We start from the raw sequence: 54,023 nt of genomic DNA on the forward strand, positions 1-54,023 counted from the left end.
CAGCGCGGCGCGCACCGCGTGGCGGCCGGCACGCACCTGCTGGTCGGCGCTGTCGCCTTCGCCAGCCTCGGGCAGCGCCAGCGTGAACGCCGCGTCTGCATAGGCGCGGTCCGGTGTGCCGGGCGGGCCGAGGTAGCGCGCGCGCGGCACGCCCCAGCGGCCTTCCTGCGACTCAGCCTGGGCGACCTGGGCCGACAGGATGAGTTGCCAGAAGGCCTCGACATCGCCGGCACCGGGGAACAGGCCGCCCATGCCGGTCACCGCCATCGGCGGGCGGCGGTGGCTTGGCTCAGGCATGCACACCCTCCTCGGCCGGCGCGACCTGGGCCGGCACCGGCGTGGTGTCGCCGTTCAAGGCAAAGGCCAGCGTGGCGCCGGGCGCCAGCAGCACCCAGGGCTCGTCCTTGTCGCCCCGCGCGAGTTCGTCCTGCAGCTGGGCCACGCCTTGCGCGGTGGCGATGCCAGGCAGGCCCAGCCTGGCCATCTGCCGCACCAGCGAAGCCGAGGCCAGCCCGGCCTCGGACCAGACCGACCAGAGCAGCGCCCGCACCGGGTAGCTCGCCTCGGCATTCCAGGCCTCGGCCACGGCGCCCAGCACTTCGTTGGCCGCCACGTAGTCGACCTGGCCCGGCGTGCCGGCATGCACGCTGAGCGAGCTGAACAGGAAGGCAAAGGCCAGCGGCTCGCCCTGCAGCAGTTCGCGCATCAAGGCCACCGATTCGGTCTTGCTGCGCAGCACGCGGCGAAACGAGGCCACCGACTTCCTGGCCAGCAGCGCATCCTCGGTCACGCCCACGCCGTGCACCACGCCGTGGATGGGCCCGCAGGCCTGGCGGATGCGCGCCAGCGCGGCCACCATCTGCTCGCGCTGCGTCGCGTCGGCCGCCTCGTGGTGGCAACGTCCGCCGGCCTGGGCAATGCGCTGGCAGGTACTGAACACCGCGCGCTGCCTGGCCACGCTGCGCAGGCGCTCGCGCAGCCGCTCGGCGGCCGGCCGGCCGCTGCCGTCCGGCGCCGCATGCAGCTCGGCGATCAGCAGCGTGCGCAGCGCCTCCTCGGTGCCGGCTTCGGGGTACGGATAGGCGGCCGGGCAAGCGGTGCGGCCGATGATGGCGATGCGGCACTGGTAGCGCGCCGCCAGCGCCACCGCCACCTCGGCGGTGATGCCGTCCCCACCGCCCAGCAGCAGCAGCGTGGACGACGGCCCGAGGGCCGGCGGCAGGGCCGGCCGCAACTCGCTGGGGCGGGCCTGCAGGCTGTGCTGGAACAGCCGGCCGCCGCGCAGCACCAGGTCCTGTTCGCTGGGGCCGGCACAGAACACGTCCATGGCGCGCGCCAGCAGGCCGGCATCCATCGCGCCGGCCGGCAGGGCCGCGTCTTCCAGCCACAGCGACCGCACCCGCGTCGCCGGCCACTCGCGCGCCAGCGTGCGGGCCACGCCACGCGAAGCCGTCCAGGCCGGGCCGGCATGGGCGCTGCCCAGCACGCCAAACCAGGCCAGCTCGCGCCTGCACAAGGCCTTGGCCAGCACGAAGGCGCCTGTGGCCGCGGCTTCGACGCTGGCCGACCAGTCGCCCTCCGCGCCCTCCGAATGGGACGCCGCCAGCCCGCTGCCCGCCACGAACAGCAGCGCGCTGGCAGCGGCGGGGGCCGGCAGTGCCGCCGTCAAGCGGTCCACTTCCTCCATGCCGATGGGCGGCAGCTCCGGCTCGCTGCTGGGCCGGAAACCGGCGGCCGAGACATGCCAGGCATCGACCGCCACGCCGTGGCCCAGCAGCGTGGCGTGCAGTTGGTCAAACAGCGGGCCGGCGGCACCGGCCAGCAGCACATGCGCCGGCCAGGCCGCGTGGGCCGGCAGCGGCACCGGCAGCGCCACGCGAACGTGGCGGCCCAGCCGCTCCGGCTGGCCCTCGGCGTCTTCCAGCCCCAGCACCCGGCCGCACAGCGCCAGCAGGCCGGCGACCGAGCTGGCATGCACCAGCTCGCGGCCGGCCACCGCCAGCGCCGGGCGACGCTGCACGAGTTCGTCGCACAGCTCGGCGCGGGTGAACACGTCCAGGCCCAGTTCGCGCTCGAAGTCGGCATCGGGTGCGATGGCGTCTGCCGCCAGGCCCTTGGCCACCGCGATGCGGGCGACGATCTCGTCGCGCAGCGCGGCCAGCGGCCCTTGCACCACGGGCGCCACGGCGGGTGCAGCAGGTGCAGCGCGGGCCGTCGCAAGCGCTGCCTTCGGCACCGCCGCGACCACCGGCCTGGGCTCAGGCGGCGGTGGCTCGGCCACCGCCGCCGGCGCATCGCCCAGCGAGGCAATCAGCGCCACGGCGTCCGAGATCCGGCGGCACTGGCGGAAGGCGTCGCGCTGGCTGTCGAGCTGCGGGAATTCATCGACCAGCGCAAACCAGACCTCGGCCATGGTCAGCGAGTCCAGCCCCAGTTCGCCTTCGAAGTCGCTGTCGGCCCGCACCATGGCTTCGGGGAAGCCGGTCAGGTTGGCGATCATCGAACGGAACCAGGGCTCGCTACCGGCCGGGGCCGCGGGCGTCAACGGCCCGGTGACCAGGGGCGCCACAGGGGCCACAGGTGCGTGCGCAAGCGTTGGCGCCAAGACCGGCGCTGGAGATGCGGCCGATGCCGCTGCCGGCAGCGCCGCTTCGGCCGGCCGGCCCAGCACCGCCTGCTGCTGCGTCTGCAGGTAGCTCTCCAACGCCTGCTGGTTGGCCTGCACCAGCGCCGTGAACAACTGCTGGCGCTCGCCGGCCTGGCTGTCTGCGCACAGGTCCACCAACGAGGACTGCTGCTCGAAGAAGCGGGTCATGACCCGGCCGTTGACGTCGAGGAAGTGGTTCAGGGCATTCACGGGCGGAAGCGGCCGGCGGGCCGTGGCAAGAGGTGGGGAAGGCAGCAGGCGCGCGGTGGCCTGCGTTGGCGTGAAGGCTGAAACGTCCAGCGCAAAGTGCTGCAGTGCAGGTCTCAAACCAAGCGAGACCAGGCGTGCCAGCAGTTGCAGCAGGTGCTCGCGCGGGTCGGCCTTGCCGGGGTCGCAGGCCAGCGCCACGTGCGGCCTGTCCTTGAGGATCTGGCCGGCCAGCTCGGTCAGGGTTCGGCCGGGGCCGACTTCCACGAACACCCGTGCGCCCAGGCTGTGCAGGTGCTCGACCGAAGCCTGCCAGCGGACCGGCGCCTCGACCTGGCGGGCCAGCAGATCGCGCACCGATGCGGCCGAGGCCGGGTGCGGCCGGGCGCTGACATTGGCCAGCACCGTGAGGCCGGCCGGCGGCTGCAGCGGCGCGGCGGCCAGCGCCGCCTGCCAGTGCGCGGCGGCACTGGCCATCAGCGGCGAGTGGAAGGCACAGGACGTCTGCAGCCGCGTGCAGCGCAGGCCGCGGGCCCGCGCCAGCGCCTCGACACGTGCCACCGCCGCGAGCTCACCCGAGACCACGCCCTGGCGCGGGCTGTTGCGATTGGCCAGCACAGCGCCCGGGCCGGCCTCGGCCAGCAGCGCCTCGATGCTGGCGGTGTCGGCCAGCAGGGCGAGCATCGCGCCGGCCGCCTCGTCGCCCGCCTCGCCCAGCAGGCGGCCACGCGCCACGCTGAGCTGCAGCAGCGTGGCCGCGTCGAAGGCCCCGGCCAGCGCCAGCGCGGGCAGCTCGCCATAGCTGTGGCCAGCCGCAAAGCGGGGTGCCAGCCCGAGCGCCAGCAGCGTCTGCGCCAGCGCGATCGAGACCAGCCCGATGGCCGGCTGGGCGTGGCGGGTGTCGCGCAGCGCGGCGTCGGCGGCGGCACTGCGCGCGGCGTTGATCAGCCCGCGCCAGCTGCCGTCGGCGTCCAGCGCTGCCACGCGCTCGGCAAAGCCGGGTAAAACCCCGTTCAGCGGCGCCAGCATGCCCAGGGCCTGGCTGCCCTGGCCGGGAAACAGGAAGGCCAGCGCCGGCTCGCCCGGCGGTGAAGGATGAAAGTACAGGCCAAGCCTGGCATCGGCAACGGCCTGCCCAGGCTGCAGCGCCGCGGCGGCGCCCGCCAGCAGGCGGCCCAGCGCTTCGGGGTGCGCATCACGCACCAGCAACACGGCCGCGCAGGCGCCGGTTTCGTCGGCCAGCGAAGCCAGCGGACGGGCGCCGCTGGCGACCTGCGCCAGGCATTGCCGGATCTGCCCGGCGTGTTCGCCCCGGACGCACAGCAGCGCCGGCAGGCGGGACTCGAACCCTCTCATCTACCACTCCCTTTTGATTGAGGGACCTTTGGAAGCGAGACAGCTACTTCGAGGCCTTCCTGGCGCGTACTGCTGTTGACAGAGTTGTCACATGTTCGTCACAAATTTGTCTCACGTCACCCTGATACCTAGGGATGAAATGGGTCAGACCCCTAGAAAAAACGTGAATGTGTCATCTACATGACGCATGCGGGAGTGTGATTTCGCGCCGACAGTGCATACGGGGTCCTGTATGGCACCCGGTTTCGGTCGGCCGGATCGGCCACGAGGCTGGCAATGCCTTCAAGACGACGGCAGCAGGCCCCGCGCCAGCGCGGCCGTGATCTCGGCGGCCGGTGCCGCGCGGCAGGCGCTGCGGTTCTGGCCGGACCACAGCGGCGAGAAGTCACCACGCCCCGCCTTCTCGGCGGCGGCGCGCAGCGGCGCCAGCGCACCCGAGGCCTGCGGGAACGCAGGAGCCAACGGGCTCACCGGCCCGAGCTCGCGCATCAGCCTGTTGACGATGCCGCGCGCCAGGCCGCCGGAGAAGAGGCGCGTGAGCACGGTTGGCGTGTCTGGCTCGACGAGTGCTGCGCGGTGCACCGGGCCGGTGGTGGCTTCGTCGGCGAGCAGGTAGGCGGTGCCGGTTTGCACCGCGGCGGCGCCCAGCGCCAGCGCAGCGCGCACGCTGGCCGCGTCGACGATGCCGCCGGCGGCAATCACCGGCAGCCTCACCGCGGCAACGACCTGCGGCAGCAAGGCCATCGTGCCCAGCTGGTGCGCCGGATCTGTGTCCAGGAAATGGCCACGGTGGCCGCCGGCCTCCAGGCCCTGGGCAATGATGCCGTCCACGCCTTGCGCCGCCAGCCAGCGCGCTTCGCGCACCGTGGTGGCCGAGCTGATCACGCGGCAGCCCAGGCGCTGCACGCGGGCCAGCAGTTCGGGCGATGGCAGGCCGAAATGAAAGCTCACCACCGCCGGCCGGTAGGCTTCCAGCAGTTCGGCCATTGCCGCATTGAAAGGCTCGCGGCTGGCCGCGGCGGCCACGGCGTGCGGGTCCAGCCCGGCCTCGGCGTAGAACGGTGCCAGGGCCTGGCGCCAGCGTGCCAGCGCCACGTCGTCGGGTTGCGGCGGCGTGTGGCAGAAGAAGTTGACGTTGTAGGCATTGCCGGCCACCGCCTGCAGCTTGCCGAGCGCAGCATCCAGGCCGTCCAGGCTCAGCATCGCGGCGGGCAGCGAGCCCAGCGCGCCAGCGGCATGCACCGCCAGCGCCAGTCGCTCGTCCTGCGAACCGGCCATCGGGGCCTGGATGATGGGCAGGCGCGAAGGAAGCCATGCGGCAGGCGAAGAGGACATGGGCGGGATCCTGTGAGGGCGGGTTGCCGATTGTCGACCGGCCTGGGTGACATCACCTACAGTCCGGCCGATGCATGACTTCTCCTCCCTGCAGCTGGACACGCCGCGCCTGCTGCTGCGCCCGCTCCAGTCTACCGATGCGCCTGCGCTGTTCGCACTTTTTTCAGACCCCGAGGTGATGCGCTACTGGAGCAGCGGCCCGTGGACCGAGAGGGCGCAGGCGGACGCGATGATCGCCAGCGACCAGCGCCAGCTCGCTGAGGGCAAGGCGATCCGGCTGGGCCTGATCCGGCGCAGCGACGGGGCCGTGATCGGCACCTGTTCGCTGTTCAACCTGGTACAGGACAGCCGGCGCGCCGAGATTGGCTACGCACTCGCACCGCACGCCTGGCACCAGGGCCATGTGCAAGAGGCGGTTGGTGCGCTGATCGACTGGGCCTTTGGCCCGGCGCTGAACCTGAACCGGCTCGAAGCCGACATCGACCCGCGCAACATCGCCTCCGGCCGCAGCCTGCTGCGACTGGGTTTCCAGTGCGAAGGCCTGCTGCGCGAGCGCTGGTTCGTTGCCAGCGAAGTCTCGGACACGGCCATGTACGGCCTGTTGCAGCGGGAGTGGCCGGCCGCCCGCATGGCCTCGTGATACGGTCACCCCTCTGTTTTCACTCGAACCGACAGGAGACCACCTTGCAGATCAAGTTCAGCAGCGTGCCAGTGGACGACCAGGACAAGGCCCTGGCGTTCTACACCGAGGTGTTGGGTTTCGAGAAGTGCGCCGACATTCCGATGGGCCCGCAATACCGCTGGCTGACCGTGACAGCGCCGGAAGGCATGGCAGGCGTGGAGCTGGTGCTGGAACCCATGGGCTTCCCGCCGGCCAAGGTCTACCAGCAAGCGCTGTTCGACGCCGGCGTTCCGGCCACCGCCTTCATCACCAGCGATGTGCATGCCGAGAAGGCCAGGCTGGCCGCCAAGGGCGTGCGCTTCCGCGGCGAGCCGGTCAACATGGGGCCCATCATCGCGGTGATGTTCGAGGACAGCTGCGGCAACCTGATCCACCTGGTGCAGCCGCTGGTGGCACCGCCAGCGCCCTGACGCATGGCATCGCCGGCCACCGAGTTCGTCCAGGTCAATGGCGGGCGGCTGGCCTGCAGCGTGCGAGGGACCGGTCCGGTCGTGCTGTATGCGCATGGCCTGTTCTGCAGCCGCGCGGTGGACCGGCAACGCGGGCTGGTCGATTTTTCGCCGGTGGCCGAGGCCGGCTGCCGGCTGGTGGCGTATGACGCGCGGGGCCACGGCGAGTCCGGCTGCGGCCGGCACAGCGGGGCCTTCGGCTGGCCCGCCCTGGCCGACGACCTGCTGGCCCTGGCCGATCATTTTTCGCCCGGCGAACCGGTCTCGGCCATCGGCCTGTCCATGGGCACCGGCACCGCGCTGCATGCCGCGCTGAAGCGGCCCGAACGCTTTCGCAAGCTGGTGCTGACCGCGCCGCCCACCGCGTGGGACACCCGCGCCGCGCAGGTCCAGGTCTACCGGAAGCTGGCGGCCGTGGCCGCCAGCGGCAAGGTGGCGCTGCTGGAGAAAGCGTTGGCCATGGCCCCCGTGCCGCCCATCTTCGCCAACATCCCGCGCCCTTCCCCGCTGGCCGCAGTCGCGCTGCAAACACTGCCGCTGGTGCTGGCCGGCGCCGCCGCCTCGGACCTGCCGGCGCCGGCCGCGCTTCGCGGCATCCGCCAACCCACGCTGGTCCTCGGCTGGGACACCGATCCAGCGCACCCGGTCTCGACCTCAGCCACCCTCGCCGGGCTGCTGCCAGGCGCCGAACTGCGCGTGGCCCGGGACATCGCGGAGATCGCCACCTGGGGCGAACAGGCCGCGGCCTACCTGGGAGGCGGCTGACGTATTCGCCGGCGTGAAGGGCATCCAGCGCGTGGCCACCGTGGGCCGCGCGGCAGCTGCCGCGCGGCCTGTCAGTGCACCCCGGCTGCGATCTTGAAGGTGCTGACGACCTGCACCAGTTGCTGCGCCTGCTGGCTGAGGCTTTCGGCGGCGGCAGCGCTCTGCTCGACCAAGGCCGCGTTCTGCTGCGTGGTGCGGTCGATCTGGGCCATGGCGCTGCCAACCTGGGTCATCCCGGCCTTCTGCTCGCCGCTGGACGAAGTGATCTCGCCAATGATGTCGCTGACGCGGCGGATGGACGTGACCACGTCGTTCATCGTGCTGCCGGCGCGGTCGACCAGCGCGCTGCCTTGTTCGACCCGCTCGACGCTGGCACTGATCAATTGGCGGATCTCCTTCGCCGCCGCCGCCGAGCGGCCGGCGAGGCCACGGACTTCTGAGGCGACGACCGCGAAGCCGCGCCCTTGTTCGCCGGCGCGGGCCGCTTCGACGGCGGCGTTCAACGCCAGGATGTTGGTCTGGAACGCAATGCCATCGATCACGCTGATGATGTCGGCAATGCGCTTGGAGCTGGTCTGGATCTCGCCCATGGTGGCGACCACCTGGCCAACCACTTCGCCGCCCTGGCCTGCGACTTCGCTTGCGCTGCGCGCCAACTGGTTGGCCAGCTGCGCGTTGTGGGAATTCTGCGTGACGGTGGCGCCCAGTTGTTCCATCGACGCTGCCGTTTCCTGCAGCGCGCTGGCCTGTTGCTCGGTGCGGGAGGACAGGTCGTTGTTGCCCTGCGAAATTTCACCCGACGCGGTCGCCACGCTCTCGGCGTTCTGGCGCACCCGGCCCACCACTTGAGACAGGCTTTGCTGCATGGCTTTGAGCTGGGCCAGCAGGCTGTCGCTGTCGCCCGGGCGCAGCACGATGCGCGCGCTCAGGTCGCCCGCGGCCACGCCGCGGGCCACTTCCACGGCCTGACCCGGCTCGCCGCCGATCTGGCGCAGGATCGAGCGCGTGACGAGCACTGCTGCACCGGCAGCCACCAGCAGGCCGGCCGCCACCAGCGCCAGCACCTGCCAGGCGGCGGCGTTGACGATGGCCGTGCCGTGCAGCGCACGTTCCTGTGCCGACTTCAGCCGCATGTCGCCCAGCTGGATGAACAGCTTGCGCAGCTTGACGTGCAGCCCGTCGGTGGTGGCGTTCAGTTCGGCAAACGCGGCCTCGGTGTCGTCGGCCTTGACGGCAGCCTGGATCTTCCGGGTCGAGGCCAGGTAAGCCGGCCAGTGGGTGTCGAAGTCCGCCACCAGCTGGCGCTGCTCGGCGCTGGTCGGGTGGCTGCGTTCGAAGTCGATTGCCTTGGTGATCTCGCCAGCGCTTTTCTCGTTCAGCTCGAGCGACTCGGCCCTGGCCTTCTCGTCGTGCTTCAGGATGTACGGGTATTGCCGCCGAAAGTGCGTAGCGGCCTGCCATGCAGCGGTGCCGGCCAGGTGGGACGGCACCACCTCGGAGTCGACCATCTCCTGCTGCATGCTGCCCAGATGGCGAAGCCAGATCACGCCAAGCGCACCGGTGGCGGTGATCAGCAGGATGCAGACCCCAAAAGCGGCCAGCAGGCGATGGGCAACCTTCAGGTTGGACAAGACATTCATGGGCGATCCGAAAAAAGTAGGGGCGTCACCCCGGGATGTCGGCATGCGCGGCTGGATCTGGAATAAAAAAAGCGGCCCGAAGGCCGCCTGCAAGGGATTGGCCACCGCGAAGGTGGCCTGACCCGGGTCAACAGACAGGAAGCTGCATCACTTCAGCAGCAGGTTGGGCAGCCACATCGAGAACCCCGGCACGTAGGTGACCAGGCCCAGCGCGACGATCAGGCCGCCGTAGAACGGCCAGATGGTCTTCATCACCGCGCCGACCGAGATCTCGCCGATGGTGCAGCCGACGAACTGCGTGGTGCCGACCGGCGGGGTGTTCAGGCCCAGCGCGCAGTTGATCAGCATCACGATGCCGAACTGCTCGGTGCTCATGCCGAACTGCTGGCAGATGGGCAGGAAGATCGGCGTGCAGATCAGGATGGTCGCGGCCATGTCCAGGAAAGTCCCGAGCACGAACAGGATCACGTTGACCCACAGGAAGATCACCCAGGGCGAGCTGCTCATCGAGCCCAGCATCTGCCCGGTCAGCTCAGCCACGCCGTACAGCCCGATCAGGTAGCCGAACATCGACGAGATGCCGATCAGCAACAGCACGGTGCCGGTGGTCTTCACCGCCTTGGCCGCAGCCTTGAAGAACTGCTCGCGCGTCAGCCGCCGGTAGACGATGGCCGACAGGAACAGCGCCCACAGCACCGCCACCGAGGCCGACTCCGTCGCCGTGAACGCCCCCGAGAGGATGCCGGTGATGATGATCAGCACGACGGCCAGGCCAGGCACCGCAGAGCGGAACGAAGACCAGACGATGGCCCAACCCGGGAAGGTGCCGGCCGGGTAGCCGCGCTTGACGGCCACGCCGTAGGCGGCAGCCAGGTTGCACAGCGTGAGCAGGATGGCCGGCACGATGCCGGCGAGGATCAGCGCCGCAATGCTGACCTTGCCGCTGGCGGCCAGCGTGAAGATGATCAGGTTGTGCGAGGTCGGCATCAGCGCGCCGACCAGCGAGGCATGCGTCGTGACGTTGACCGCGTAGTCGGCGTCGTAGCCTTCCTTCTTCATCTGCGGGATCAGCACCGCGCCCATGGCCGACACGTCGGCCACCGGCGAGCCCGAGACGCCGCCGAACAGCGTGCAGGCCAGCACGTTGCTCATGCCCAGGCCGCCGCGCACATGGCCGGCCAGGCTCTTGGCCAGGCCCACGATGCGGTCGGCAATGCCGCCGTACATCATGATCTCGCCAGCGAAGATGAAAAACGGAATCGCCAGGAACGAGAACGGGTTCATGCCCGAGATCATTTGCTGGAAGCCGACTGCCAGCGGCAGGCCTTCGTACAGCAGCGTGGCCAGCGAGGACAGGCCGATGGAAAACGCGACCGGCACGCCCAGCAGCAGGAGCAGCGTGAAGCTCACGCACAGAATCGTCAGTGCCATGCTGGCTCCACCTCGGTACCGCGCAGCAGCGCAAAAATGTGTTCCAGCGAGAACATGGTCACCAGCACGCCAGCCAGTGCCGGCGGGGCGTACTTGAAGGCCTCGGACAGGCCCAGCGTGGGGATCTTGTAGCCCATGACGGACTCGGCCAGCAGCGCGCACTGCCAGGACATGATGATGCCGAAGACCAGGACCAGGCCGTGGATCAGCAGCTCCATCTTCAGGCGCAGCCAGTCCGGTGCCAGCACCAGGAAGGACTCCAGCCCGATGTGGCCGGCGTCCCGCACGCCCACCGCCATGCCCAGCATGGTCACGTACAGCACCAGCAGCACCGCGCCGCTCTCGGCCCAGGTGGGCGTGTCATTGAAGATGTAGCGGCCGACGACCTGGTACAGCACCGCGACGATGAGCAGCACCAGGCCGCTCACGCCAATGACCAGGCAGGCCCGGGCAATGCTGGTGCACAGCCGGGTGTACAGCGTGAAGAAGCCGCCGGTGGGCGGCACGGCGGCAGGAGCGCCGGATGGAGGGGGCATGGGACGGGCCTGGCTCATGGTGAGGACAACCTGGACTGCATTGGGGCGTGGAGGGCGCGGGGCTTACTGCGTGGCCTGCACGCGGGCGACCAGGTCCTTCAGGTGCGCGTCGGTGATGAACTTGTCGTACACCGGCTTCATCGCGCCCTGGAAGCTGGCCTTGTCGACCTCGATGACCTGCGCGCCGCCAGCCTTCACGGTGGCCAGCGACTTCTCTTCACGCTCGTCCCAGATCTTGCGCATGAAGCCGACCGACTCCTTGGCGGCCGCGCGGATCAGCTTCTGGTCGTCCGGCGTCAGCGTGTCCCAGATGCGCTTGGAGAACAGCAGGATCTCCGGCGCCATCGAGTGCTCGGTCTTGTTGAAGTACTTGGCGACTTCGAAGTGGCGCGAGCTTTCGTAGGACGGGTAGTTGTTCTCGGCACCGTCCACCAGGCCGGTCTTCAGCGCGGTGTAGACCTCGCCGAAAGGCATCGGCGTGGCGTTGGCCCCCATGGCTTCCAGCAGCGAGACCCACAGGTCGCTCTGCTGCACGCGCACCTTCAGGCCCTTGGCGTCGGCCAGGGTCTTGATCGGCTTCTTGACGGTGTAGATCGAGCGTGCGCCGGAGTCGTAGAAGGCCAAGCCGACAAAGCCTTGCGCTTCGCAGTCCTTCAGGATCTCGTCGCCAATCGCGCCGTCCAGCACCTTGCGCATGTGTTCCTTGCTGCGGAACAGGAAGGGCATGGTGGGCACCATGGTGGCCGGGCAGATGTTGTTCATCGGCGCGACGTTGACGCGGGTCATCGCGATGGCGCCCAGCTTGGTCTGCTCGATGGCGTCCTTCTCGATGCCCAGCGCGCCCTTGGCGAAGACCTTGATGCTGAGCCTGCCGTTGGTCGACTTGCTCAGGGTCTCGCTCATGTGGCGCACGGCCAGCACGGTCGGGTAGTCCTCGGGATGGATGTCGGCCGAACGGAATTCGACGGCCTGGGCGCCGGTGGCGGCCAGCAGCAGGCTGGCAGCGGCCAGCAGGGTGCGATGGAAGAAGGTCATGCGCTTGTCTCGGTGTTGGTTTGTGGGGGCGGGAAAAAGAGGAACAGGAATCAAACGGAATGGCGGATTTCAGGCAAACGGCGCCGAACACGGCCGCTCGGCCAGGCCTTGCGTGCCGGGCGACAGCACCAGCACCGCGCCGTCCAGCGAAGCGTCGAAGCCGGGCGCGGGCTTGGCCGGCGTGATGGAGGCGACAAACAGCTGGTCCAGCTGCGGGCCGCCGAAGCTGCACATCGAAGGCTTGCTGATGGGCAGCGCAATGCTGCGGTCCAGCTTGCCGTCCGGCCGGAAGCGGTGGACCTGGCCTGCGTCGTTGCCACAGATCCAGTAGCAGCCGTCGACGTCGATGGCCGCGCCGTCGGGCCGGCCGGGATGCTGCGTCATGTCGACAAACAGTTCGCGGCCGCCGCGCGGCAGGCCCTCGGCGTCCAGCTTGTAGCGCCAGATGGCTTGCACGCTGGGGTGGCTGTCGGAGAGGTACATCGTGCGGCCGTCGGCGCTGAAGGCCAGGCCGTTGGGGGTGATGAAACCGTCCATCAGCGGCTCGCTCAGGCCGTGGCCGTCCCAGCGGTAGAGCTGACCGGCGGGGCTGGCCAGCGCCATGTTGCGCACCATGGTGCCGGCCCAGAAACGGCCGTCACGGTCGGCCCGGCCGTCGTTGAAGCGCATGCCGGGTTCGGGGTGGCTGACGCTGGCCAGCGGCAGCACCTGCAGCTCACCGCCAGGCCGCGGCAGCAAGGCCGCAAGCTGGGTTTCCAGCCCGCCGATCAACCCGCCTTCGGTGCGCAGCGCGATGCAGGCCAGCCGCTCCGGCGTGGACCAGTGCTCGATGCGGCCGTCGGCCGCGTCCCAGCGCCAGAGCCGGCAGGCGTCGATGTCGACCCAGTACAGCGCCTGCTCGGCAGCACTCCACAGCGGGCTCTCGCCCACCTGGTGGCGCTGCGGGCCCAGCACCTCGATGTTGAGCGCCATGCCGCTCAGCCCTCGAACGGGCCGGTGCGCACGAAAGCGCCGCCCTGGTAAAGCGCGGCGGGATCGCTCAGGTCGATGGTGGGCTGGCGCGCCTCGATGGCGGCGCGGTAGGGCTCGGAGCTGTCCTGTGGGCGGAAGCCGATGTGCGAGGCCAGGCGGTTGTCCCACCAGACGCGCGGGTTGTCGGACATGCCGTAGACGATGCTGTGGCCCAGTACCGGCGTGGACAGGCAGGCCATCACCAGCCGCTCCAGGTCGTCGTAGCTGAGGAAGGTGCTGAGCATGCGGCGGTCCCGCGGCTCGGGGAAGGACGAGCCGATGCGCACGCAGGCAGTCTCGATGCCGTAGCGGTCGAAATAGAAGCGCGACAGGTCTTCGCCAAAGGCCTTGGACAGGCCGTACAAGCCATCCGGCCGCGGCGGGCTGTTGGCGTCCAGCACCTGGTCCTGCCGGTGGAAGCCGACCACGTGGTTGGAGCTGGCAAACACGATGCGCTTCACGCCCTGCTTGCGCGCCGCTTCATAGAGGTTGTAGGCACCGACGATGTTGGCCTGCAGGATGGGGTCAAACGGCCCTTCGACCGACACACCGCCCAGGTGCACCACGGCACTGACGCCGTCGAGCAGCTGCAGCACGGCGTCCCTGTCCTCCAGCCGCACCGGCACCAGCTCCTCGCCCTCGCCCGCCTCGCCCAGGTCGGAAATGTCAGACAACCTCAGCTGGTCGCAATAGACCTTCAGGCGCGGGCGCAGCACCTTGCCCAGGCCGCCGGCGGCGCCGGTCAGCAGCAAACGAGGAAAGCGAAGCGAGGTGGCGGGCGTGGCAAGCATGGGGGGAAACAATCTCGGAAAACTTGGCGCTTCGGATGTGTTGTCTGATGTCATCCGTTGTCGTACAACATGGTCGGAAATGCGTGAGCACTTGTCAACGACACAAGGCGAGGGTTTCCCCTCGATTCGCTGGTTTACCCCGAGACAAAACCACCCGCCAATCGGGCCGCCGTTCACAGGTAAAACCCCCGCCAGCACGCTGAAACTGACATGACGCTGAACTGGCACCTTGGCGAGCTTGCAGCTTTCACGCGACAGCCTGCGGGAATGTCTCTAGACGGCGCATCTTGTTGCAGATGGCATGCACTTGTACGATGACTTACAACAACTACCCACTGGACGGAGACTCCCACATGCACAAGATTTCCCTGATGACTTTCGCTGCGGTCGCGGCACTGGCAGCCGGCGCGGCACGTGCCGATTCCACCGTCACGCTGTACGGCCTGATCGACGTGAACGTGACCCGCTACATGGCCGGCAGCAAATCCGGCGCGGAAGACAACTGGGCCGTCAACGACGGCGTGGTCAATGGCCTGAACGGCTCGCGCTGGGGCATCAAGACGGTTGAGGACCTGGGCGGCGGGCTGAAGGCCAACGTCGTCGCCGAAGCCGGCCTGAATGCCGACACCGGCACGCTGGGCCAGGGCGGCCTGGCCTTCGGGCGCCAGGTCTACGTGGGCCTGAGCGATGCAAAGCTGGGCGAGATCCGCGTCGGCCGCCAGTACATCCTGGAAGACAGCGTGATGTGGCAGTCCGACCCATTCGGCAACGCACTCTCGCTGAACCCCGGCACGGCCGTGACCAACAAGGGCAAGTCCCTGCCCTTCTGGCTCAACGCACCGCGCGCCAACAACATCGTCCAGTACCGCACGCCGGACTTCTCCGGCTTCAGCATGCAGTTCCAGATCGCCCCGGGCGAAGGCACTGCCGACCGCTTCCATGGCATTGGCGGCATCTACCAGGCCGGCGCGGTCTATGTCGGCGCTTCCTACGAATGGAACAAGCCGCGCAACGGCGGCGACGACAAGAGCAACGAGTCGCTGACGATTGCCGCGAACTACAACTTCGGCCCGGTCAAGCTGCTGGGCGGTGTGCAGCGCAACCGCAACCTGACGACCACCAGCGGCAACGGCGCCTTCACCGGCACCAACCTGACCGTGGCCACCGACACCAGCTTCGTCGCGCACGACACCGACAACTACACCGTAGGCTTCGAAGCACCGGTGGGCAACTGGACCTTTGGCGGCAACTACTCCAACGTCAAGTACAAGAACGACGGCGGCAGCGCTTCGGCCACGCTGGGCAAGGCCGGCCTGGGCGTGCGCTACGGCTTCTCGAAGATGACCTTCCTGTACGCGTCGGCTTCGATGTCCACCGGCGACCTGAAGGACTACATCGCCCAGGAACGCACGGTGCAGCTGGGCCTGCGCAAGGCGTTCTGATCGTCAGCTGAAGGCGGCTGGCGGCGGCTTCGGCCGCCGTTGCCGCCACGCGGCCTGCGTCAGCCGGTAAAGGCAATGCGGCCGCAGCCTGTCGCCTTCCGGCACCGCCGGATGCTCGAAGTCTTCGTCCACGCAGTGGCGCATGCCCAGGCGCTGCATCACGGCGCGCGAACGCTGGTTGGCCAGCGTGGTGAACGAGACGATCTCGGCCAGCTTCAGCGTCTCGAAGCCCACCGCGAGCGCGGCCTCTGCCGCCTCGCTGGCAAAACCCTGGCCCCAGTGCGCACGGGCCAGGCGCCAGCCAATCTCCACGCAGGGCGAAAACGGCAGCGCCCGCCGCGGCACGCTCAGCCCCACGCAGCCGACGAAGCCGCCGCCATCGCGCCGCGCCAGCGCCCAATTGCTCCAGCCTTGCGCAGCAAACTGCCCGAGCCAGGCATCCACGCTTGCATCGCTGGCCTCGCGCGACAGCACGCTGGGGAAAAACGCCATCACCTCCGGGTCCGCATTCATCGCGGCAAACGGCGCACGGTGCTCGTCGCGCCAGCAGCGCATGTGCAGCCGCGGCGTGTCCAGCTCGATGGCGGGGAGTCCACCGGCAACGGTGGCAGGCGAAGCTGCTATGGTCATCGCCGCGTTATACCGCGGCCTTCGCCGGCCGTGCCCAGCCCACACGCCTGCCCATGGACGAACTGAGAGCCCTGTCGACCTTCGTGCGCGCCGCCGAACTCGGCAGCTTCAACCAGGCCGCGCTGGCACAAGGCAGCTCGCCGCAGGCCGTCAGCAAGACCGTTCGCCAGCTGGAGCAGCACCTGGGCGTGCGGCTGTTCCACCGGACGACCCGCAAGAGCGCGCTGACCGAAGAAGGCCAGCGGCTGTTTGACGCGGTGCGAGGCAACCTGGACGGGCTGGCCGCCGCGCTGGCGCAAGCGCGCAACGCGGTGCGCGACGACGAGGGCCTGATCCGCGTCAGCGCTGGCGGCGCGGTCGGGCGCAAGGTGCTGGTGCCGCTGCTGGCGGCGTTCTGCGAGTTGCATCCAGCCATCGAGTTCGACCTGCTGCTGGAAGACGGTTTGACGGACTCGGTCAGCGAACGCATTGACGTGGGCTTTCGCGCTGGCAGCGAACCGAGCGCGCAAGTCATCGCGCGCCGGCTGTTCACGATCCAGCAAATCGTTTGCGCATCGCCAGCGTACCTGGCGCAGCACGGCGCACCGAAAAAGCCGACGGATCTGCTGCAGCACCGCTGCACCGGCTATCGCCAGCCCGGCACCGGGCGGCCGTTCCTGTGGGAGTTCAGCGTCAAGGGCGAGACCGTCTTCGAGACCGTGCCTGCCATGCTCTGCAGCAACGACCCGGAGGCGGAAATGCGGGCCGTGGTGGCCGGGCTGGGCATTGGCCAGATCGACAGCATCAACGCCGCCGCGCCCATCCGCGCCGGCCAGCTGGTGCCGCTGCTGACCGGCCAGCTCAGCGAGCGCATGGGGCTGTACCTCTACTACGCCCAGCGCACCCAGATGCCGGGCCGTGTGCGCCGCTTCATCGACTTCGCGGTCGACCGCCTGAAGGACAGCACGGACTTCAACCTGCCGCTGGCCGAGCTGAAGTCCCGCTCGAAGCGTGGCACCCAGTAGCCGCGCCATTCACAACCATGGGTTGCGGGTGTTGTGGCCCGCCACTCACTACCGGTAGCGAGTGCCGAATCCTAGAGTTCACCCCGTCGACCTTCCGACGCTCAACGAACTCAAGGACACACTCATGACTTCCACTCTTCAAGACCTCGCCGGCCGCGTCGCTGTTGTCACCGGCGCTTCCAGCGGCATTGGCCGCGCTTCAGCCACCCTGCTCGCCGCCCGCGGGGCCAAGGTCGCGCTGCTGGCCCGCCGCCAATCCGCGCTCGACGAACTCGCCGCCGAGATCCGTGCGGCCGGCGGCCAGGCGCTGGCCCTCGCGGTCGACGTGACCGACCAGGCCGCGCTGGACCGCGCCGCTGCCACCGTCCGCGAAACCTGGGGCTGCACCGACCTGGTCTTCAACAATGCCGGCGTGATGCTGCCTGGCGCCATCGGCCAGCAGGACACCGCCGAATGGCAGCAGCAGATCGACCTGAACATCAGCGGCGCGATGCGCGTGATCCAGGCCTTCATGCCGCAGCTCGAAGAAGCCGCTGCCAAGGGCGCCACGGTGGACCTGATCAACACCTCGTCCATCGCCGGCCAGTACCTGTTCCCGTACTTCGCCGTGTACTCGGCCACCAAGGCCTATGTCAGCCACCTGACCCGTCACCTGCGCATCGAGCTCGGCCCGAAGAACATCCGCGTCTCGATGATCGAACCCGGCATCGTCGCCACCGAACTGCAGGACCACGTCACCTTCCAGGGCGCCAAGGACTGGCTGGCCAACGCCGCCAAGACCATCGACTTCCTGCAACCCGCAGACGTGGCCCAGGTCGTCGGCTTCATCGTCTCGCAGCCCAAGCATGTGAACCTGCAGCAGGTGGTCATCATGCCGACGAAGGAAGGCGTGTGAGTCACTGGGCCCTGGGGCGCCGCGCGCCGGCCTGAACGCGGGCCCAACAGCCTCTGTCGACACCGGCTGGCTGCGCTCGCGCAGTCTTCACGCGGCCGCCACCCGGATGCCCATTCAGCCGCGCTTCATGCTGTATGTCGACAGGTCTTTTCCATACCAACGCTGAAGGCCGCGGAATTGCATGCCCAGGCGCTTCATGACGTTCGCCGAAGCCGTGTTGGCAGGCTCGCAAACGGCATAGAGCTCGCTGGCGTGCAGGTCGTCGAATGCAAAGCAGGCGATGGCCTGCGCGGCCTCGGTGGCCAAGCCCCGGCCCCAGTGATCGCGCCGAAGCCGCCAGCCAAGCTCCAGCGGGCATGCCGGGTCCGGGTGCAGGCTCTCTTCCCGGCGCAGGTTCTGCAAGCAACCCGCGCCAACGACTTCACCGCTGGCCGGATCGATGAAGCTCCACCACGAGTACCCGATCTCGACCCAGCGCTGCTTGACCCGTTGCACCACGGCCACGGTTTCTTCCATCGTCTCGGGCCGGCCGGAGATGTAGCGCATGACTTCCGGGTCGGCGTTCAAGGCGTTCAGCCCCGCCACGTGGCTGTCCGTGAAAGGTTCCAGGCGCAAGCGGGCGGTGGTAAGCGTGGTCATCGTGCGAGGCGATTGGGTTGGCTGCGAGCTTCCAGCGCGGTTCGGCAGTTGCCCAGACAAAGAGGAGTCCGCTGGGGAATGCGGCGAAGTGCCGCGACACCGATCATCGGTGCCGTGCAGATGGCGGTCAATCATGAGCAGCAGTGCTGCCCGGGTCGCTGGTCGGCCATGACCAGCCGGTCGCGGAGGGCCGCTTTCAGGTAGGCATCGAATCCAGGAAGACGTAGAGCGCGGCAATCTTCCCATCGCGAACGATGACGACATCCAGGCCCGTGTAAGCCGGCTCCTCACCCTTCGCGCCGGAACGCCAAGCAATGCGGCCGGCGTTGTGGAGAGCCTGAGGTTCACCGTCCGGCGTATAGGCAAAGTGCGGGTGCGTCGCACGAAGGTCCCCGGCGAACTTGTCGAGAGCGTCGTGCCCAATGAATACTCCCGGGGGAACGTAGAGCGCGCAGTCTTCGGTATAGAGGTCCTTGATGGCTGCGCGACGGCGCATCGCATCGCCCTCGCCGAAGACCTCCTGAAGGTTGCGGTGCAGGAGTTCGTGGATACGATCTGACATGGCATTCTTCCTTGGTGATTGACTACCGATCGATCTCCGCCGCGGTCCGATTCGGGGCTGGCACAAATCTCGCCCCTTGCCAACGGGCAAGCGACGTTCGCGTCGACGTCGCCTGCTCCAATGACCTCGCTGGTCCTTCCTCGATCGCTCGACCGTTCAGGCGGGCCGTGTCAGGCGCTGTGTGATCTCGGCGACGTGCCGACCCTGGAATTGCGCCAACTCCAACTCGTTCGCGCTGGGTTGTCTCGAGCCGTCACCGCCCGCGATGGTCGACGCGCCGTACGGGCTGCCACCGGTGATCTCGTCCAGGCGCATCTGGCCTTTGGCGGTATATGGAAGGCCGACGATGATCATGCCGTGATGCAGCATGACGGTGTGTGTTGACAAGATCGTGGACTCTTGGCCGCCATGTTGAGTCGCCGTGGATGCAAAGACCGAACCGACCTTGCCGATCAGCTTGCCGGCGAACCAAAGTCCGCCGGTCTGATCGAGGAAGTTCTTCATCTGGGCCGCCATGTTGCCGAATCGGGTGGGCGTGCCCACGATGATCGCGTCATAGTCCGCGAGCTCGTTCGGACTTGCAATCGGAGCCGCTTGGTTCAGCTTGAAGTGGCTGGCCGTCGCGACTTCGTCCGGAACAAGTTCGGGAACGCGCTTGACAGTTGCGGTCGCGCCTGCGCTGCGGGCGCCTTCCGCAATTGAGTTTGCAAGAGCTTCGACGTGGCCGTAGCTCGAGTAGTAGAGAACCAGTACCTTTGTCATTTTTGTCCTCGTGATAAATGGTGAGTCGGTTGTGGTGAAACTTTCACCCTTGAACCGTCCGCTTGACTGCGACGTCGGCAGCGATCAGGGGCCGTGCGCCAACGGGTTTGGCGCGGTGCGCTCCGCGTATTCGCTCTGGGAAGCTCGGGCTCGTCTTCAGGTGAGTGGTCGTCGGCGCATCGCGCACTCGGGACGGCCCGCTCACGCGCGAACCGTCCGGAACGCCTTGCGAAGCTCTTCGGTGAAGATCGTCGGCTGCTCGAAGGCTGCAAAGTGACCGCCGCGGTCCACCTTGTTCCAGTAGATGAGGTGGGGCCAGTGCGCCTCCGCCCACGATTTCGGCGTCGTGAAGATCTCCTTGGGAAACATGGTGGCCGCCATCGGCAGGTCGATCACTCCGGCGTTGAAATTGGCGGAGCCCTTGCGCGTGTTTTCCCAGTAAAAGCGTGCGGACGAGGCCGCCGTGTCGGTGAACCAGTAGACGGAGATGTCATCGAGCATCTCGTCCATCGTGAGCACCTTGTCGACGCTGCCGGGGTTGTCCGTCCACGCCTGAAACTTCTCGTAAATCCAGAGGGCCAGGCCGCCCGGCGAGTCCGCCAGCGGATAGCCGATGGTCTGCGGGCGGGTCGCCTGCTCCCTGAAGTAGCCGGCCCAGTCGCCCGTGAACTGCGCGGCACGATCCATGGCGTATCGCTCTTCCGCTGTCGGGTCCACCGGCAGCTTGTCCGGGAAGACGAAGGCCCAGTTCACATGCGCGGCCACCAAGCCCTCGGGCTTGATGTGGCCGAGCGCGTGGGTCACACCGGATCCCCAGTCGCCGCCTTGGGCAACCCAGCGGGCATGGCCCAGGCGCTTCATCAGGACACCCCAGGCCTTGGCCGTGCGGACGACGTCCCAGCCCGCATCGGTGGGCTTGCCCGACCATCCGAACCCCGGCAAGGAGGGAATGACGACGTCGAACGCCTCTTCAGCGCGGCCGCCGTACGCAGTCGGGTCCGTCAGCGGGCCAATCACCTTGAGGAATTCGACCACCGAGCCAGGCCAGCCATGGCTCATGAGGACGGGCAGCGCGCCCGGATGCTTCGACTTCACATGGATGAAGTGAATGTCGAGGCCGTCAATGCGCGTCCTGAACTGCGGGTAGCCGTTGATCTGGCGCTCGAACCTTCGCCAGTCGTACTTGTCGTGCCAGTACTTGATCACCTGCTTCGCGGTGTCCAGGGGCACGCCTTGCGACCAATCGGAAACCGTTTCACGCTCGGGCCAACGCATCATCGCCAGGCGGCGCTTCAGGTCGTCAATCTCGGCTTGTGGCACGGCGACCCGAAAGGGCACGATCGCTTCTGGCGCACCGGCACCCTCGCCGGCGAACGCGGTCGCCTGGGTCAGCAGGCTGGTCGTGAACGCAGCAGCCGAGGCACCGCGCGCGATGCCGAGAACCGCATCGCGGCGTGAAATTCTTTCGGCGGACAGCGGTTTCAAGAGGTCGGACATGATGGGTCCTCAATCCTTCTTGAATGCGGCGGCAGCCGCTGCGGTGTCGAGTGCTTCGCGCAGCAGCTTGATCTTGCCGTTCTCTGCGATCAACACGCCGGCATAGGTCTGGCGGTACACCTTGCCGGTGTCGGGCACCAACGCTTCGACCGAATACTCGGCGAATGCCTTGTCGGGTGTGTCGATGAACGCCCTGAATTCCTTGAACCTGAAATCGGGCACACGCTTCAGCAGGCCGGTCAGGAGTCCTTCGACTCCCGCAGGTCCGGTGACATGCACCTTGATCGTCGGAAGTTCCAGCACGCCATCGTCTGCGAAGAGCGCGCCGGCGGCAGCGGGGTTCCGTGCGTTGTCGGTATAGGCTTTGAGGAGGTCGAGTGCAGTTTTCATGGTGAGGTCGGGTTCGGGTGAGTCGAAGGTCGTGGACGGAGTCCGGTGGTTGGGTTTGCAGAGCACGGAGGCTCAGGGCGCTGGGCTGCTGGCCACGAGTCCCCTGGACAGCAGGCTTTGCGCTGCAGAGGCCACGGCGTCTTCACTGCTGCGTGGCGCCCAGTCCAGCAGTTGGCGGGCCTTCCGGTTCGAGATGTGCTTGTCCTTGCCCAGCTCGGGCAGCACCTGCCTGAGCTCCGGCTTGAAGAGCGCGGCCACACGCACCAACCAGTCGGGAAGCTCCCGGGTGGGCGCCTTGGCAGCGACTTCGCCGAAGCGCTCGCGGAGCATGGCGGCGACCTGGCGCATCGACACGCAGTCGCCGGCCGAAGCGAGAAAGCGCTCGCCGGACGCCTTCGGGTGAGTCATGGCCCGGATGTGGAGGTCTGCGACGTCGCGCACGTCCACCACGCCGAAATACACCTTGGGACAAGCGCTGACCCGGCCCTCGAGCATGTGCTTGATCAAGGCGATCGACGACGAGTAGTCGGCGCCGAGAACGGGGCCGAAGATCCCCACTGGATTGATCACCGTCAACTCCATGCCTTGCCCTTCGGTGGCGACAAAGTTCCAGGCTGCCTTTTCGGCCAAGGTCTTGGACTTGACGTAGGCGCTGGAGCGTGCATCGAGATGAGTCCAGGACGTCTCGTCGAGGACCCGGTCGGGACGCCCGTGGCCGTAGCCAATCGCGGCGAAGGAAGACGTGAGGACGACGCGCTTCACCCCGGCGTTTCGTGCGGCGGTCAGCACGCGCAGGGTGCCCTCGCGGGCGGGGACGATGAGCTCGTCTTCATGCTTCGGCGCGGCGGGCGGGAAGGGGGACGCGACGTGGAGGACGATCTCGCAGTCCTTGACCGCATCGGCCCAGCCTTCGTCGCGTTGCAGGTCGGCCATCGCGAAGCCCAGTCGGTCATCGGCATGGGGCCGGCCTTGACCCACCATGGCGCGAACGTGTGCCCGCCGGCTTTCCGAGCGCACGGTCGTGCGCACTTCGTGCCCGCTCTGGAGGAGTTGCTCTATGCAGTGGCCACCGAGGAAGCCGGAGCCGCCAGTGACGAGAATCTTGCCCATGCTCATCGGATCCCTCATTCTTTTTTCAGGTGACAGCAGACGCAAACACAGAGCCGAAGGCGCTCCGAGAATTCGCGCGGCGACGGCGAACCCTCCTTCCAGGTGAGGCCGCAGAGGAACAGCACCTGCGCCACCTCCTTTGCTGAGCGGTTCGCACCGGACGCCGTGAATTCAGGCGACGCGGCCAGCGCCCCGGCGATGCGCTTCATGAACTCGCGCTTGAACTCCTCGATGGCCGCAGGAAACAGCTGATCGCCCGTCACGATGACGTCGAACGATGCGGGACTGAACGTGGCCAGGTGCCTCCCGAACCAGGCATTCAGCGCCGCCGTCAGGCGGTCGACCAGAGGCAGGTCGGTCCGGCCGAGCGCCTTGTCCACCAGGGCCATGCAGTCGACGAGGTACTTCTGCATCGAGGCCTGGAAGACCTCGTTTTTCCCCGCGAAATGCAGGTAGAGACCCTGCTTGGAGATGCCGGCGGCAGCGGCCAGATCCTCGATCGAGGTCTTCCGGTATCCATGCCGTCCGAACTCCTTGACGGCGGCGTCGAGGATCGAGTTCCTCCGGGCTTCCGCCGCCGACTGAGGTGCTTCGCTTGATTTACCTGTCATTCACCAAGTGTACTAAAACGATCAATCTGGTCAACCATCCGGTTGGCATCTTCGGGTCGGCACTCGGTCCCGATGTCTCGTGTTCCATCGCCAAGCGCATGCTGGAGGGAACCATGAGGGCTTGTCGATCGGCGGTTCAGACCTGCGCCATGCCACCATCGGCGAACAGTTCGATGCCGGTGATGAAAGACGAATCGTCGGAAGCGAGGAACAGCGCCGCCCTGGCGATGTCGTCGGGCTGTCCGATGCGGCCGATCGGCACCTGTGCGGTCAGGTAGTCGAGCAGGCCCTGCTGCTGCGCGGCCTCGGGCCCTGCGAGCTCGACCAGGCCGGGCGTGTGGATCGGCCCTGGTGACAGCGTGTTGATGCGGATCGCACGGCCCTTCAAGTCCAGAACCCAGCTGCGGGCGAGGTTGCGCACCGCGGCCTTGGTCGCGCTGTAGATGCTGAAGTTGGCAGTGCCCTTCACGCTGGTCGTCGAGCCCGCCAGGATGACGGAGGCGCCGCGTGTTGCCTTCTCCAGCAAAGGCAACGCCTTCTGCACCGTGAACACGACGCTCTTCACATTGCGTTCGAAGGTCTGGTCGAAATGCGCTTCGGTGATTGCGCCCAGCGGCAGCATCTCGCCCCCGCCTGCGTTCGCGTACAGCACGTCGACCCGGCCATGCTGTGTCCGCACCAAATCGTAGAGCTTGTCCAGTTCGTCCAGCTTCGTCGAGTCGGCTCGCACACCCTGGGCGTTCTGCCCGATGGCGGCGACTGCCGCATCCAGCTCGGCCTGACGCCGTCCCGTGATGTACACGAACGCGCCTTCGGACGCGAAGGTCTTGGCGGCTGCCAGACCGATGCCGGTGGTGCCACCGGTGATGACGGCAACCTTGCCGGTGAGTTTGTTTCCCATGCCGTGCTCCTGTGTTGAGAGGGTGAGCGAAGCTTATGAATGTCATGGACAGGAATAAAGATGCAGATTTGCACTTCTTATTTCATGTGCTTGAATAATGGGGACGAAACAACCCCAGGGCCCACGCCATGGACCAACTGCTGGCGCTGCGCGTCTTCGTGCGGATCGCCGAATCCGGCGCTTTCTCGCGCGCCGCCGACACCATGAACATTCCGCGACCCACGGTGACCAAGCTCGTCCAGGATCTGGAGCGCCACCTGGGAACAAAGCTTCTGCATCGCACCACGCGGCGCGTCAGCGTGACGCCGGAGGGCGCGGCCTACTACGAGCGGGCCGCTCGACTGATTGGCGAACTTGAGGAGATGGACGAAGGCGCTTCGCGCACGCGCGCCCAGCCGCGTGGGCGCATCCGGGTTGACGTCGGCTCGGTCGTTGCCAACATGATCCTCATCCCCGCGCTGCCAGGTTTCCGCGCGCGCTACCCGGATCTGCATGTCGATCTCGGCGTCAGCGATCGTCCGATCGACCTCGTTGGCGAAGGCGTGGACTGCGCGATCCGGGGCGGGCCGTTGCCGGACACGTCGCTCGTGGCACGACGCATCGCCGACATGGATTGGGTGACCTGTGCAAGCCCGGTCTACCTGAAGGCGCGCGGCGTTCCGAAGCACCCGTCCGAACTGATGCCCCGGCCGGCGCAGGACGCCGGCAAGCGTCGCGTTCCCGGCCACGCCGTCGCCGGCTATTTCTCGTCGCTCACCGGGCGGGCGTTCCCGCTCGAATTCCACAGCGCAGGCGAGCAGATGTTGGTGCACGGCCAAGTAGAGGTCGCCGTCAACGAGAGCACCGCGCATTTGAGCGCTCTGCTGGCCGGCGTGGGAATCGGACAGGCATTCAAATTCATGGCCGCGCCGCACCTCGAGAACGGCCGTTTGACCCGCCTGCTCGACGACTGGACGCGCCCGCGCCAGCCCTTCCACGTGCTGTACGCGAGCAACCGGCACCTGAGCGCCAAGATCCGGCTTTTCGTGGACTGGGTGGCCGAAGTGTTCGCGCCGTTCGACGATCGGTAGCCCCCGAGGGACAGGACTCGAGGAAGCAGCGGCCTGTTCGACCACACATGCGGCCTGGCTTGCCCGCGGCTGTTCGCAGACCCGTGCCCGCTTTTCGGCGGCTTGTTCGAATCCGCGGCCGGCTGCTATGAGTCGAGACCTGCCATCCGCCGCTCGGCAACGCGAACGACAAGTCTCGGGCGCCCCATCAAGCGGGACGGAAGGCAGGTCTGGGTCGCAAGCTGCAGCTCAACTGTCCACCCAAGGTGCTCCGCGAACGGCCAGCCGCCTGCGCGCTCAACCCAGGCGCAAGAACAGCGCCGAGGTCCACACCCTTGACTGGTCGCGCTGGCGCGCGGTGATGAACAGCGGATGTTCGCGGTCGGCGTCCAATGCCAGCGTGCCAAGGTCGATCTCGCCTTGCAGGTCGCGGGGCAGTGGCTGTTCGGTGATGCGCTCGATGCTGACGCGCAGTTCGGCGCCGGGCAGTTCGCGAACCAGGGCGTGCTGCGCCAGCAGCTCGCGGCCGCTGATCTTCAGCTCCACGTCTGGCGCGTAGGGGTGGGCTGGCGGGTCCAGCGGGTCGCCGACCTTCACGTAGCCGTGGATCTGGGCGCGCACGGTGATCTCGGCGTTCACCAGCGCGCCGAGCGTGAGTTCGATGCTGTCGGTGTCGCCGTGCGTGGCGGTGCGGAAGGCCAGCGTGGTGGTGTTCTCGCGCCAGCAGGTCTGCTCGGGGTTGTCGAAGCCGAAGGATTCGAAGGCGCTGATTGAGGTACCTTTGACTTCGACCGTGCCGGTCCAGCAGGCGGCGCGGTAGCGGTCCTTGATGCGGGCGCCGCCCAGGCGGATGCGGATGCGCTGCTGCGAGAAGCCCAGTTCCTGGTGCAGGTTGCGCTCCCACACCGCTTTCTCGCCGCGGAACAGCTGCACCGATTCCCAGCCTGCGTCGCCCAGCAGGTGGTAGCGCAGCGGCTGCCCGCCTGCGCTGCGGCAGACCTCGCCCATCCAGTGCGAACCGAGCTGCAGCGCGGCGTAGCTGCGCTCGCCGGTGGTGGCGAAGGTGCGGCGTGCACGCAGGGCCTGGCCCACGCCGTCGCGGTCGAAGCGCTCGGCCAGCACGCCGGTCATGCCACCGCGTGAGCCGAACACCGCTGTGGCTGGCACGCCGCCGCCGCAGCGGCCCTGGTGCTCGTCGCTGTTGGCCGCGGCGCCCACGCGGTAGCCGCGCTCCAGCGCCTCGGCATAGACCCAGTGGAACTGACCCCACGCCGAGCCCACTTCGACCAGCCGCTCCAGTTGCGGGTGGTGCCAGTCCAGGTTGCAGCGCCGGCCGCCCACGTGCGGGATCATCAGGTGGCCGTCCGGGTCGTCGGCATAGGCGGCATACAGCTCGTCCACCGGCCAGGCGCCGGGCTTCAGCGTGCCGGCGGTGTGTTCGTTCCACTCGAAGCTGCGCACCAGCCGGCCTTGCGCGTCGAACGGGAAGCGCGGCTTGCCGTGGCCGAGGAAGACGACGTTGCGGTCGCCGCCGGCGGCAGAGTTCCCGCACCACTCGGTGCCGGGGTAGCAGACGAAGCGGCCCGACTCGTTCAGCGAGTGGATCAGCTCGACCGCGGCATCCCAGCGCTTCTCGGTGATGTTGAAGTCATTGGCGGTGTAGCCCAGCACGTCCAGCCCAGCCACGTCGCGGCCGTAGCTCAGGTTGTACAGCGTGTCGTTGGTGCCGATGGTGTCGTCCGAGTGCACGTGCAAGTCGGCATACAGCGGGCGCAGGCCATCGCGCTGCGCGATGTTCACGAAGGCGCGGGTGCTGAGGCTTGGCATGCCGTCCAGCGCGGCTTCGAGCCGCCATTCGCCGGGCTGTGACAGCGACAGGCCGGCCACGCGCGCGACCGCCCAGCCTTCGTCGGCCAGCGCAAAGCGTTGCTCGTTCTGGCTGCCATCGGGCCCGTGCAGCTTGAGCGTGCCGGCGCGTGGCAGTTCGCGGCAGGTGTTGCCCCAGGCGTCGTCCAGGCGCACGACCGCGTCAAACGATTCTTCGGTACCGATCAGCCGCGGCGCGATCAGGCCCAGGTGCGCAGGCGGGCCGGGCACGATGTCGAACACGCAGTCGCCCGGCACCTCGGCGAATTTCGAGCTGCCCAGCGGGTCGATGAACATGCGGAAGCGAAAACCCGCTTCGACGAAGCTCTGCACGCGCGTGCCCTGCCCGCCGTGCCGCCGGTCGCCCAGGCGGATCACGATGCGGTCGCCGGGGTTCAGGTAGCCGTCCACGATGTCGATCAGCACCGCCTTCTGGAACGGCCGCTCGTGGCCCTTCTGGTCGAAACGCACCTTCAGGTGCTGCACCGTGGCCGGGCTTTGTCCCGGCACCAGCGGGCCGGCCTGGTATTCGGCGGAGACGAAGTCGGCGCCGAGCGGATTGCTGGTCTGGAACAGCGCCCAGTCGGAATAGAACTTGAACGCGAGCTTCAGCCACGCGCCATCGGCCAGGCCGGAGCCGCCCACTTCGTAGACCAGCGTCAGCTCGGTCCATTCGCCGGCCACCAGCTGGTTGCGCTCGCACTGCACGCTGCCGAGGAAAGGCAGTGCCTTGTTGCGCGCGTACAGGCCAACAGGTGCGATGTAGTCGCCGGCATCGGCCGGGTTGAAAGCGAGTGTCATTTGAGGTTCCTCAAGACTGGCCCAGCCAGTGCGTGTAGTGAGCTTCGAGGCGGCGGAAGACCAGCCGCTCGGTGAGCCAGGCGATGAGGCCGATCAGGCAGATGCCCAGCAGCACCTGGCTGCTGTTGCCGATCTGCCCGCCGGTCGAGACCATCCAGCCAATGCCTTGCGACGCGCCAATCATCTCGGCCGCCACCAGCGCCCGCCAGGCCTGGCTGAAGCCGATGCGCAGCGCGGCCGTCACACACGGCAGGCAGGCCGGCAGGTAGACGTGGCGCAGCAGCTGCGCACGGCCGGCGCCCAGCGTGCGCGCGGCCCGCACCAGCCCGCCGTGGATGGACTGCACGCCGTCCTGGATCGTCAGCGCCATCGGAAACATCGCGGCCAGCACGATGACCGCGACGATGGACGCATTGCCCAGGCCGAGGAAGATCATCATCAGCGGCGTCCACGCGATGGGCGGGATGGCCATGAACAGGCTGTTGAGCGGGCTCATGAAGCTGCGCAACCGGGCCGACAGGCCCAGCCCCACGCCCAGCAGCAGCGCCAGCAGCGCGGCCAGGCCGAAGCCCATGAACTCGCGCAGCAGGCTGTGGCCGAGGTTGCTCAGCAGGCTGCCGTCCTTGAGCCAGCGCAGGCCTTCGCCCAGCACTTCCCAGGGCTGCGGCAGCACGTAGCTGGGTACGCGACTGGCGGCAATGGTCCATGCCAGAGCCAGCAGAGGCAACGATGCCCAGGGCAGCGCGCGGGCAAACACGCGAGCCGCAAGACCGGGGCGGGAAACAGGCGCAGCGGCGGCGCGCATGGCGGGGTGGGAGGCGGTGTTCATGTCAGGCCGCCGACTTCTGCCACAGGCCCAGGTCCACCACCTGCTCGACCTTCAGCGGCCGCGCGGTGAAGCCCAGCTCCTGCGAGCGGTCCATCAGCCGCTGGATGAACTGCAGGTCGCGCGCTTCCAGCTTGTCGGCCCAGCCCAGGCGCTTGCGGGCCTCCTGCACGATGGCTTCGGCAGCCACCGTGCGGCCGTCCGCGGCCTGCACCGTCTCCAGCTTGAAGGCCTGCGCGATCAGCTTGTCGGCCTCGGCGGCATTGCCTTGCAGGAAAGCAATGGCTCGGCGATGGGCACGCAGCAGCTTGACCAGATCCGGACCGCGCTCCTTCAGCGCCGGTGCGGACGCGGCGATCACATACCAGGGATAGGACGGCAGCACCGCGTTGACGTCCAGCACCAGCCGGCTGCTGCCGCGCAGCAAGGCCTGGCTGACAAACGGCTCCCAGGTGAACGCTGCGTCGGCCATGTTGCGGTCCAGCGCGGCATTCATGTTGCCGACCGGCATGGACTGGATGCTGAGGTCCTTCTCCGGGTCCAGCCTGGCATGCTCGGGCAGCACGATGCCGCGCAGCAGCACGTCCATGCCGCTGCCCTTGGCAACCGACGCCAGCCGCTTGCCGCGCAGCTCGGCCACGCTGCGGATGCCACTGGCCTGGCTGGCGATCACCGCCGCCTGGCCGTAGTTGACCTTGGCCAGGATGCGTGCATCCAGCCCGCGCGAGAACCACTGGTAGACCGGCGGCGCGCCGACGTAGGCCACGTCCACCTCGCCGGCCGCCATCGCCTGCTCCAGCACCGGCCCGTCGCCAAACTGCTTGACCTCGACCTGCAGGCCTTCTTCGGCGAAAAAGCGCTTCTGGTCGGCGACGACGACCGGCGCGTTGGCCATCGCGTAGACCCAGCCGACGCGCAGCGGCCGCGGTTGTGCAAACACCGGCAAAGACAGCAGGGCCGCAGCCCCAAGAAAGTGGCGGCGGTTGTTCATGCTGCGTTCTCCATGACGTGCGCAATGCGGTCCATCAGCTGCTCGCGGCAGGCGAGGAAACGCGGCAATCGGGGTGTGGTCGCGAAACTGCGCGGCCGGGGCAGGTCGATGTCCAACTGCGTGTCGATGCCATTCGGCGCACGGCCCAGCACGACCACGCGGTCGGCCAGGAACACCGCCTCATCGATGTCGTGCGTGATGAACACCACCGTCTGGCCAAGCTGGCTCCAAAGGCGCAACAGCTCTTCGTTCAGGTGGCGGCGGGTGATCGCGTCCAGCGCGCCGAAGGGCTCGTCGGCCAGCAACAGCCTGGGTTCTGGCGCCAGCGCACGGGCCAGCGCCACGCGCTGGCGCATGCCACCCGAGAGCTGGTGCGGGAACTGGTTCGCAGCTTCCGCGAGGCCCACCAGAGACAGGTAGTCCATGGCGCGTTTTCGCTGCGCATCCGGCGCCAGCTCGCCACGCATGCGCAGGCCGAAGCGCACGTTGTCCAGCACCGTCAGCCACGGAAAGAGGTTGGGCGACTGGAACACGTAGCCCAGCGCGTCCATTTCGGGGCGCACGGCTTCACCGTCGATGCTCACGGTGCCGCGGTCCGGCGGCAGGAAGCCTGACAGCAGGTTCAGCAGCGTGGACTTGCCGCAGCCCGAAGGTCCCAGCAGCACGACGAATTCGCCGGGCGTGACGCTGAGCGACAGCTGCCGGAAGATGCTGCGCCCATCGGCATAGGCGAAGTCCACGGCTTGCAGCGCGAGGCGGCCAGCGGCGCGGTCGGAAGGAGGAGGCGAGGACATTGGTGCGGTCTCAAACAACGGGTCGCAACAGGCGGGGTGTGGCATGCAAGGCACACGGATCAGGCTGCATGGTGCTTAAAATAATACGTTCTAATGCAAGTTGGCCCAAACGCGAATTGCGACTGTGCTTATGACGGAAATTGCAGCCACCTCCACCAGCCCGCAAGTTCGGACCCGCCTGAAACGCGAAAACGCGACCTCGCTTTACGCGCAGATCGCCGCGCGGCTGCAGGAGGAAATCGAGGCCGGGCTGTTCGAGCCCAGCGGCCGCCTGCCCTCCGAGGCGCAGATCGGAGAGCGCTTCCAGGTCAGCCGCGTCACGGTGCGGCTGGCCTTCGACAAGCTGGCCGGCGAAGGCCGCATCGTGCGGCGCCAGGGCAAAGGCAGCTACGTGGCCGGCAAGCAGGTCCGCCACGGGCTGGACACCTTGCGCAGCTTCCATGAATCGCTGCGATTGCAGGGGCTGGACGCGCAGATGCGGCTGCTGGAGAAGCGCCGCGTGAAGGTACCGGACGAACTGGCCGCGCGCTTCGCTCCGGCGCGCCAGCTCACGCTGCTCAGGCGCCTGCACAGCGTGGACGGCACGCCTGTCGCCCTCGGCCTCAGTCACCTGCCCAGTGCGCTGTCACAGCTCAGCTGGCAAGCCCTGGAAGTGCAGCCGGCTTACGCGCTGATCGCGCAGTTGATGGGCGAGCGCCCGGCCCGCGCCGACATCGCCATCACCGCCTGCAGCGCCGACGCCACGCTGGCCGAAGCCCTGGCCGTGCCACCCGGCACTGCGCTGCTGGTGATGGAGCGCAGCTCCTTCCTGTCGGACGGCCGCTGCTGCGACCACTCCAGCTTCTACATCCGGCCGGAGCGCTATGCGTTCACGATGAGCAGCGCATTCAGGGTCGAGCAGTCCTGAGCCCATCACCCACAAGGGCTAAGTAGAGGCCACATGGCGGCTTTCCTGGCCCGGATCAAGAATCCGGGCCTTGCTCCTGACCGCGCCTCTTGCCGGGCGCCGCCGCCATGTCCACTGCCGCCGCAGCTGCGCCCCGTGCGCCCTGGTACCGATCGCTGTACGTCCAGGTCCTGATCGCCATCGGCATCGGCGTGCTGCTGGGCCACTTCCAGCCGCAATGGGGCGAGCAGATGAAGCCGCTGGGCGACGGTTTCATCAAGCTGATCAAGATGATCATCGCGCCCATCATCTTCTGCACCGTCGTGCTGGGCATTGCCGGCATGGACAACATGAAGAAGGTCGGCAAGACCGGCGGCTTGGCACTGCTGTATTTCGAGGTGATGTCCAGCGTGGCGCTGGTCATCGGGCTGGTACTCGTCAACCTGGTGCAGCCCGGCGCCGGCATGCACGTGGACCCGAACGCCCTCGACACCAAGGGCCTGGCCAACTACGTGGGCCCCGGCAAGATGACCGGCACGGTGGACTTCCTGTTGGCCATCATCCCCAACAGCGTGGTGGACGCCTTCGCGAAAGGCGAGATCCTGCAGGTGCTGCTGTTCTCGGTGCTGTTCGGCTTTGCGCTGCAGCGCTTTGGCGGCAAGGGCAACCTGGTCTTCCAGTTCATCGACAAACTCTCGCATGTGCTGTTTGCCATCGTCGGCGCCATCATGAAGCTGGCGCCCATCGGCGCGTTTGGTGCGATGGCCTTCACCATCGGCAAGTACGGCCTGGGCTCGCTGCTGCAGCTGGCGCAGCTGATGGGCACGTTCTACGCGACCTGCCTGATCTTTGTGCTGGTGGTGCTGGGCGCCGTGGCCCGGCTGCACGGCTTCTCGATCCTGAAGTTCGTGCGCTTCATCCGTGAGGAGCTGCTGATCGTGCTGGGCACTTCGTCCAGCGAATCGGTTCTGCCGCGCATGATGCGCAAGCTCGAACACGCCGGTGCCGAGAAGTCGGTCGTCGGCCTGGTGATCCCGACCGGCTATTCGTTCAACCTGGACGGCACCTCCATCTACCTGACCATGGCCGCGGTCTTCATCGCGCAGGCCACCGACACCCCGATGACGCTGCTTCAGCAGCTCACGCTGCTGGCGGTGCTGCTGCTGACCAGCAAGGGCGCGGCCGGTGTCACCGGCTCGGGTTTCATCGTGCTGGCGGCCACGCTGAGCGCTGTGGGCCACGTGCCGGTCGCCGGGCTGGCGCTGATCCTGGGCATTGACCGTTTCATGAGCGAAGCGCGTGCGCTGACCAACCTGGTGGGCAATGGCGTGGCCACGCTGGTGGTGGCCAAGTGGTGCGGCCAGCTGGACGCACAGCAGCTGGACGCCGCGCTGGTGCAGCAGGTGCCGATGCCCGAAGAAGCGCAACTGGTGCAGGCAGAGACGGCGGCGCAGCCCTGAAGGTCCGCGAGGTGTGCGTTCAGGGCTGCGCCTGCGCCTTGATGCCGCCGAGGATCAGGTCGATGCCGGCCAGGAAGTCGCTCCGGTCGTCGTGCTGGCGCAGCTGCTGCGCCAGCGAGCGCGTGAACGGGTAGCTGGCCTCGTCGAGTGCAGCCCAGGCTGCGGACGCTTCGCCCAGAAAGTCCTCCCGGCCGATCTCGCGCGCCTGGGCCGAGCGCCGGTTCGCGGCGTTCTGCCCGCCCACGCCGAGGATGTAATGCCACAGCGCCGAGACCGCCGCCCACTGCCCGCCCGCCGGGACACCCAGCGCCTGCAACTGCTGCCCGATGCTTTCGAACAGGCGCACCGTCGGCAGCTGGCCGGCGGCATGGATCAGCGCCGAGCAGATCCACGGGTGCGCGTCCATCGCGTCGAACATGCCGACCGCCAACGCGCGGACCGTGGCCTCGGGCGTCTCACCGCCCGCACAAGCCGCCAGCGTGGCGGCGACCACCGCATCACAGGCGGCGACGAGCAGGTCGCCCTTGCTGGCAATGTGCCAGTAGATCGCACCAGGCCCCGTCGCCAGCTGTTCTGACAGCGCGCGGAAGGTCAGCCCGGCTTCGCCGGTGTTGTCCAGCAGGCCGATGGCGGCTTCGATGATGCGGTCCCGCGAGAGGGCGTCCTCACGCCGTTGAGGTGAACGTGTCTTGCTGACCATGCGGCATGTTGACACAACTGGAACGGCGCTCCATCATGATGGAATGGCGTTCCACACATCACTTTCCGCCGATGCCACGCCATCTCCATTGAAGGATTCGAGATGACACGCATGATCGCGATCATTGGCGCCGGCCTTGGCGGGCTGATGCTGGCCCGGGTGCTGCATGTGCACGGCATCGCCTGCACCGTCTACGAGGCCGAGGCCTCGCCCGCCGCACGCACACAAGGCGGCATGCTGGACATTCACGCGGACAGCGGCCAGCTCGCATTGAAGGCTGCGAAGCTGCATGAAGCGTTTGTGCAGCTCATCCATCCCGGTGGCCAGGCCTCGCGCGTGCTGGACAAAACCGGCGCCGTGCTGCTGGACCAAGCCGACGACGGCAACGGCGGTCGGCCCGAAGTTCGCCGAGGCGAGCTGCGCCGCTTGCTGCTGGATTCGCTGCCCGTCGGCACGGTGCGCTGGGACCACAAGCTCACATCGGTCGAAGCACTGGGTGACGGTCGCCACACCCTGACCTTCGCCCACGGCACTAATGTCACAACAGACCTGCTCGTCGGCGCAGACGGCGCCTGGTCGAAGGTCCGGCCATTGGTGTCAATGGCGGCGCCGGCGTACACCGGCACCACTTTCGTCGAGACCCATCTTGCCGATGCCGACACTCGCCATCCCGCGAGCGCCGCAGCGGTAGGCGGCGGCGCGCTGTTCGCGATGGCGCCAGGCAAGGGCATCTTCGCGCATCGCGAGCCAGACGGCGTGCTGCACACCTATGCGGCGCTGCAAAAGCCGATGGCCTGGGTTGCGGAGGTCGAGGCCGCCGATGCTTTCGTCGCGCTGGCTCGCGTGGCGCTGGAATTTGAGGGTTGGGACCGGGCGCTCACCGCGCTCATCACCGATGGCGAGACGCCGCCAGTGCTGCGGCCGATCCACGCGCTGCCCGCGGACCACCGCTGGGATCGCACACCCGGCGTGACGCTGCTGGGCGACGCGGCGCACCTGATGGCGCCTGCGGGCGATGGCGCGAATCTCGCGATGGTCGATGGCGCCGAGCTGGGTGAAGCCATTGCCGCGCGCCCCGGTGACCTGGGAGCCGCGCTGCTGGCCTACGAGGCGAAGCTTTTCCCCCGCAGCGCCGAGGCAGCCGCAGGTTCGGTCGAGGTGCTGGACGTGTGCCTGGGCGACAGCGCACCCCACGGCCTGGTGCGGTTCCTGGACCAGGCCCAGGGTGCGGCGTAGCGCTCATCCAGTGCGGACAAGCTTGCCTCCACAATCGGCCAGCCTCGCGCTGAACCCACACACCGGCCACCCTGCCAGCCACCACCGCATGCCAACGCCCGACACCCCCGCTTCCCAGTCCACCGCACCGCCGCTGTTCACCCGCTACCAGCGCTTTGTCGCCGGGCTGCTGGCCTGCCTGCAGTTTGCGGTGATCCTGGACTTCATGATCATGTCGCCGCTGGGCGCGGTGATCATGCCGGACCTGAAGATCACGACCGAGCAGTTCGGCCTGGTCGTCTCGGCCTATGCCTTCAGCGCTGGCGTGGTCGGCATCCTGACCGCAGGGTTCGCGGACCGCTTCGACCGCAAGAAGCTGCTGCTGTTCTTCTACGCCGGCTTTGTCGCGAGCACGCTGTGGTGCGGCCTGGCGCAGACCTTCCACACATTGCTGATGGCGCGCATCGTCACCGGCGTGTTCGCCGGCGTGATCGGCTCTGTGGTGATGGCGATTGCGACCGACCTGTTCGAGCTGCGCCTGCGCGGCCGGGTGATGGGCGTGATCCAGACCGCGTTTGCGGCCAGCCAGGTGCTGGGCCTGCCGGTGGGGCTGTACCTGTCCAACCGCTGGGATTGGCATGCGCCCTTCATTGCGATGGCCGCGTTTGGCGCCGCCGGCGGGCTGGTGATCGCCTGGCGCATGCGGCCGGTGGCGGACCACCTGACCGCAGGCGCCAAGCACGATGCGCTGAAGCACCTGCTGCAGACCGTCGTCGAGCCGCGCCATGTGACCGCCTTCGCGACCACCGCACTGCTGACCACCGGCGGCTTCATGCTGATGCCCTTCAGCAGCGCGTTTGTGGTGCACACGCTGGGCATTCCGCTGGAGAGCCTGCCGACGATCTACCTGGTCACCGGCCTGTGCACCATCTTCATCGGCCCGCTGGTGGGCAGGCTGGCTGACAAGCTGGGCAAGCTGCCGGTGTTCATGGCCGGCACTGCCGTGACCATCGTCATGGTGCTGGTCTACACCCACCTGCAGGCGGTGTCGCTGCCGTGGGTGATCGTGGTCAACGTGCTGATGTTCGTCGGCATCTTCTCGCGCATGATCCCGTTTCAGGCACTGGTGAGCGCGGTGCCATCGGCCACGCAGCGCGGCTCGTTCAATGCGGTGAATGCCGCAGTCCAGCAGCTGGCCGGCGGCCTGGCTTCGCTGCTGGCCGGCCACATCGTGGCCTTTGGGGCAGACGGCAAGCTGCTGCACTTCCCGGTCGTCGGCTACGTCGTCGCCGCGACCTCGCTGGTCACGGCGACGCTGGTGTGGCGGGTGCAGCGCGACCTGCAACGGGCAGCGCCTGTGGCCGCCAGTGCCGCCGGCTGAAACCCGCAGCAGCGCCTACTGCGGCGCTGCCGGCGTGCCGGTGGCGCTGCGCTCCGTCAGCGCCAGTGCGGCCAGCAGCACGATGGGCAGCAGCAGCGCGGCAAAGCCCAGCGCCAGGTAGCCAAAACCGCCGCCCACTGCGCCCACGGTGAAGGCCAGGATGGGGCCGATGAAGCGGCGCATGCGCTCACGCAGCACGGCGTCGCCGGCGCCACGCAGCAGGTCCACCGTGTCGATCACCAGCTGGGTCACGTTGCCCGTCATCACCGTGGTGGGCACCAGTTGGCCCAATGCCAGTTTGGCCGCGGCGTTTTGCACGCCCATGGCGGCAGCGCCCAGGACCCCGGCCCACATGCCCAGCGCGCCGGGCGGCTGCTGCACTGGCGATGCAGCCCAGCCCAGCCCCATGAAACCCGCCAGCAGCAGCAATTGCAGGCTCAGCAAGGGCCGCAGCAGTGGCATGCCCCGGCGGGCGAGCGCCAAGCTCAGCAGCCGCGTGGCGGCCACGGCCAGCACAAACGCGGGAAACACCAGCAGCTTGAGCGTCACGCTGCCGCCGGCATGCGCCAGCGCACTGCCGATCAGCACGAAGTTGCCGGTGACGTGCGCGGTGAACAGGCCGAACAGCGCGACAAAACCGACCGTGTCCACATAGCCGGCCACAAAGCCCAGGCCGACGCCCAGCGTGGTGGCCCGGGCTGAACTCATGGGGCTGGGTGCCAAGGCGCTCATGGGCATGTCCTTCGAGAAAAAGTGAGAGGAAGACGGCGCGCACAACACGCATGCAAACCATTCTGTCCCGCTCACCTTCCGGTGCATCGCCCGTGCGGCTGCATGCCCCTCGTCCAGATGGGAGGGGCATGCTGCAAACACCTCAGCCCGCAGCGCGCCCCTGCGCCACCAGCGCAAAGAGGCGGGCGCAGCGCATCCAGGCCAGCGCCAGCACGGCAACCTGGCCGGCCAGCAGCGCGACCAGCGTGCCCAGCCAGCCGGGCAGGTGCCAGGCCGGCACCAGCAGGCCAGGGGCCTGCAGGCGCAGCCAGCTGAAGGCGGCCAGCAGCAGCAGGCCGGCCAGCGTGATCAGCAGGTAGCTCAGCACCGAGCGCCAGTGGCGCGGTGCCAGCACCCGCAGGCCGCGCCAGCCGGCCTTGAGGGCCGAACGCTTTCGCATCTGCAGCACAAACTGGGCGCGGCCCGCATCCACGGTGGCACTGGCCAGCAGCACCAGCAGCACGGCGATGAGCATGGCGGCGGTCTCCCAATGGCCGGCAGAGCTTGCCAGCACCGCATGCTCGGCATGGTGACCGGCAGCCTTGTTCAAGCCCCCCCCGATGGCGAGGGCCAGGCCCAGCGGCAGCAAGCTCCACAGCATGATGCGAAACAGCCGGCCATAGTCGGCCAGGCCGCCGCGCAGCAGCGCGCCAAAGCCCTGCGGGGCCGGTTGGCGCGCCGCTGTCACGGCCAGCCCGGTCAGCCACGGCGAGAGCAGCAGCGTGAGGCCCAGGCCGACCAGGCCCACGGCGGGCAGCACGGTGCCGGCCTGCTGGAACAGGGTGCTCAGCATCTCAGCAATCAGCGGCAGCGAAAAGCCGCTGGCCAGTTGCGGTGCGCGCGATGAATGGTCCACAAAAGAGGCCAGCGCCCGCCACAGCGGCACGAACAGCAGCAGTGCCGGCAGGCTCAGGCCCGCCCACCACAGCAGCAGCAAGCGCCATTGCAGGGCCTGCCGGGCCGCCTGGCCCAGCGTGGCCCGGACAGAGGAAGAAGAAACTGCCGCGTCACTCATAGCGTGCTCACCAGGGCGTAAAAGGTTTGGACCAGGGCCGCGATTTCATAAGCCCAGCGACGGGCCGCAGCGGGCTGGGCCTTGAGCACCTGGCTGTTGTCCAGCCGGTGGGTGTCCAGCGCGTGCTCGTCCTGCGGGTCGAGCTCGGCCGACAAAGCCCTGGCCGGCTTGACCCAGCTGTAGCGGGCCCAGCGGCGCTGGTCGTCCCAGCGCACGGTCTCGCTGCTGCCATCGGCAAAGCGCACCACCAGGGTCTGGGGCGCCGAGGCACCGTAGCGGCGCAGCGTCACCGTGGTGCGGAAAGGCAAGGGGCCGGCGGCATCGGGCTTGGCATCGGGATGGGCCTTCTCCCAAGCCTTGCGGTCCTGCGCCAGCTGTTCGTCGATCTGATCGGCCGTGCGCTCCACCCAGCGGCCGTCCTTCTGCACCGTGCCGGGTTGCGGGCGCTCTTCTTCGCTGACCAGCTTGCTCACGCGATCGTCCACCTTCTGCGCCGCGTAGACCTGCTGCTCGAAGATGCGGTTGACGACTTCGGGCTTGCCCGAGCCTTCGACCAGCGCGGCCTGCAGGTCGCCAATGGCCGGGTGGCGGAATTTCCAGCGGTCGTAGTAGATCTTGAAGGAGCGCGCCAGGGCCTCGCTGCCGATGAGCGTTTCCAGCTCATGGAAGGCCGTGGCGCTGCGCCCGTAGACGCTGCCGTAGCTGCTGCTGGAGAGGCGGTCCCAGCTGTTCTCGCCGGTGCCGTCCGCCGGCTCACCGAGCACCGAGAACAGGCGCTCGACTTCGAACGTCGGCGCTTCCAGATGCACGCCAAGACGCTGCATGCCGCGGCTGCTGAGCGAGTTCGGCTGGCCGCGTCCCTGGATCATGCGCAGGTCCCAGAACTCGTTCATGCCTTCGTCCAGCATCGGCTCCTCGAACTCGTTCGAGGCCAGGATGCCGTAGAAGTAGCCGTGGCCGAACTCGTGGATGGTCACGAAGTCCAGGCCGTAGGCACTCTCAGTGCCCGGGCTGACGTCTTTGTAGCCCTCGGCGGTGAAGAAGGTCGGGTACTCCATGCCACCGGCTTCTTCAGCGTTGTACGGCGGCACCACCGCGGTCACGGTCTTGTACGGGTAGGCGCCCAGCGTCTGGGAGAAGTAGGTCAGCGAATCCAGCGTGGCTTTGAGCACCGGCTGCGCGTTGTGCGCGTATTCGGGCGGGAACAGCACCCGCACCTTGACCGGCGGGCTGCCCGGGCCGGACCAATCCGCCTCCAGCGGCGTGTCGAAACGCTTGTCGGCGGTGAAGGCGAAGTCATGCACATCGCCCTGCACATAGCGGTGGGTGACCCAGCCGTCCTTTTCCACCGGCGCGCCCTGCAGTTCGCCCACGGCGCCCACCGTCACGCCCTTGGGCACGGTGATGGCCACGTCGTACTGGCCGAAGTCGGCGTAGAACTCGCTGTGCAGGTGGAACTCGTGGGCGTTCCAGCGCGGTGCGGTGGCACCACGTTCGCCCGGCAGTTCCAGCACCGCCATCTTGGGGAACCACTGGCCCACCAGGTGGAAGCTGCCGAAGTAGCCTGTGCGCGCGATGACGCGCGGCAACTGGTCGAAGAAGTCGATGTCCAGCCGGGTGCTGGCACCGGGCGCCACCGGCTGCGGCAGGTCCAGCCGCACGACGGTGTGGTCGGTCTCGGGGCCGTTGTCCGGGTGCACGAAGTACCAGGGCACGGCCACGCCCGCCTGCTGCACCTTCTTCAGCTCGATGTGGCCCCACTCGCCTTCGCTCGCATCGACCTGGCTGCGAAAGCCGAAGCCGAGGTTGCGCTGCTCGCTGAGGAAGGTGCTGCCCTCGCCTTCGAAGCCGTTCATGTAGAGGTGCAGGTAGACGGCGCGCACCTCGCGGTCGCTGCGGTTGCGCCAGGTCATTTGCTGCTGGCCGTCCACGGTGTGCTTCTCCGGGTCCAGCCTGGCCTGGATGCGGTAGTCGACGACCCGGTCGGACAAGGTGGCCGCACCCGGCTGGCGCGGGCCGCCCCAGGCGCCGGGCGCGCTGGGCTCGCGCACCATGGCCGCATGCGGCGAGGCCAGCGCAATGCCGTCGGGCGACGGCGGCACGGGGGCCGCGCTGGCAGCCGCGGGCGCCGCAGCCGCTGAGGCACTGGTGGCGCCCGGCGGTGCGGAGGGGTGGCAGCCGGTCAGGGCCAGGCCACCCAGGACCAGCGCCGATGAGGCGGCCAGTCCGATCAGGAGTCTCGACATGCGCATGTGCTCAGTCTTCGAGTTGGGTTGGGGTTGAGTCAGGGAACAGGAAAGTGGCCGGATGTTAGGCGCCTGCGCTTGCGACGCGCAGCGGAGCCGGCGCGGCGGACTGTAGGAAGTCCGTCACCGAATGAGGCTCGGTTGCGACCGGACGCGGCCGGCGCAGACCAGTTGCAGGCGCACGCGACGAACGGGGGCGGCGAACAGCGGCAAGGTCAAGGCTCAGCCGAGCAGCCAGCGCGCCAGGGAAATCCATTGCCACAGGGCGAACCCACCCAGCAACAGCGCCGAGGCCTGGTTCACGCGGCGCCGCCAGCGTGCGTCGAAACGCTGGCGCAGCCGGCCCACGCCAGCAGTGAGCAGCCACCACCACAGCGCCGAGCCGCAGCCCACGCCGAGGATCATCCAGCCCGGCGACGCCGGTTTCGCTGAGCCGCCAGCCAGTGCGCCGAAGATGGCCAGGAAGGACAGGATGGTGGCGGGGTTGGAGAGTGTCAGCACGAAGGTGCCGGCGAAAGCGCCCAGCAGGCTGCCGGCGCCCGGCACTGAAGCGGCACGCTCGGCCACCGGCGCCTGCCAGGTCCGCCACGCCAGCCAAGCCAGCACCGCACCACCGACGAGGGCCAGCGGCACGCGCGCGCCAACCAGCCAGTCGATCACCAGCGTGACGCCAAACGCGCCCAGCGCGCCGTAGCAGGCGTCCGCCGCGGCGGCGCCCAGCCCGGTGGCCAGGCCGGCCGCCTGGCCCTGGTCCAGCGTGCGCTGGATGGTCAAGAGACCGATGGGCCCGACCGGCGCCGCAATTGACAGGCCGACCAGCATGGCCTGACCGAAGAGTGAGATGTCCATCGGCCGATGTTAGAGGCCGATGGACAACAGGCCCCACTCAGGCTGGTTGCAGCGACAGCCCCTGCTTGGCCGGCAGCGGGCCGCAGAACGCGAAGTCGACCTCGGGCCGGCGGCCGTCGATCAGCTGCGCCAGTGCATGGCCGGAGCCTGCCCCGTGGGTCCAGCCCAGCGTGCCATGGCCGGTGTTGAGGAACAGCTTGCGCACGCGGCTTTCGCCGATGTAGGGCACGTTGCCGGGTGTCGCCGGACGCAGCCCCGTCCAGTAGCTGGCCAACTCGGGGCGACTCACGCCGGGGAACAGTTGCAGCGTGCGACGCACGATGGCCTCGCAGCGCACCGGGTTGAGCGCCAGGTCGTAGCCGTTCAGCTCGGCCGTGCCGGCAATGCGCAGCCGGTCGCCCTCCGGCGAGGTGAAGCGCGAGAAGACCAGCTTGTACTCGTCGTCGGTCAGGCTGACCTGCGGTGCCTTGGCGGCGTCCAGCACCGGCAGCGTGGCCGAGTAGCCCTTGGCCGGGTAGATGTCCAGCGTCAGGCCGGCCGCCTTGGCCAGCTGCGGGCTGAAGCTGCCGGCGGCCAGCACGTAAGCGTCTGCACTCAGCACCTCGTACATGCCGGTTTCGTTGGCGAACTCCACGCCGCTCATCTCGCCGCCTTCGCTGCGCAGCTTCTGCACACGCACGCCGTAGCGGAACTTCACGCCGCGCTCGGCCGCCAGCGCGGCCAGGCCGGTGGTGAACTTGTGCACGTCACCGGATTCGTCGGCGTTGGTGTAGGTGGCGCCGGCCAGCTGCGGGGCGATGTGGGCCATCGCCGGCTCCAGCTTGACGACCTCGTCGCGGCCGATCACGTCGCGCTCGCAGCCGAGTTCGCGCATGACGCGCGCCGGCTCCACCGCCAGGTCGAACTCCTGCTGGCTGGTGTAGAAGTGCAAGATGCCTTTGGTCAGGTGGTCGTACTGCAGACCGGTCTCGGCCCGCAGCGCCTGCAGGCAATTGCGGCTGTAGGTGCCCAGGTTCAGCAGCTGGATCATGTTGCGCTTCGAACGCGCGGCCGGGCATTCCAGCAGGAACTTCAGGCCCCAGCGCCATTGCGCCGGGTCGGCCCGCAGGCGGAACAGCAACGGCGCGTCTTCCTTACCCAGCCACTTCAGCAGCTTCAGTGGCGCACTGGGGTTGGCCCAGGGCTCGGCGTGGCTGACGGAGATCTGCCCGCCATTGCCGAAACTGGTCTCGCGGGCCGCGCCGGCATTGCGCTCCAGCACGGTGACCTCGTGGCCGGCTTGCGCCAGGTACCAGGCCGTGGACACGCCGATCACGCCGGCGCCGAGGACGATGACTTTCATGGGGAAAGCTTTCTTTCAGGCAAAAAGAAAGGGGCAGTGGCCGGAGCCTGCGATGTACTCGCAAGATTCCGGCCACTGCCCCCACTGTCCTTTTGCCTGAGAGATTCACGCCGCGGTTCCCTGCGGCGCTTGCCCCTTCGGCGGCTGCCATCGGCGAAGCCTTTTTGGCCTGCCGTGCAACGCTCTCCAGTTTGTCGAGATGGTTCCAGTCTTTGGGCCTGAGCGTTCTGAGGGGTACGCCTTCGGCAGCTGCAGCAGCGTGTGCTGCAGCTTCTCCTGGAAGAAGATCAGTTTACAGCGGGCGACGCGGCACAGAGGCCGCGGGGCGCACCGGCGCGGCAAATGCCGCACGGAAGGCGCCGAGGATCGCCAGGATCAGGTCGGAACGCACTCAGTGGCTCCAGCTCATCATGCTGAGCTGCGTGTGCGCGCTTTCGACGGTGCCGCGCTCGAGCTGGCGGATGCGGCGCTCAAGGTCGCCCATGTCGACGGCTTGCGACAGGTAGCGCTCGTCGTCTTCACGGCTGACGTCCTGGCCGCGTTGCGAAGAAGTGGTCAGTTGGGCGATGAAACGCCGAACGGTTGCGTAGGTGGTTTGCACGGAGGTCATGGTCTGTTTCCCTTTTGGGGAGATGGAGGGCCATCTCTCGGAGCGGGTGGCTCCGGACAGCCCGGTTGGTTTTTGTATGCAATGCAGTCTAAGGGTTTTCACTGAACCGTGCTGGCGCGGGGTCGCCAGATGAGCACCTGGAAACGGGCGCATTTCACAGTGCAAGGCCTTGTTTTCATTGGCAAAACCGCCTTCTCCCAAGGCCGGGCCCAAAGTGCCTTCGCATCGAGTTATGCACAAACAGCATGACTTTGGAATGCCGCCCGGATCGCACGCCACGGGCCCGGTCGCAGACCACGAGGCCGGATTCCGCCGCCAGACCGCCGACGTTTCATCGGCCAATCGAACCTTCTGCGCGGCCAAACCGGCAACTCGTCGCAACCTGGTCGCACCGCAGTCCGCGGCTTCCTAAAGTCCACTCATCGACACCCCGAACCGCACCAGGAGCCCACCATGACCATCGCCACCACCCGTTTCGCCGCCGCCGCTTCCAGCACCGTTCGCGCCGGTTTCGCCGGGCTGGCCGCCGTCGTCACGCTGACGGTGCTGGCGGGCGTGGGCCACATCGCCGGCCAGCAAGTCCAGGACGTGCAACTGGCCCAGGCCCGCAGCAACGCCGCGACGCTGCTCGCCAGCGCCGTGCCGGCCAACGAAATGCCGCTGCAGATTGTCGTTGTGACCGGCAAGCGGGTCTGACACCCAGTCGCGTCGATCTCCAGCCGAAGGCCCCGCGATGCGGGGCCTTTTTCGTTGTGGCGCCGAACGCCGGCGGGTCGCTGCAGCAGCCGGTCGACGCACCGGCGAGTGGACGTCCCGGTAGACCTTCTCCACACCGTTCAGCCGCCGCCGTTCATCCCTGCGGGCAGCAGTTTGGCCAGGTGCGGCGGCAACTCGTCGCATCCCGGTCGCAAGCGCAAGCGGCGCTGCCTAAAGTCCATCCATCGAAACACGATTTGCAGCCCAGCAGGAGCCTCAAATGACCACCGCCACCAACGTCAACACCCGCGAATTCCAAGCCAGCTCGAAGGCCGCCCGCAGCGGCTTCCTCAGCCTGGCCGCGGGGGTGACTTTCAGCCTGCTGGCCGGCCTGTCGCAGATCGCCAATGCGCAGGCGGACGACGCGCTGATGGCGCAAGCCTCGCAAGGCAATGCAGTCCAGGTCGTCGTGATCTGCGGCAAGCGCAGCGCGGTCTGAGCAAGCTGCTCAGCGCAGTTCCTTCAGCAACTGCTTCAGGCGCTTGCGCCCTTCCGCATTCGTGCCGCGCCAGACTTCCTGTGCCAACGCCAGGAACTGTTGCTCGGAAACGCTGGGAGACTGCGGCGCATGCTCTCCGTCCAACCAGCCCAGCGGCTGCTCGCACGCCACCTCGATCTGATGCGCCAGCTTGTCGCCAATCGGCCGGCTGCTCTTGAGCTGGCTCCACATGCTGGGGCTGATCTGCAGCTGTTGCGCAAAGGCCTGCTCCATGCCCTTGGGCGGCACGCCAGCTCGCATCTGCGATTCGGCATAACGTTGAAACAAGGCCAGCACGTTCTGGCGGCGATTCACGGTGAGGTTGTCTGACACGAAAGCGGTTGTGGCGGCGAAGACACGATCTGGAAGCAAAAGATTGTCGCACCGGCTTGACGCAGAAGTGAAGACTCTTTACAGTTCACCCATTCGCTGCTGAGTGGCTTCCACTGCTTGCAGCGCCGGAACCTTCGGGTTCCACCGATCACCAGGTTTTTCGTTCCAACCCAACTGAAATCTCATCGTGAACTCCGCCGCCTTCATCGCCAATCGTTCGCTGCCCCTTTCGGGCCAGTGCACCGGCATGAGTGCAGGGTTTGCAGGGCTGTTTGCAAGCGTTTGCGGTTCGAGCAGCCATGCCGGTGATCACGGCAACAACACGCCCCCGGGCGAGGCCAGCGCTTAGCGCGCTGCCTCCTACTCGATTCCATCGAGGCCCGGCATCCGAAAGGATCCGGGCCTCGTTGCTTTTGACCTTCTGTCTTTCTTTCCCATCACGGGTGTGTTTCGGCAAAACGGCCGAGCAATGCGCTTTCTCTGTGTGAGAGCGGCCAGGATGTGCGCCACGGGGACGCCCGTGTCGTGCAGCGAGAACACGGCGCAAGCCTTCAGGCCTTGCGTTCGCGCTGGAGCACAACCGTGATGGGAAACCTATGACTTCACGAAGCCTTCGTCGAGCTCACGCTTCGAAGGCGGAAATCGGCCGCAACGATTGGGCGGCACCGGAACCCGTCACCGGAACCTTTCACCACGTGCGCTCAGGTGTGGCCGTAGCTCAATGGCAGAGCTGCGGGTTGTGATCCCGCAGATGTCGGTTCGATCCCGGCCGGTCACCCCTGAGCGCATCGCCATTCAAGAACAACCCCCAGGAGGACATCATGAAAAACGATACCCGGTTCGCCGCCTGGATGGCCAGCCGCAGCGCCCTGATGCTGACGACGGCCGTGATGGCCATCAGCCTGCTTGCCAGCCTGGTGCAGATTGCCGAGATGCAGCGCAGCGGCTCGCTGCTGGCCCGTGCCCAGTTGCCGCAGGCCGCTGCCGCCGTGCCCGCCCTGTGGCCGCTGGACGTGCAAGACGCGCCAGCCTCGGCTGTGACGGCGCCCGGCGGACGTTTCGCCACCTGAAGAACCGTTGCCGGCCGCCACCGTTCATCGGCCGCAAAGGCAACTCAATCACTTGCCGGCCCCGCTTGTCGCAAGACAGTCGCGGCCGGGATGGCGGCTGCCTAAAGTACATCCATCGACACCCACCGCACACCGCAAGGAGCCCCAAATGACCCACTTCATGAACACCAACAGCCTTCGAAGCCGCGCCCCCTTCCTGGCGCTGGCCGCCACCGTCACGCTGACCGTGCTGGCCAGCCTGGGCCACTACGCCGACGGGCAGGTCCAGGCCGAGCAGTTCGCCCAGGCCACGCTGAGCGCCCCGACCCAGGTGGTCGTGGTCACCGGCAAGCGCAGCATCAACGGCTGAGCGCCCCGGCCGTGTGCCGGTGTGAGGCGGCTGTCTGAATGTCAAGTTGATCGACTGGTCCCACTGACCACTCATTCGCCCCGCTACCGCGGGGCTTTTTTTTGCCTGCGCGCTACAGCGCCGCGAGCACCCGCTCGGCAATCGCCAGCGAGGCCGTCAACCCCGGAGACTCGATGCCGAACAGGTTGACCAGCCCGCGCACGCCATGCGCGGCCTCGCCCTGGATCAGAAAGTCGGCCGTGGCCTCGCCCGGCCGGCTGATCTTCGGGCGGATGCCGGCGTAGCCCGGCAGCAACGTGCCGTCCTGCAAGCCGGGCCAGTAGCGCCGGATGGCCGCATAGAACCCATCGGCGCGCGCCGGATCGACCCGGTAGTCCAACGCATCGACCCATTCGACGTCGGGGCCGAAGCGGGCCTGGCCGCCGAGGTCGATGGTCAGGTGCACGCCCAACCCGCCCGGCTCGGGCACCGGGTAGATCAGCCGCGAAAACGGCGAGCGACCAGCCAGGCTGTAGTAGTTGCCCTTGGCCAGGTACAGCGGCGGCACCTGTTCCGCAGGGAAGCCGGCCAGGCCGCTGGCCAACGCCTGTGCGTGCAGGCCAGCACTGTTGACGACCAGGTCCGCGTGGATCGCCATCGGCTGCTCGCCGCCCACCTGCAGCGTGATGCCATCGGCCCCGCATTCGCCGCCCAGCACCGGCGCGTCATAGGCGAGCATGCCGCCGGCCCCCTCGAAGTCGCCCTGCAGCGCCAGCATCAAGCCGTGGCTGTCGACGATGCCGGTGCTGCTGCTCTCCAGCGCGGCCACGCATTGCAGCTGCGGCTCGGCCGCCAGGGCCTGCGCGGCGCTGACCATTGCCAGCTCGCTCACGCCATTGGCATGGCCGGTGGCCTGCAGTCGCTCCAAGATGTCGCGCTGCTCGGCCGATGTCGCGACGATCAGCTTGCCGCAGCGCCGGTGCGCCACGCCGTGGCTGGCGCAGTAGTCGTACAGCAACTGCTTGCCTCGCACGCACAGCTCGGCTTTGAGCGAGCCGGTCGGGTAGTAGATGCCCGCGTGGATGACCTCGCTGTTGCGCGAGCTGGTGCCGCTGCCGATGCAGCGCTCGCGCTCCAGCAGCACGGTCTCAAAGCCACGCAGGGCCAGCGCACGGGCCACCGCCAGCCCGACCACGCCGGCACCGACGACGATGCAATCCACTCGTTCCATCACTCACCCGTTCCTGCAGACCGGCGCACAGTCTCGCAGGTTCGGGAGCGAGGTTCAGAACGCGTGGTGCCACGGTGCGCCACCCCCGTCCTGACGGTTGACACGTCCCGTTGATGCACCAATCATGGCCGGCCCTGACCGACCGCTGGCCACTACTCGCTCACACCATGACACTGCCCTTACCTGTCCGCCTGCGGACCGCATCGGCCTTGCTGTTCGGCTGCCTCGCCTTCGTATCCATCCAGGCCTCGGCGGCCACTGCCGCGAAGCCTTCGCCCGTCAAGCCGGCGCAGGCTTGCAGCAGCCTGTTGAAAGCGGACCTGAGTGCGATTGGTGGTGACGGCAGCCGCGTCGTCAGCGCCAAGGAAACCACCAACGGCGACGCGCCCGTCTGCGCGGTGGAAGGCCAGTTGGCGCCCAGCATCGGCTTCGTGATGACGCTGCCGCTGAAGACCTGGACCGGCCGGTTCCTGCAGGTCGGCTGCGACGGGCTGTGTGGCCGCGCGTCGCTGGAGGTGGGCGCCGCCGAGGGCTGCCCGCCACTGCAGGCGGGCGGCTTTGCCATCGCCTTGACCGACATGGGCCACCAGGGCATGAGCGGCGACTTTGGCCGCGACCCGCAGCAGCGCGCCGACTTCGCGCATCGCGCGGTGCACCTCACCGCACTGGCCGCCAAGCAGTTGATCCGCAACTTCTACGGCAAGCCGGCCGCCAAGTCCTATTTCACCGGCTGCTCGGACGGCGGCCGCGAAGCCTTGATCGAGGCCCAGCGCCATCCGGAAGATTTCGACGGCATCATCGCCGGTGCCGGCGCGCTGAACTTCCAGGTGCAGAACAGCATGTACCACGGCTGGCAGGCGCGCAGCAACACCGGCCCGGACAGCAAGGCTGTGCTCGTGGCCACCAAGCTGCCGCTGTTGCACCAGGCCGTGCTCGCGCAATGCGACAAGCTCGACGGCCAGGCTGACGGCCTGATCGCCAACCCGCGCGCCTGCTACGTGGACCTGGCCCCGTTGCGCTGCGAACCCGGCGTGGCCGCCAGCGCGAAATGCCTGAGCGACGCAGAGCTCGACACCGTGCGCCGCCTGTACGACGGCCCGCGCGACCCCGAAACTGGCGAGCGCCTGACCGTGGCAGGCCCCATGCCCGGCTCCGAGCTGGCCTGGGCCGGCGTGTTCGTGCCGGCCAGCGCCAGCCAGCCCGTCTTCAGCGAACACATCGCGCTGGACGCGCTGCGCAACCTGATCTTCGAGACCGACCCGCCGGCCGACTTCCGCCTGGCCGACCTGCCGTTCGACGGCGCCACCTTCGACCGCCTGCGCGCACGGCACCCGCTGTTCGACGCGACCAACCCCGACCTCTCGGCCTTTGCCAAGGCCGGCGGCAAGCTGATCCTGTGGCATGGCTGGTCAGATCCGCACATCTCGCCGCTGAACACGGTCGCCTACCTCAACGCCGTCCAGCGTGTGATGGGCATCGCGCAGGCCGAGGCCTTCACCCGCCTGTACCTGCTGCCCGGCGTGTACCACTGCGGCAATGGCGAAGGCCCCAGCGCGGTGGACTTCCTGACGCCGCTGCTGGACTGGGTCGAACGCGGCGTGGCACCGCAAGCCGTCGTGGCCCGCGCAATGCCAGGCGCCAAGCTGGCTTCCAACACCCGCCTTCGCCCGGCTTTTTCCTACCCCGCCATGGCGGTGTACGACGGCAAAGGTGACCCGAACAGCGCGAGTAGCTACCAAGGCGTGGTGCCCGCCAGCGTACCGGCCTTGCCTGCCTGGCGTGGTGACGATTTCTTCCGGCCCTACGAACCAGCGCCGCGCTGAGTGCCGGACAAGCCCGTAGCTCACTCCGGCTGGATGTGCGCCTCGCGGATCAGCTTGCCGTAGCGCTGCTGCTCGCTGTTCAGCATCTCGGCGAACATCGTGGTGCTGCCCGGCGCCACGTCGCCGCCGGCCGAGGTCAGCCTGTCCCGCACCTCCGGCTGCGCCAGCGCGTGTTGCACCGCCTGGTGCAGCCTGGTGGCAACGGCTGCCGGCAGGCCCGCGGGTGCGACCAGGCCATACCAGACCGAGGCCTCGAAGCCGGGGAAGCCGGACTCGGCAATCGTCGGCACGTCCGGGAAGATGGCCGAGCGTTGCGGGCTGAGCACTGCCAGCACCTTGAGCTTGCCAGCCTTGGCATGCGGCAGTACTTCCAGCGCATTCAGCGCCACGGTCTGGATGTGGCCGCCGATCACGTCGGTGATGGCCTGCGCGCCGCCTTTGTACGGCACATGGCTGAGGCGGATGCCGGCAGCGCGCTCGAAGAGTTCCATCGCCAGGTGCGGCGTCGAGCCGTTGCCGGGAGAGCCGTAGTCGATGGAATCCGGCTTGGCCTTGGACTGGCTGATCAGCGTCTTGATCGAGTCCACGCCGCCTTGCGCATTGGCCGCGATCACCACCGGCACACGGCCGACCAGCGACACCGCCTGCACCTTGTCCAGCGCATAGGGTGCGGGCTGGAACAGCGTGACATTGGCCGCCAGCGCATTCGCCGCCAGCATCAGCACCTGGCCGTCAGGCGGGCTGTCGATCAGCGACTTGATGGCCAGGTTGGTGCCGGCACCGGGCTTGTTCTCGACGATCACCGGCTGGCCCAGCTCACGCTGCAGCTGCGCTGCCAGCGCGCGGGCAATCGTGTCCACCGCGCCGCCGGCGCTGTAGCCGACGATCAGGTGGACGGGCTTGCTCGGCCAGGCGTCTGCGGCGCGGGCCGAAGCGCCCGCGGCCAGCGCCAAGGTGGCCAGCACGGCTTGCCGGCGGTTGAACTTCATCATGATGTCTCCAGGGTTTGTGTCCCGCGCTCGCCGCAAAGCCAGCCCGTTGGCTGCGGCGATTCTGTGGCCCGTTTCGGCGCGGGCAAGCGCAATGTACCGATAGCTGCTATGCCGATCCGGCATGGGCGACGCCGTTCGGCGTGAACTTGCTTGCAGCTCAGTCAACCCGCAGCACCTCAAACTTCTGCCGGATTGGCGCGACCTGTATCGACACCTCATCACCTTCGCATTTGCCCAGCATGGCCCTGCCCAACGGGGATTCGCTGCTGATGACCTGAACGAGTTGAGCGCCGTTGACCAACTTCATGCTGCCCCCATCCGGGCCGAGAAAGAGCTGTTGCTGCTTGTCGTCGGCATCGACGAGGCAGACCAGCGCGCCGAGCTGTATGCCTTTGCTGGCGTCGTAAGGGCGTGCGCGGAATTGGCGCCAGTTGACCATCGCTTGGCGGATGGCTTCGGCGCGACGGGCTTGGCCGGCGGCCAGGTAGGCGGCTTCGAGCCCCAGTGTGTCGTACTTGTTTTCGGCGATGTTTTCTTCGTGGGTCGCCGTTTCATGGGCCGCCCGCGCTGCCTGTTCGGCCTGCAGCAGGTCTTCGGCGAGCCGTTCCAGCACCTGCTGCTGCAGCAAGGATTTATCCATGATGAAAGCTGGGCATTTCGAACAGGCGGGCGTCAGCCCTCGATTGTGAAAGGCGCCACCCGTGTCCGACGCTTTCTGTGGGCTGCAGGTCAGCTTCCGCCATGGCGCATGGCCAAGCACAAGCGCCTGGCGTCTTCAGGCCGGTGCCATGCCCTGCCGCCGCTTGGCTTCGGCGGTCTCGGCGCTGCCCATGAAGCGCAGCGCTTCGCGCGCCGCTGCGGGATCGGCCGCCTTGGCGCCCACGCCGCCGGAGAACACCGTCATGATCTGTACCGGCGCCGGCATCAGCCCGAGGATCTCGATGCCAGGCAGGTGGATCAGTTCGCTGAGCTGCTGGAAGCCCAGCGCCACTTCGCCGCGCGCCACCAGCGATCCCACGGGCACGCCGGCCGGCGCCTGCAGCAGCCGGTCTTGCAACAGCCCGGTGATGCCCCAGCGCTCGAACAACTGCAGCAGCGCGGTGCCGCTGGGCCCGGTCGAATAGCTGATGCCGGGCGCCGCCAGCACGGCGGCCTTCAGCGCAGCTTCGGTGTCGACGGCCGGCTTGCTCGCGCCCGCCGGCACGGCAATCGCCACCTCCGAGCACACCAGGTCCATCCGGCTGCCGGCCAGCAGATGGCCCTCGGCGACCAGCTTGTCGATCACGTCCGAGGCCAGCACGACCAAGTCAAACGCCTCACCGGCGCGCACGCGCTTGGCGGCGTCCACGCCGCCGACGGATTCGACCTGGACGGCCGCGCCGCCCTGCCGGGCAAAGTCGGCCACCAGCTCGGCCAGCAGTTGCCGCGTGGCCATCGAGGAAATGCAGTTCATTCGGGCTCCAGTGCCCCGCTTGCCGGGGCTCGGCGCGCCGTCGGGCTGGTTTCGGTTGCAGCCCGACAGGCTACACCAGCCCGCGCCGCCGACCTTCGGCAAACCGGCACGGAGTCCAGGCAGCGGGCCGTGGCGGCAGAAGATGCCTGGGAGAAGACCGCAGCGGCGGCTACAGCAGCTCGCGAGGCGTGTCGAAGGACTGCACGCCGACGGCCAGCAGAACGCAGCGCAGTTCCGCGGTCTGTTGATCGCGAGCGCCTTCGATCTTCACATCGCTGTGCGCATGCTTGGCATTCCACTCGCCAGCCAGGTGGTAGGCCGTGACTTCCTTGCAAAGCGCGCGGATCTGCCTGTCCTTGCCGGCGGCCCAGGCTTGGCGCTGGCCACGTTCGTCCTCGATGTAGAGGCTGAAGCCTTTTGAGTCGAACTGGTAGCCGACCGGGTACGAGAGGTGAACACCAAGTGCATACTCAAGGGCCAGGCCGGTGAGGTGTCGCGTTTGAACCAAAGCCATCTTGTCCGGGATCTTTCGTTGGAAGGAATCCGACGATTTTCCCAGACCTTGAGAAAGTGCCGCGACAGGCCTGCCAGACCGCCTGAATCGGTGGCCACAAGCAGGCGGCCGGGCCGTTCACGACAGCTCGGCGATCCGGCGCTGCTGGCTGGCCTCGAAATACAGCCGGCTGGCGGCGCTGTCCGGCGAGGACGCGCCAAAGCGCAGGTGCAGCGAGTCGATCTGGTGGTCTGCCAGCGGGTCGTGGGCAATGCCATCGGCCAGCTCGCGCCAGCTCGCCAGGAAGCGCAGCTTCCACATTTCAGAGGGCATGGAGGCTTGCAAAGCAATCATGAGGAACCAGACAGTGAGGGAGATGAAAGGCGCCGAGGAACGCGGCGATGCGGCTTGGGCCAGCATCTGATCTCGGAGATTGCGGCAGCGTCAGTCGATGCGCAGCAACCTTGTAGGTGCGCGCTGATTGCCAGGGCCACAGCTCGAAGCAGACAGCCCGAAGCATGCCTGGGCACAGCCCCATCCGGTCCAATGAAGAACGCCGTGCCTGCCCGACAGATTTCAGGCTGGCACGGCGCTGCGGCCGTCATGAAACGGCCCGTGCGCTGCTTCGGTTCAGCGCAGGTGGTGCACCGGCGCCAGCCCGTGGACCGGCGTGTCCAGCCCCTCGTAGCGGGCCTTCAGCTGCAGCGACAGGAACTGCGAGTAGTGCCGGCTCTGGTGCAGGTTGCCGCCGTGGATCCACAGGTTGGGCTGCTGCGTGGGTTTCCACATGTTGCGCAGCTCGCCTTCCCAGGGGCCGGGGTCCTTGGTCGTGCCGCTGCCCAGGCCCCAGACCTTGCCCACCTTGTTCGCCACCTCGGGCGACACCAGGTCGGCCAGGAACTGGTTCATCGAACCATAGCCGGTGGCGTAGACGATCAGGTCGGCCGGCAGTTCGGTGCCGTCGGTCAACGTGACGCTCTTGGCGTTGATGTGCTCGATGGTCGTGCGGCTCTTCAGCTTCACGCTGCCATTGGCCACCAGCTCGCTGGCGCCCACATCGATGTAGTAGCCCGAGCCGCGGCGCAGGTACTTCATGAACAGGCCCGAGCCGTCGTCGCCAAAGTCCAGCATGAAGCCGGCCTGTTCCAGCCGCCCGTAGAGCTCGGCATTGCGCCGCTTCATCTCCTCGTACACGGGGATGTGGAAGGTGTGCATGATCTGGTAGGGCACGCTGGCAAAGATCAGGTCGCCGGTGTGGTGGTCAATGCCATTCTTCACGGCCTGCTCGCTGTACAGCCCGCCCAGCGCCAGCTCCATCAGCGAGTCCGAAGGCGCGATGTGCGTGCTGCTGCGCTGGACCATGGTCACGTCCACGCCCTGCTCCACCATCGCGGCGCAGATGTCATGCGCGCTGTTGTTGCTGCCCAGCACCACCACCTTCTTGCCCTGGTAGCCCTCGGGGCCGGGGTGCCGGCTGCTGTGGTGCTGCTCGCCCTGGAAGCCATCGGCGCCAGGCAGCTTGGGCACGTTGGCATAACCCGAAACCCCCAGCGCGAAGACGAGCTGCCTGGGCCGCAGCGTCACATCCTGTCCGGCCCGGTTGACCAGCACGGTCCACTCGCCGCTGGCCTCGTCGAAGCTGGCCTTCTTGGCCACGGTGCTGCCCCAGTAGTTCAGCTCCATCACCTTGGCATACATCTCCAGCCAGTCGCCCACCTTGTCCTTGGGCGCGAACACTGGCCAGTCGTCCGGGAAGGGCAGGTAAGGCAGGTGGTCGTACCAGACCGGGTCATGCAGGCACAGGCTCTTGTAGCGCTTGCGCCAGCTGTCGCCCGGCTTCTCGTTTTTCTCGACGACGATGGTCGGCACGCCCAGGCGCCGCAGCCGCGCGGCGAGGATGATGCCGCCCTGCCCGCCGCCGACGATCACCACGTAC

The 54,023-nt window shown here is 67.8% G+C and carries 55 protein-coding genes, 1 tRNA gene and 1 riboswitch (1 of these 57 running past the window's edge); of the genes, 19 read left to right on the forward strand and 37 right to left on the reverse strand.

The annotated features are described in order from the left end of the window. From ACAH41_RS11995 to ACAH41_RS12005, 3 genes are all read right to left on the reverse strand, one after another. Positions 1–297, reverse strand: a 297-nt coding sequence (locus tag ACAH41_RS11995; RefSeq protein ID WP_370538306.1) for a beta-ketoacyl synthase N-terminal-like domain-containing protein, incomplete at its 3' end; no start/stop codon positions are given. After that, entirely contained in the window at positions 290–4,210 is a 3,921-nt protein-coding gene (locus ACAH41_RS12000) for an acyltransferase domain-containing protein (protein WP_325650996.1), read from the reverse strand. The genes ACAH41_RS12000 and ACAH41_RS11995, both read right to left, overlap by 8 nt. 282 nt (positions 4,211–4,492) lie before the next feature. Continuing rightward, positions 4,493–5,545, reverse strand: a complete 1,053-nt coding sequence (locus tag ACAH41_RS12005) for a nitronate monooxygenase (RefSeq protein ID WP_325650998.1) — start codon at positions 5,543–5,545, stop codon at positions 4,493–4,495. A gap of 70 nt (positions 5,546–5,615) precedes the next feature. Between ACAH41_RS12005 and ACAH41_RS12010 the strand changes: the two genes are divergently transcribed. The 3 genes from ACAH41_RS12010 to ACAH41_RS12020 are packed head-to-tail and all read left to right on the forward strand — an operon-like array spanning position 5,616 to position 7,441. Further along, positions 5,616–6,185, forward strand: coding sequence for a GNAT family N-acetyltransferase (locus tag ACAH41_RS12010; RefSeq protein ID WP_325651000.1), 570 nt, complete (start codon positions 5,616–5,618; stop codon positions 6,183–6,185). Positions 6,186–6,229: 44 nt separating this feature from the next. Continuing rightward, on the forward strand, positions 6,230–6,637 hold the full coding sequence (locus ACAH41_RS12015) for a VOC family protein (protein WP_325651001.1): 408 nt from the start codon (positions 6,230–6,232) through the stop codon (positions 6,635–6,637). A 3-nt stretch (positions 6,638–6,640) separates the two neighbouring features. Next, the gene (locus ACAH41_RS12020; protein WP_325651002.1) at positions 6,641–7,441 is read left to right on the forward strand and encodes an alpha/beta fold hydrolase; all 801 of its coding nucleotides are present in this window, start codon (positions 6,641–6,643) and stop codon (positions 7,439–7,441) included. 71 nt (positions 7,442–7,512) lie between these two features. On the opposite strand, the gene ACAH41_RS12025 is transcribed toward ACAH41_RS12020, so the two are convergent. Then, positions 7,513–9,081 carry a methyl-accepting chemotaxis protein gene (locus tag ACAH41_RS12025; RefSeq protein ID WP_325651004.1) on the reverse strand — a complete coding sequence of 523 codons (1,569 nt, stop codon included), beginning with the start codon at positions 9,079–9,081 and terminating at the stop codon, positions 7,513–7,515. Here ACAH41_RS12025 and ACAH41_RS12030 point away from each other — a divergent pair. Further along, positions 9,080–9,202, forward strand: a complete 123-nt coding sequence (locus ACAH41_RS12030) for a hypothetical protein (RefSeq protein WP_325651005.1) — start codon at positions 9,080–9,082, stop codon at positions 9,200–9,202. The two genes, ACAH41_RS12025 and ACAH41_RS12030, sit on opposite strands and share 2 nt — an antisense overlap. Positions 9,203–9,228: 26 nt before the next feature. On the opposite strand, the gene ACAH41_RS12035 is transcribed toward ACAH41_RS12030, so the two are convergent. From ACAH41_RS12035 to ACAH41_RS12055, 5 genes are all read right to left on the reverse strand, one after another. After that, positions 9,229–10,512 carry a TRAP transporter large permease gene (locus tag ACAH41_RS12035; RefSeq protein ID WP_325651007.1) on the reverse strand — a complete coding sequence of 428 codons (1,284 nt, stop codon included), beginning with the start codon at positions 10,510–10,512 and terminating at the stop codon, positions 9,229–9,231. After that, positions 10,503–10,991 carry a TRAP transporter small permease gene (locus tag ACAH41_RS12040; RefSeq protein ID WP_325651394.1) on the reverse strand — a complete coding sequence of 163 codons (489 nt, stop codon included), beginning with the start codon at positions 10,989–10,991 and terminating at the stop codon, positions 10,503–10,505. The genes ACAH41_RS12035 and ACAH41_RS12040 overlap by 10 nt, the downstream gene beginning before the upstream one ends. A 120-nt stretch (positions 10,992–11,111) precedes the next feature. Continuing rightward, positions 11,112–12,083: a TRAP transporter substrate-binding protein gene (locus ACAH41_RS12045; protein ID WP_325651008.1), complete on the reverse strand. Its 972-nt coding sequence runs from the start codon at positions 12,081–12,083 to the stop codon at positions 11,112–11,114. Positions 12,084–12,152: 69 nt separating this feature from the next. Then, the gene (locus tag ACAH41_RS12050) at positions 12,153–13,055 is read right to left on the reverse strand and encodes an SMP-30/gluconolactonase/LRE family protein (protein WP_325651010.1); all 903 of its coding nucleotides are present in this window, start codon (positions 13,053–13,055) and stop codon (positions 12,153–12,155) included. Positions 13,056–13,060: 5 nt separating this feature from the next. Beyond that, the gene (locus tag ACAH41_RS12055) at positions 13,061–13,885 is read right to left on the reverse strand and encodes an NAD(P)-dependent oxidoreductase (protein WP_325651012.1); all 825 of its coding nucleotides are present in this window, start codon (positions 13,883–13,885) and stop codon (positions 13,061–13,063) included. A 353-nt stretch (positions 13,886–14,238) separates the two neighbouring features. Between ACAH41_RS12055 and ACAH41_RS12060 the strand changes: the two genes are divergently transcribed. After that, positions 14,239–15,327 carry a porin gene (locus ACAH41_RS12060; protein ID WP_325651014.1) on the forward strand — a complete coding sequence of 363 codons (1,089 nt, stop codon included), beginning with the start codon at positions 14,239–14,241 and terminating at the stop codon, positions 15,325–15,327. A 3-nt stretch (positions 15,328–15,330) separates the two neighbouring features. Here the strand turns inward: ACAH41_RS12060 and ACAH41_RS12065 are convergent, their stop codons facing one another. Further along, positions 15,331–15,957: a GNAT family N-acetyltransferase gene (locus ACAH41_RS12065; RefSeq protein WP_325651016.1), complete on the reverse strand. Its 627-nt coding sequence runs from the start codon at positions 15,955–15,957 to the stop codon at positions 15,331–15,333. A gap of 53 nt (positions 15,958–16,010) precedes the next feature. On the opposite strand from ACAH41_RS12065, the gene ACAH41_RS12070 reads away from it, so the two are divergent. Both ACAH41_RS12070 and ACAH41_RS12075 read left to right on the forward strand, forming a co-directional pair. After that, on the forward strand, positions 16,011–16,961 hold the full coding sequence (locus ACAH41_RS12070; RefSeq protein ID WP_325651018.1) for a LysR family transcriptional regulator: 951 nt from the start codon (positions 16,011–16,013) through the stop codon (positions 16,959–16,961). Between the two features lie 124 nt (positions 16,962–17,085). Beyond that, positions 17,086–17,856 carry an SDR family oxidoreductase gene (locus tag ACAH41_RS12075; protein ID WP_325651020.1) on the forward strand — a complete coding sequence of 257 codons (771 nt, stop codon included), beginning with the start codon at positions 17,086–17,088 and terminating at the stop codon, positions 17,854–17,856. Positions 17,857–17,970: 114 nt separating this feature from the next. Here ACAH41_RS12075 and ACAH41_RS12080 read toward each other — a convergent pair whose 3' ends face one another. The 8 genes from ACAH41_RS12080 to ACAH41_RS12115 all read right to left on the reverse strand — a co-directional run bounded on the left by ACAH41_RS12080 (position 17,971) and on the right by ACAH41_RS12115 (position 24,328). Beyond that, on the reverse strand, positions 17,971–18,495 hold the full coding sequence (locus tag ACAH41_RS12080) for a GNAT family N-acetyltransferase (protein WP_325651022.1): 525 nt from the start codon (positions 18,493–18,495) through the stop codon (positions 17,971–17,973). Between the two features lie 196 nt (positions 18,496–18,691). Continuing rightward, positions 18,692–19,057 carry a nuclear transport factor 2 family protein gene (locus ACAH41_RS12085; RefSeq protein ID WP_325651024.1) on the reverse strand — a complete coding sequence of 122 codons (366 nt, stop codon included), beginning with the start codon at positions 19,055–19,057 and terminating at the stop codon, positions 18,692–18,694. Between the two features lie 156 nt (positions 19,058–19,213). Beyond that, positions 19,214–19,819 (reverse strand): NAD(P)H:quinone oxidoreductase, encoded by a 606-nt coding sequence (gene wrbA, locus ACAH41_RS12090; RefSeq protein WP_325651026.1) that lies wholly within the window; start codon positions 19,817–19,819, stop codon positions 19,214–19,216. Between the two features lie 201 nt (positions 19,820–20,020). Next, on the reverse strand, positions 20,021–21,316 hold the full coding sequence (locus tag ACAH41_RS12095) for an epoxide hydrolase (protein WP_325651028.1): 1,296 nt from the start codon (positions 21,314–21,316) through the stop codon (positions 20,021–20,023). Positions 21,317–21,325: 9 nt separating this feature from the next. Further along, positions 21,326–21,706, reverse strand: a complete 381-nt coding sequence (locus tag ACAH41_RS12100) for a nuclear transport factor 2 family protein (RefSeq protein ID WP_325651030.1) — start codon at positions 21,704–21,706, stop codon at positions 21,326–21,328. A gap of 72 nt (positions 21,707–21,778) precedes the next feature. Then, on the reverse strand, positions 21,779–22,822 hold the full coding sequence (locus ACAH41_RS12105) for an aldehyde reductase (protein ID WP_325651032.1): 1,044 nt from the start codon (positions 22,820–22,822) through the stop codon (positions 21,779–21,781). Between the two features lie 8 nt (positions 22,823–22,830). Beyond that, positions 22,831–23,427 (reverse strand): TetR/AcrR family transcriptional regulator, encoded by a 597-nt coding sequence (locus ACAH41_RS12110; RefSeq protein ID WP_325651034.1) that lies wholly within the window; start codon positions 23,425–23,427, stop codon positions 22,831–22,833. A 136-nt stretch (positions 23,428–23,563) separates the two neighbouring features. Then, positions 23,564–24,328 carry an SDR family oxidoreductase gene (locus ACAH41_RS12115; RefSeq protein WP_325651035.1) on the reverse strand — a complete coding sequence of 255 codons (765 nt, stop codon included), beginning with the start codon at positions 24,326–24,328 and terminating at the stop codon, positions 23,564–23,566. Between the two features lie 128 nt (positions 24,329–24,456). Between ACAH41_RS12115 and ACAH41_RS12120 the strand changes: the two genes are divergently transcribed. Then, positions 24,457–25,398 carry a LysR family transcriptional regulator gene (locus tag ACAH41_RS12120; RefSeq protein WP_325651036.1) on the forward strand — a complete coding sequence of 314 codons (942 nt, stop codon included), beginning with the start codon at positions 24,457–24,459 and terminating at the stop codon, positions 25,396–25,398. Between the two features lie 276 nt (positions 25,399–25,674). Here ACAH41_RS12120 and ACAH41_RS12125 read toward each other — a convergent pair whose 3' ends face one another. The 4 genes from ACAH41_RS12125 to ACAH41_RS12140 are packed head-to-tail and all read right to left on the reverse strand — an operon-like array spanning position 25,675 to position 30,655. Continuing rightward, positions 25,675–28,044 carry a hypothetical protein gene (locus ACAH41_RS12125; RefSeq protein WP_325651038.1) on the reverse strand — a complete coding sequence of 790 codons (2,370 nt, stop codon included), beginning with the start codon at positions 28,042–28,044 and terminating at the stop codon, positions 25,675–25,677. Between the two features lie 10 nt (positions 28,045–28,054). Next, entirely contained in the window at positions 28,055–28,873 is an 819-nt protein-coding gene (locus ACAH41_RS12130; protein WP_325651040.1) for an ABC transporter permease, read from the reverse strand. A 1-nt stretch (position 28,874) separates the two neighbouring features. Beyond that, on the reverse strand, positions 28,875–29,861 hold the full coding sequence (locus ACAH41_RS12135) for an ABC transporter substrate-binding protein (RefSeq protein ID WP_325651042.1): 987 nt from the start codon (positions 29,859–29,861) through the stop codon (positions 28,875–28,877). Next, a complete protein-coding gene (locus tag ACAH41_RS12140) occupies positions 29,858–30,655 on the reverse strand; it encodes an ABC transporter ATP-binding protein (RefSeq protein WP_325651044.1) in 798 nt (265 codons plus the stop codon). Before ACAH41_RS12140 ends, ACAH41_RS12135 begins: the two co-directional genes overlap by 4 nt. A gap of 130 nt (positions 30,656–30,785) precedes the next feature. Here ACAH41_RS12140 and ACAH41_RS12145 point away from each other — a divergent pair, with 130 nt between their 5' ends. Together ACAH41_RS12145 and ACAH41_RS12150 are read left to right on the forward strand one after the other, a co-directional pair. Beyond that, on the forward strand, positions 30,786–31,562 hold the full coding sequence (locus ACAH41_RS12145; protein ID WP_325651046.1) for a GntR family transcriptional regulator: 777 nt from the start codon (positions 30,786–30,788) through the stop codon (positions 31,560–31,562). A gap of 107 nt (positions 31,563–31,669) precedes the next feature. After that, entirely contained in the window at positions 31,670–33,001 is a 1,332-nt protein-coding gene (locus ACAH41_RS12150) for a dicarboxylate/amino acid:cation symporter (RefSeq protein WP_325651048.1), read from the forward strand. 19 nt (positions 33,002–33,020) lie between these two features. On the opposite strand, the gene ACAH41_RS12155 is transcribed toward ACAH41_RS12150, so the two are convergent. Further along, entirely contained in the window at positions 33,021–33,701 is a 681-nt protein-coding gene (locus tag ACAH41_RS12155) for a TetR/AcrR family transcriptional regulator (RefSeq protein WP_370538307.1), read from the reverse strand. 102 nt (positions 33,702–33,803) lie between these two features. On the opposite strand from ACAH41_RS12155, the gene ACAH41_RS12160 reads away from it, so the two are divergent. Together ACAH41_RS12160 and ACAH41_RS12165 are read left to right on the forward strand one after the other, a co-directional pair. After that, entirely contained in the window at positions 33,804–34,937 is a 1,134-nt protein-coding gene (locus tag ACAH41_RS12160) for an NAD(P)/FAD-dependent oxidoreductase (RefSeq protein WP_325651052.1), read from the forward strand. 88 nt (positions 34,938–35,025) lie between these two features. Continuing rightward, a complete protein-coding gene (locus tag ACAH41_RS12165; RefSeq protein ID WP_325651054.1) occupies positions 35,026–36,297 on the forward strand; it encodes an MFS transporter in 1,272 nt (423 codons plus the stop codon). 15 nt (positions 36,298–36,312) lie between these two features. Here the strand turns inward: ACAH41_RS12165 and ACAH41_RS12170 are convergent, their stop codons facing one another. From ACAH41_RS12170 to ACAH41_RS12195, 6 genes are all read right to left on the reverse strand, one after another. Then, positions 36,313–37,029: a YoaK family protein gene (locus tag ACAH41_RS12170; RefSeq protein ID WP_325651056.1), complete on the reverse strand. Its 717-nt coding sequence runs from the start codon at positions 37,027–37,029 to the stop codon at positions 36,313–36,315. A gap of 142 nt (positions 37,030–37,171) precedes the next feature. After that, positions 37,172–38,083: a hypothetical protein gene (locus ACAH41_RS12175; RefSeq protein ID WP_325651058.1), complete on the reverse strand. Its 912-nt coding sequence runs from the start codon at positions 38,081–38,083 to the stop codon at positions 37,172–37,174. After that, a complete protein-coding gene (locus ACAH41_RS12180; RefSeq protein WP_325651060.1) occupies positions 38,080–40,329 on the reverse strand; it encodes a M1 family metallopeptidase in 2,250 nt (749 codons plus the stop codon). The genes ACAH41_RS12175 and ACAH41_RS12180 overlap by 4 nt, the downstream gene beginning before the upstream one ends. 222 nt (positions 40,330–40,551) lie before the next feature. Further along, entirely contained in the window at positions 40,552–41,178 is a 627-nt protein-coding gene (locus tag ACAH41_RS12185) for a LysE family transporter (protein WP_325651062.1), read from the reverse strand. 37 nt (positions 41,179–41,215) lie between these two features. Further along, positions 41,216–42,520: a D-amino acid dehydrogenase gene (locus tag ACAH41_RS12190; protein WP_325651064.1), complete on the reverse strand. Its 1,305-nt coding sequence runs from the start codon at positions 42,518–42,520 to the stop codon at positions 41,216–41,218. Positions 42,521–42,594: 74 nt separating this feature from the next. Further along, a riboswitch (glycine riboswitch) is annotated at positions 42,595–42,720 on the reverse strand. 191 nt (positions 42,721–42,911) lie between these two features. After that, the gene (locus tag ACAH41_RS12195) at positions 42,912–43,130 is read right to left on the reverse strand and encodes a DUF3563 family protein (RefSeq protein WP_325651066.1); all 219 of its coding nucleotides are present in this window, start codon (positions 43,128–43,130) and stop codon (positions 42,912–42,914) included. A gap of 453 nt (positions 43,131–43,583) precedes the next feature. Between ACAH41_RS12195 and ACAH41_RS12200 the strand changes: the two genes are divergently transcribed. Together ACAH41_RS12200 and ACAH41_RS12205 are read left to right on the forward strand one after the other, a co-directional pair. Then, the gene (locus ACAH41_RS12200; RefSeq protein WP_325651068.1) at positions 43,584–43,826 is read left to right on the forward strand and encodes a hypothetical protein; all 243 of its coding nucleotides are present in this window, start codon (positions 43,584–43,586) and stop codon (positions 43,824–43,826) included. Positions 43,827–44,106: 280 nt separating this feature from the next. After that, positions 44,107–44,325, forward strand: coding sequence for a hypothetical protein (locus tag ACAH41_RS12205; RefSeq protein WP_325651070.1), 219 nt, complete (start codon positions 44,107–44,109; stop codon positions 44,323–44,325). Positions 44,326–44,334: 9 nt separating this feature from the next. On the opposite strand, the gene ACAH41_RS12210 is transcribed toward ACAH41_RS12205, so the two are convergent. Continuing rightward, entirely contained in the window at positions 44,335–44,697 is a 363-nt protein-coding gene (locus ACAH41_RS12210; RefSeq protein ID WP_370538308.1) for a hypothetical protein, read from the reverse strand. 187 nt (positions 44,698–44,884) lie between these two features. Between ACAH41_RS12210 and ACAH41_RS12215 the strand changes: the two genes are divergently transcribed. From ACAH41_RS12215 to ACAH41_RS12230, 4 genes are all read left to right on the forward strand, one after another. Beyond that, complete coding sequence (locus ACAH41_RS12215; RefSeq protein ID WP_370538309.1) at positions 44,885–45,046, forward strand: hypothetical protein; 162 nt, start codon at positions 44,885–44,887, stop codon at positions 45,044–45,046. 358 nt (positions 45,047–45,404) lie between these two features. Next, positions 45,405–45,475, forward strand: a tRNA-His gene (locus ACAH41_RS12220). A 43-nt stretch (positions 45,476–45,518) separates the two neighbouring features. Beyond that, entirely contained in the window at positions 45,519–45,767 is a 249-nt protein-coding gene (locus tag ACAH41_RS12225) for a hypothetical protein (protein ID WP_325651074.1), read from the forward strand. Between the two features lie 148 nt (positions 45,768–45,915). After that, the gene (locus ACAH41_RS12230) at positions 45,916–46,116 is read left to right on the forward strand and encodes a hypothetical protein (RefSeq protein ID WP_325651076.1); all 201 of its coding nucleotides are present in this window, start codon (positions 45,916–45,918) and stop codon (positions 46,114–46,116) included. Between the two features lie 112 nt (positions 46,117–46,228). On the opposite strand, the gene ACAH41_RS12235 is transcribed toward ACAH41_RS12230, so the two are convergent. Continuing rightward, positions 46,229–47,326, reverse strand: coding sequence for an NAD(P)/FAD-dependent oxidoreductase (locus tag ACAH41_RS12235; protein WP_325651078.1), 1,098 nt, complete (start codon positions 47,324–47,326; stop codon positions 46,229–46,231). A 167-nt stretch (positions 47,327–47,493) separates the two neighbouring features. Between ACAH41_RS12235 and ACAH41_RS12240 the strand changes: the two genes are divergently transcribed. Beyond that, positions 47,494–49,149, forward strand: a complete 1,656-nt coding sequence (locus ACAH41_RS12240) for a tannase/feruloyl esterase family alpha/beta hydrolase (RefSeq protein WP_325651080.1) — start codon at positions 47,494–47,496, stop codon at positions 49,147–49,149. Positions 49,150–49,169: 20 nt separating this feature from the next. Here ACAH41_RS12240 and ACAH41_RS12245 read toward each other — a convergent pair whose 3' ends face one another. From ACAH41_RS12245 to ACAH41_RS12270, 6 genes are all read right to left on the reverse strand, one after another. Next, entirely contained in the window at positions 49,170–50,141 is a 972-nt protein-coding gene (locus tag ACAH41_RS12245; RefSeq protein WP_370538310.1) for a tripartite tricarboxylate transporter substrate binding protein, read from the reverse strand. Positions 50,142–50,298: 157 nt separating this feature from the next. Next, a complete protein-coding gene (locus ACAH41_RS12250) occupies positions 50,299–50,781 on the reverse strand; it encodes a GreA/GreB family elongation factor (protein ID WP_325651084.1) in 483 nt (160 codons plus the stop codon). 135 nt (positions 50,782–50,916) lie between these two features. Next, positions 50,917–51,594, reverse strand: coding sequence for a substrate-binding domain-containing protein (locus tag ACAH41_RS12255; protein ID WP_325651086.1), 678 nt, complete (start codon positions 51,592–51,594; stop codon positions 50,917–50,919). Between the two features lie 169 nt (positions 51,595–51,763). Beyond that, positions 51,764–52,108: a hypothetical protein gene (locus ACAH41_RS12260; RefSeq protein ID WP_325651087.1), complete on the reverse strand. Its 345-nt coding sequence runs from the start codon at positions 52,106–52,108 to the stop codon at positions 51,764–51,766. A gap of 117 nt (positions 52,109–52,225) precedes the next feature. Next, positions 52,226–52,420 carry a hypothetical protein gene (locus ACAH41_RS12265; RefSeq protein ID WP_325651088.1) on the reverse strand — a complete coding sequence of 65 codons (195 nt, stop codon included), beginning with the start codon at positions 52,418–52,420 and terminating at the stop codon, positions 52,226–52,228. 297 nt (positions 52,421–52,717) lie between these two features. After that, positions 52,718–54,023: the 3' portion of an NAD(P)/FAD-dependent oxidoreductase gene (locus ACAH41_RS12270; protein ID WP_325651090.1), read on the reverse strand. 491 nt of this gene lie beyond the right edge of the window; only the last 1,306 of its 1,797 coding nucleotides appear in the window; the start codon falls outside the window, past its right edge — the gene reads right to left on this strand; its stop codon occupies positions 52,718–52,720.

It is taken from the genome of Ideonella sp., assembly GCF_041287625.1.
In the GTDB taxonomy this organism is placed as follows: Bacteria; Pseudomonadota; Gammaproteobacteria; order Burkholderiales; family Burkholderiaceae_C; genus Ideonella.

Bases quoted from the DNA above. Each gene is read 5' to 3' on its own strand.
- ACAH41_RS12065 (WP_325651016.1), bottom strand. From the start codon at position 15,957: ATGACCATAGCAGCTTCGCCTGCCACCGTTGCCGGTGGACTCCCCGCC.
- ACAH41_RS12180 (WP_325651060.1), bottom strand. From the start codon at position 40,329: ATGTCGAGACTCCTGATCGGACTGGCCGCCTCATCGGCGCTGGTCCTG.
- ACAH41_RS12265 (WP_325651088.1), bottom strand. From the start codon at position 52,420: ATGCCCTCTGAAATGTGGAAGCTGCGCTTCCTGGCGAGCTGGCGCGAG.
- ACAH41_RS12195 (WP_325651066.1), bottom strand. From the start codon at position 43,130: ATGACCTCCGTGCAAACCACCTACGCAACCGTTCGGCGTTTCATCGCC.
- ACAH41_RS12020 (WP_325651002.1), top strand. From the start codon at position 6,641: ATGGCATCGCCGGCCACCGAGTTCGTCCAGGTCAATGGCGGGCGGCTG.
- ACAH41_RS12185 (WP_325651062.1), bottom strand. From the start codon at position 41,178: ATGGACATCTCACTCTTCGGTCAGGCCATGCTGGTCGGCCTGTCAATT.
- ACAH41_RS12255 (WP_325651086.1), bottom strand. From the start codon at position 51,594: ATGAACTGCATTTCCTCGATGGCCACGCGGCAACTGCTGGCCGAGCTG.
- ACAH41_RS12095 (WP_325651028.1), bottom strand. From the start codon at position 21,316: ATGTCCGACCTCTTGAAACCGCTGTCCGCCGAAAGAATTTCACGCCGC.
- ACAH41_RS12115 (WP_325651035.1), bottom strand. From the start codon at position 24,328: ATGGGAAACAAACTCACCGGCAAGGTTGCCGTCATCACCGGTGGCACC.
- ACAH41_RS12060 (WP_325651014.1), top strand. From the start codon at position 14,239: ATGCACAAGATTTCCCTGATGACTTTCGCTGCGGTCGCGGCACTGGCA.
- ACAH41_RS12045 (WP_325651008.1), bottom strand. From the start codon at position 12,083: ATGACCTTCTTCCATCGCACCCTGCTGGCCGCTGCCAGCCTGCTGCTG.
- ACAH41_RS12230 (WP_325651076.1), top strand. From the start codon at position 45,916: ATGACCCACTTCATGAACACCAACAGCCTTCGAAGCCGCGCCCCCTTC.
- ACAH41_RS12165 (WP_325651054.1), top strand. From the start codon at position 35,026: ATGCCAACGCCCGACACCCCCGCTTCCCAGTCCACCGCACCGCCGCTG.
- ACAH41_RS12200 (WP_325651068.1), top strand. From the start codon at position 43,584: ATGACCATCGCCACCACCCGTTTCGCCGCCGCCGCTTCCAGCACCGTT.
- ACAH41_RS12025 (WP_325651004.1), bottom strand. From the start codon at position 9,081: ATGAATGTCTTGTCCAACCTGAAGGTTGCCCATCGCCTGCTGGCCGCT.
- ACAH41_RS12075 (WP_325651020.1), top strand. From the start codon at position 17,086: ATGACTTCCACTCTTCAAGACCTCGCCGGCCGCGTCGCTGTTGTCACC.
- ACAH41_RS12170 (WP_325651056.1), bottom strand. From the start codon at position 37,029: ATGAGCGCCTTGGCACCCAGCCCCATGAGTTCAGCCCGGGCCACCACG.
- ACAH41_RS12070 (WP_325651018.1), top strand. From the start codon at position 16,011: ATGGACGAACTGAGAGCCCTGTCGACCTTCGTGCGCGCCGCCGAACTC.
- ACAH41_RS12140 (WP_325651044.1), bottom strand. From the start codon at position 30,655: ATGTCCTCGCCTCCTCCTTCCGACCGCGCCGCTGGCCGCCTCGCGCTG.
- ACAH41_RS12100 (WP_325651030.1), bottom strand. From the start codon at position 21,706: ATGAAAACTGCACTCGACCTCCTCAAAGCCTATACCGACAACGCACGG.
- ACAH41_RS12035 (WP_325651007.1), bottom strand. From the start codon at position 10,512: ATGGCACTGACGATTCTGTGCGTGAGCTTCACGCTGCTCCTGCTGCTG.
- ACAH41_RS12160 (WP_325651052.1), top strand. From the start codon at position 33,804: ATGACACGCATGATCGCGATCATTGGCGCCGGCCTTGGCGGGCTGATG.
- wrbA (WP_325651026.1), bottom strand. From the start codon at position 19,819: ATGACAAAGGTACTGGTTCTCTACTACTCGAGCTACGGCCACGTCGAA.
- ACAH41_RS12130 (WP_325651040.1), bottom strand. From the start codon at position 28,873: ATGAACACCGCCTCCCACCCCGCCATGCGCGCCGCCGCTGCGCCTGTT.
- ACAH41_RS12085 (WP_325651024.1), bottom strand. From the start codon at position 19,057: ATGTCAGATCGTATCCACGAACTCCTGCACCGCAACCTTCAGGAGGTC.
- ACAH41_RS12120 (WP_325651036.1), top strand. From the start codon at position 24,457: ATGGACCAACTGCTGGCGCTGCGCGTCTTCGTGCGGATCGCCGAATCC.
- ACAH41_RS12050 (WP_325651010.1), bottom strand. From the start codon at position 13,055: ATGGCGCTCAACATCGAGGTGCTGGGCCCGCAGCGCCACCAGGTGGGC.
- ACAH41_RS12245 (WP_370538310.1), bottom strand. From the start codon at position 50,141: ATGATGAAGTTCAACCGCCGGCAAGCCGTGCTGGCCACCTTGGCGCTG.
- ACAH41_RS12250 (WP_325651084.1), bottom strand. From the start codon at position 50,781: ATGGATAAATCCTTGCTGCAGCAGCAGGTGCTGGAACGGCTCGCCGAA.
- ACAH41_RS12190 (WP_325651064.1), bottom strand. From the start codon at position 42,520: ATGAAAGTCATCGTCCTCGGCGCCGGCGTGATCGGCGTGTCCACGGCC.
- ACAH41_RS12055 (WP_325651012.1), bottom strand. From the start codon at position 13,885: ATGCTTGCCACGCCCGCCACCTCGCTTCGCTTTCCTCGTTTGCTGCTG.
- ACAH41_RS12235 (WP_325651078.1), bottom strand. From the start codon at position 47,326: ATGGAACGAGTGGATTGCATCGTCGTCGGTGCCGGCGTGGTCGGGCTG.
- ACAH41_RS12260 (WP_325651087.1), bottom strand. From the start codon at position 52,108: ATGGCTTTGGTTCAAACGCGACACCTCACCGGCCTGGCCCTTGAGTAT.
- ACAH41_RS12030 (WP_325651005.1), top strand. From the start codon at position 9,080: ATGGGCGATCCGAAAAAAGTAGGGGCGTCACCCCGGGATGTCGGCATG.
- ACAH41_RS12155 (WP_370538307.1), bottom strand. From the start codon at position 33,701: ATGGTCAGCAAGACACGTTCACCTCAACGGCGTGAGGACGCCCTCTCG.
- ACAH41_RS12010 (WP_325651000.1), top strand. From the start codon at position 5,616: ATGCATGACTTCTCCTCCCTGCAGCTGGACACGCCGCGCCTGCTGCTG.
- ACAH41_RS12150 (WP_325651048.1), top strand. From the start codon at position 31,670: ATGTCCACTGCCGCCGCAGCTGCGCCCCGTGCGCCCTGGTACCGATCG.
- ACAH41_RS12110 (WP_325651034.1), bottom strand. From the start codon at position 23,427: ATGACAGGTAAATCAAGCGAAGCACCTCAGTCGGCGGCGGAAGCCCGG.
- ACAH41_RS12225 (WP_325651074.1), top strand. From the start codon at position 45,519: ATGAAAAACGATACCCGGTTCGCCGCCTGGATGGCCAGCCGCAGCGCC.
- ACAH41_RS12080 (WP_325651022.1), bottom strand. From the start codon at position 18,495: ATGACCACGCTTACCACCGCCCGCTTGCGCCTGGAACCTTTCACGGAC.
- ACAH41_RS12005 (WP_325650998.1), bottom strand. From the start codon at position 5,545: ATGTCCTCTTCGCCTGCCGCATGGCTTCCTTCGCGCCTGCCCATCATC.
- ACAH41_RS12145 (WP_325651046.1), top strand. From the start codon at position 30,786: ATGACGGAAATTGCAGCCACCTCCACCAGCCCGCAAGTTCGGACCCGC.
- ACAH41_RS12240 (WP_325651080.1), top strand. From the start codon at position 47,494: ATGACACTGCCCTTACCTGTCCGCCTGCGGACCGCATCGGCCTTGCTG.
- ACAH41_RS12205 (WP_325651070.1), top strand. From the start codon at position 44,107: ATGACCACCGCCACCAACGTCAACACCCGCGAATTCCAAGCCAGCTCG.
- ACAH41_RS12125 (WP_325651038.1), bottom strand. From the start codon at position 28,044: ATGACACTCGCTTTCAACCCGGCCGATGCCGGCGACTACATCGCACCT.
- ACAH41_RS12135 (WP_325651042.1), bottom strand. From the start codon at position 29,861: ATGAACAACCGCCGCCACTTTCTTGGGGCTGCGGCCCTGCTGTCTTTG.
- ACAH41_RS12175 (WP_325651058.1), bottom strand. From the start codon at position 38,083: ATGAGTGACGCGGCAGTTTCTTCTTCCTCTGTCCGGGCCACGCTGGGC.
- ACAH41_RS12105 (WP_325651032.1), bottom strand. From the start codon at position 22,822: ATGAGCATGGGCAAGATTCTCGTCACTGGCGGCTCCGGCTTCCTCGGT.
- ACAH41_RS12000 (WP_325650996.1), bottom strand. From the start codon at position 4,210: ATGAGAGGGTTCGAGTCCCGCCTGCCGGCGCTGCTGTGCGTCCGGGGC.